A 52,034-nucleotide genomic window follows, 5' to 3' on the forward strand; every position below is an offset into this window, starting at 1 on the left:
CCGTAGGCGGCCGCCAGCAGGTCCACCGCGTACTCGGGCATCGCGGCGTTCGCCTCACGGGCGGAGCGCACCACGGTCGCGGCCGGGTCGTTCCACAGGTACATCCGCGGGTAGATCGGGATGCAGTGGCCGCCGACGGCGATGCCCGGCTGGTGGATGTGGCTGTACGGCTGCGAGTTGCAGGCCTCGATGACCTTCTTGACGTCGATGCCGTTGCTGTCGGCGAACCGCGCGAACTGGTTCGCCAGACCGATGTTGACGTCCCGGTAGGTCGTCTCGGCCAGCTTGGCGAGCTCGGAGGCCTCGGCGGTGCCCAGGTCCCAGACGCCGTTCGGCTGCGGCAGGTCGGCGCGCTCGTCGAAGTCGAGGACCTGCTCGTAGAACTCCACGCCGCGGGCCGTCGACGCCTCGTCGATGCCGCCGACCAGCTTGGGGTAGCGGCGCAGGTCGGCGAAGACCCGGCCGGTGAGGACGCGCTCCGGGGAGAACACGAGGTGGAAGTCCTCGCCCGCGGTCAGGCCCGAGCCCTCGGCGAGCATCGGCGCCCAGCGGGTGCGGGTGGTGCCGACCGGGAGGGTCGTCTCGTACGAGACCAGCGTGCCGGGCTTGAGGCCCTGCGCGATCGCCTTGGTCGCCGCGTCCATCCAGCCGAAGTCCGGGACGCCCTCGGCGTCCACGAACAGCGGGACGACCACGACGACGGCCTCGGACTCGGCGACCGCGGACGCGGTGTCCGTGGTCGCGCTCAGCAGACCGGCGTCGACGGCCTGCTTCAGCTTGACGTCCAGGTCGTGCTCACCGGGGAACGGCTCGACACCGGCGTTGACCAGCTCGACGACCTTCTCGTTGACGTCCGCGCCGATGACCCGGTGGCCCTTGGAGGCGAACTGCACCGCCAGCGGGAGCCCGATCTTGCCGAGCGCTACTACACAGATGTTCATGGAGGGTCGCTACTTCTTCCTTTTGGAACGGGACTTCAGTTTCCGGACAAGGCCCCCCAGCGCCCGCCGGACGACAGTCCTCTTCGGGGGGTACATCTGGGCCGTGTCGACCACCACGCGTCCCTTGGGGTTGACCAGGGCCGACGCCCGGTAGGGGTCGTCGTCCCGGCCCCACCTGCGGGCCAGCGGCATGGGCAGCCCCTTGCCGCGCACAGGGATCTCGTACGTCGAACCGGCCACGTCCACGTACACGCGCACGCCCCGCTTGCCGGTGACGAGCTCCAGCGGAACCCGGGCGTGCAGCACGCTGGCGGCGCCGTCCGCGGCCGGCTCCACCCGCATCTCCCCCACCACGGGGGCGAGTTCGTGCCCGGGCTGCAGCCGGCGCGCGCCCGGCTTGTCCGCCGACTTGGGCATCGCGCCCTTGATCAGCCGCAGGGCCGCGCCGGCGCCCTGGACGTCACCGAGGACCGGCACCCGTACGGACGCCGTGTAGGCGAGCGCCTCGCCCTGCTGCTCCCAGGCGGAGGCCAGCAGCTCGGTGCCCTGGGCGAGGCGGCCCGGGACGGCCTCCCCGACCAGCTCGTAGACCCGGTCCGGGACACCGATACGGGGGTCGCGGAAGCCGGGGTAGCGGGCGTAGGCGCGCTCGCCCTCGACGACGAACGGGGGCGCCCCGTGCTCCTTCTCCGAGGAGATCGCCTCGGCCAGCTCGTCGACCGCCCCGGCGTGCGCCAGCGCGATCCGCACCCGGCGCTTGACGTCCATGGCGTCCCGGATGCCGTCGGTGAAGTAGGCGTCGGCGAGCCGGCCGATGCCCGAGCACAGCTGCCGCTGCAACTCCCGGTCCAGCGACGGGAAGTCGTGCTGGACCAGCTTGGCCAGCTCCCAGGTGAAGTGCCGGCGCAGCACGGCGTCGCGCTTTGGGCCCTCCTCGACCAGACCGGCGGTGAAGTCCATGATCTCGGCCGCCGCCCGCAGCCGCGCCAGATGGTCGGCGCGGTAGGTGATGTTGCTGGCGTCGCCGCGCTTGACCGCGTAGTAGCAGGTGTAGTCGGCCAGCACCGAGATCTTCCGGGCGCGCACGCACGCCTCGATGGTGAACGGCTGGTCGCTGCCCACCGGCAGGTGCTCGGGGAAGCGCAGGTGGTACTTCTCCACCATGTCCCGCCGGAACAGCTTGGTGTTGGCGAGGGTGAACGGCAGCGCAGAGTCGTACAGGCTGACGTCCGCGACGTTCTCCTTGTACAGCGCCTGGTGCACATAACGGCCGTTGGTGCCGACCATCTTGCCGACGACGACGTCAGCGTCGTTCTCGTCGGCGCACTTCACCATGCGCTCCAGCGCCTCCTCGCCGAGGTAGTCGTCGGAGCCGATGAAGTAGACGTAACGGCCGGTGGCCACGTCCAGCGCGCGGTTGCTGGGCGCGGCCGGGCCGCCGGAGTTCGGCTGGTGGATCACCTTGACGGTGTCCGGGTACAGCGCCGCGAACCGGTCCAGCTCGCGGCCGCTGTCGTCGGTGGAGCCGTCGTCGACGGCGACGACCTCCAGGCGCTCTCGGCCGATGCTCTGCCCGACCAGGGAGTTCAGACACTCCGTCAGGTAGGGCATCGTGTTGTACACCGCGACGACGACGCTGACGTCCGGTGTGCCGCTCATGCTCCCGCCTCCACCGGTCTGCGCTCGGCCGCCGGGCGGACCGCGCTGCCGGGAACCAGCCGGGTGTAGACCTTGTCGAGCAGTTCGGCCTGGGCCTCCCAGGTCCACTCCTCGAGCAGGCCCGAGGTGTCGTACACGCCCCGGTAGCGGGCCGCGTCGCCGAGCACCGACTTGACGGCGCGCACGTAGTCCTCGACGTCCTCGGCCTTGAAGACCTCGCCCTGGCCGGTGCGCTGGACCATCTCGCCCATCGTCTTCACATCGCTGACGACCAGCGGCAGCCGGGCGTGCGAGTACTCGAAGAACTTGGTGATGAGGGCGATCTCGTGGTTGGGCCAGTGGTGGATCGGGATGACCCCGAGGTCCGCCGCCGCGAGGAAGCGCACCACCTGGTAGTGCGGCACGTACGGCAGGATGTGCAGCCGGTCGGAGACGCCCAGTTCCTCGGCGCGCTCACGCAGGCCGCGCATGTACTCGGACTCGGTGTTGAGCACCACGAAGGCGGTGTGCACCTCCGACAGCTGCGGCAGCGACTCGACCATGATGTCGAGGCCGCGCTGCGGGGCGGCGGCACCGCTGTACACGGTCAGCGGCACGTCGTGGCCGATGCCGCACAGCTCCCGCAGGTCCGGGACCGGCTCGGCGGCCTGCTCCGGCGAGATCTCCGCGTCGGGCGCGTTGAGCACGACGGACGGACGCTCCTTGAGCGAGTGCCGCTCCTGGAGCATCCCGGCGAGCGTGTCGGACACCGTGGTGACGGCGTCGGCGAACCGCGAGTACTCCAGCTCGTGCGCGCACTGCGCCTTGTGCCAGCGCGGGTGCGAGTTCCACGGCTTGATGCCGGGCAGGAACTCGTGCGCGTCCCACACCAGCTTGACGTCGCGGCCGCGGGCCCGGGCGCGCAGGACGGCGCGGGCGCCGACGCCCAGCATGCGGAAGTCGTTGGCGTGGATCAGGTCCGGGTCGAGCTCGTCGATGACCTTGCCGTACGCCAGCTCCAGGTCCCACAGGTGCGGGTCGAGCCTGCGCCAGCTGCGGGTGCCCATCGTCCGGTGCCAGAACGCGGTGGTGAACCGGTCCAGCGGGCCTTCCATCTCCTTGCGGCGCTTCTCCAGCTTGGCGGTCTTGCGCGCCCGCAGGTTCACCCAGTTCTGCACGAACCGGGACGCCAGCCGCGGAAGCACCAGGCGCAGCTTGGTGAGGAACGAGCCCTCCTGCTGGGCGAGGATCAGCCGGATGTTGAGGTCGGCGCGCCAGGCCTTGATCTTCTGCCGGCGGTACGCGGCCAGTGGGCCGGGCTTGTAGGCCAGCGGCGAGCGCAGCACGGCCCGGCGGTACTCGTGACGGCGGCGGTGCATCGGCCCGGGCACCGGCAGCAGACGCACCTGCGCCTTGCCGATCTCCCAGGTCGTCTCCTGCTTCCCCTTGCCCTTGCCGAGCAGGATCACGTCCCACCCGGCCTCGGCGGCCGAGCGTGCTTCCTTCTGCACGCGCGAGTCGCCGTTCACCCCGTTGTCGACGAGCATGACGATGCGGCCACGCACCGACTTCTGCGCCGACGTGTTCTCAGCTGCCATGAGTTGCCAGGTCCTCCGCCTGAAGGGAAACGCTACGGTTCTCCGTCGCCGATTGCAGCACCGCGGCCGCCACCTGAACAGTGCGCATTCCCTGGCGCAGGGTGCAGATGTCGGCTTCCTTGCCGAGCACGGCGTCCCGGAAGAGCTCGTGCTCGACCAGCAGCGGCTCACGCTTGGGGATGGCGTACCGGATCATGTCGCCCTCGGACACCCCGCGGAACGCCTGCAGCGCCTCCCACTCGGTGGTCACGGCGGCGTTGGAGTGGAAGGTCAGGTCGGCGGTGAGCGTGTCGGCGATGAAGCAGCCGCGCTCGCCGGTGACCGAGGTGAAGCGCTCCTTGAGCGGGCTCAGCCAGTTCACCAGGTGGTTGACCATGGTGCCGTCGTCCAGGCGGCCCACCGCGGAGACCATGTCCTCGTGGACCCGGCCGCTCTTGGAGACGGTGTGCGCGGCGATGGACACGTACTCACGTCCGGTCACCCAGCCGGTGAGGTCGATGTCGTGGGTGGCGAGGTCCTTGACCACGCCGACGTCCGCTATGCGGTGCGGGAAGGGACCCTGGCGGCGGGTGACGACCTGGTAGACGTCACCGAGCTCGCCGGCCTCCAGCCGGGCCCGCAGCGAGCGCAGCGCCGGGTTGCACCGCTCGATGTGGCCGACACCGGCCACCAGACCGCGCGACTCGAACGCCTCGACGAGCCGGCGGGCGCCGTCCACGGACTCCGCGACCGGCTTCTCGATGAGCGCGCACACCCCGGCCTCGGCGAGCGCCAGGCCGACCTCCTCGTGGAGGTGGGTGGGGCAGGCCACGACCGCGTAGTCGACGCCGAGGGCGATGAGCTCCTCGACGGTGTTCAGGATCGGCGCGCCCTGGGCCGCGCCGAACTTGTCGCCCATCGGGTCGACGACGCCGACGAGGTCGACGCCGTCCAGACCGGACAGGACCCGGGCGTGGTGACGCCCCATGGAACCGAGACCGACGAGTCCCGCCCGCAGCGGCTTCCCGGTGCTCACAGCTGCTCCCCCAGCGCGTTGACGGCGGCGGCGATGCGCTCGAGATCCCGCGCGGACAGCGCCGGGTGGACCGGCAGCGACACGACCTCGGCGGCGGCGCGCTCCGTCTCGGGCAGGTCCCAGGTGCGGCCGGCCTTCTGGTCCGGCTCCCAGTACGGCTTCAGCCGGTGGATGGGGGTCGGGTAGTACACGGCGTTGCCGACACCGGCCTCGGTGAGCTTCGCCATGGCGGCGTCGCGGTCGCCCAGGATGCGCACGGTGTACTGGTGGTAGATGTGCCGGGCGCCCTCGGCGACCTTCGGCGTGACCACGTTCGGCGCGGTGATGTGCTCGGTGAGGTACGCGGCGTTGGCGATGCGCCGCTCGGTCCAGCCGGCGAGCTTGCCGCGCTGCACGCGCCCGATCGCGGCGGAGACGTCCGTCATGCGCACGTTGGCGCCGACGATCTCGTTGGCGTAGCGCTGCTCCATGCCCTGGTTGCGCAGCAGGCGCAGGGTGCGGGCGACCTCGGCGTCACCGGTGGAGATCATGCCGCCCTCGAGGCTGTGCATGTTCTTCGTCGGGTAGAAGCTGAACGTGCCCGCGGCACCGAAGGCGCCGACCGGGGTCCCGTTCAGGGCGGCCGCGTGCGCCTGGCAGGCGTCCTCGACCACGGCGAGCCCGTGCTGCTCCGCGATCGCCATGATCCTGTCCATGGCGGCGGGGTGGCCGTAGAGGTGGACCGGCATGATCGCCGCGGTGCGCGGCGTGATGGCCGCCTCGACCGCGGCGGGGTCCAGACAGAAGGTGTCGGCGTCGATGTCCGCGAAGACCACGTCGGCACCGACCAGCCGCACCGCGTTGGCGGAGGCGGCGAAGGAGAACGAGGGCACGATGACCTCGTCACCCGGGCCGAGGCCGAGGGCCATCAGCGACAGGTGGAGCGCGGAGGTGCCGGAGTTGACCGCGACACAGTGGCGCCCGTCGACCAGCTCCGAGAACTCCTCCTCGAAGGCGGCCACCTCGGGACCCTGGACGACCCGGCCACTGCGCAGCACGCGTACCGCGGCCTCGATCTCCTCCTCGTCGATCACGGGTCTGGCGGCCGGTATGAACTCATGGGCGTCGGTCATCGACATCCCCTCCTCTACGGCGACCTCGAAGGCGCACCACGTCATGCAAGGTCGGGAAGGGGCCGTGTCGATGCCCAGCACGGCCGCATCCCTGGTTGTCCACCGGCGCCTGTAGGCGAGTGGACGGCTTGTACACAGGAGCCCGCCCCCTGAGGGATCCTTGCGGGAAGTCAGCCGTACCCGGTATGGGACCGGATGTGCTCATCGGCTGTGGTCACGGTGTGCATGTCTTTGGCCACCGGGACCAGACTGCACGTTACCAGTACGCGGACGGCAATTTTCTTCAGCGTTACCACAGAGAAACCACCGCCCTGGGTGCCCTCCATCACAAGCAAGACACAGCGTAACTCTCCGGTAATCACAGTGCGACGCGAGGTGAAGGACGCCACGCCGGGCAGGACGAAGGCGCGGGCGCCCGGATCGCTCCGGACGCCCGCGCCTCGCTCTCCGCCGAAGCGGGGATCAGTCCTCCGCGGAGGCCGAGACGGCGCTCTGCGGCGCGGCCGCCGTCTTCTTCGCCGCGGTCGACTTCGCGGCCTTCTTGGCCGTCGTCTTCTTGGCGGCGGTCTTCTTCGCGGCCGTCTTCTTGGCCGTCGCCGTCTTCTTGGTGGCGGCCTTCTTCGCCGTGGCCTTCTTGGCCGTCTTGCGGGCGGCCGTCTTCTTGGCCGGAGCGGCCTCCGGCTCCTCGGCGGACACCTCGGCGGCAGCCGCCTCCGCGGCCTCCGCCTCCGTGCCCTCCGCCGGTGCCGACGGGACGACCACGACGGCCGTCTCCTCGGGCGCGGTCGGCGCGGTGGCCTTGCGCACGGCACGGCGCCGCGGGCGGGCCGGGGCCGCGGTCTCGGCGGCGGGCTCGACGACCGGCTCGGAGACCGGCTCGGCGGCGGACTCGGTCCCGGCCGGCTCCACCGGAGCGACCGGGGCCTCGGCGGCGGCCGGCTCGACGACCGTCACCGCGGCGGCCTCCGCACCGGCGGGCGAACCGGCCGGGGCGGACACCTTGCGGGTGGCGCGACGACGGGTACGGCCCTTGGGCGCGGTCTCGTCCTCGGCGGGGGCCGGGGCCTCGACGACCGGGTCCTCCACCGCGACCGGCTCGGCGTGCGCGGTGACGGCCTCGGCCGGCTGCACCGGACGCCCGGCCTCCGCCTCGGCGGTCACCTCCTGCGCGGTGGGCACCTCGGCGAACGCCTCGGCGAACGCCTCCGTGGACGCCTCGGCGGGTTCCGCCGCGACGAGCGCCTCGGAACCGCCCGCCCTGCGCGCGGCACCCCTCGGCGCACCGGCCGGAGCGGACGCCCGACGGCTCGCCCGGCGACGACCACGCCCGCGGCCGGCCGCGGCCTCCGCCTCGGCGATGCTGCTGTACAGCTCCTCGTCCGGCGCGAAGTCGGGCGCCGTGAGCGCGACCGGCTCGGCCGCCTCGGCGGCGACCTCGGCCTCGGTCTCGGCCTCCTCCTCGACGCTCACCAGCGGCTCGGCGGCCTCGACGGCCTCGTGCTCATGGGCGTCGCCGCCACGGCCGCGCTTCTTGCGCTTGCCGCCGCCTCCGACGGACGTCGGCTGCTCCATGTGGACGATGACACCGCGCCCGTTGCAGTGCACGCAGGTCTCGGAGAACGACTCCAGCAGGCCCTGCCCGACCCGCTTGCGGGTCATCTGCACCAGGCCCAGCGAGGTCACCTCCGCCACCTGGTGCTTCGTACGGTCGCGGCCCAGGCACTCCAGCAGGCGGCGCAGCACCAGGTCCCGGTTGGACTCCAGCACCATGTCGATGAAGTCGATCACGATGATGCCGCCGAGGTCGCGCAGCCGCAGCTGGCGCACGATCTCCTCGGCCGCCTCCAGGTTGTTCCTGGTGACCGTCTCCTCGAGGTTGCCGCCCTGACCGGTGAACTTGCCGGTGTTGACGTCGACGACGACCATCGCCTCGGTCCGGTCGATCACCAGCGAACCGCCGCTGGGCAGCCAGACCTTGCGGTCCAGCGCCTTGGCGAGCTGCTCGTCGATGCGGTACGTGGCGAAGACGTCGACCTCGGAGGTCCACTTCGACAGCCGCTCGGCCAGGTCGGGCGCGACGTGCGAGACGTACCCGTGGATGGTCGACCAGGCCTCGTCACCGCTGACGACGACCTTGGAGAAGTCCTCGTTGAAGATGTCGCGCACGACCCGGACGGTCATGTCCGGCTCGCCGTACAGCAGCGTCGGCGCGTTGCCGTTCTTGGCCTTCTTCTGGATCTCCTCCCACTGCGCCTGCAGCCGCTCGACGTCACGGCGCAGCTCGTCCTCGCTCGCGCCCTCGGCGGCGGTGCGCACGATGACGCCCGCGTCCTCGGGGACGATCTTCTTGAGGATCGTCTTCAGCCGCGCCCGCTCGGTGTCGGGCAGCTTGCGGCTGATGCCGGTCATCGAGCCCTCGGGCACGTACACGAGGTAGCGGCCCGGGAGGGAGACCTGGCTGGTCAGACGGGCGCCCTTGTGACCGATCGGGTCCTTGGTCACCTGGACGAGGACCGACTGGCCGGACTTCAGGGCGGACTCGATGCGTCGCGGCCCGTTGGCCATGCCGAGCGCCTCGAAGTTGACCTCACCGGCGTACAGGACGGCGTTGCGCCCCTTGCCGATGTCGATGAAGGCGGCCTCCATCGAGGGCAGCACGTTCTGCACCTTGCCCAGGTACACGTTGCCGACGTACGAGGTCGACTGCTCCTTGTTGACGTAGTGCTCGACGAGCACGCCGTCCTCCAGGACGCCGATCTGCGTGCGCTCACCGCTCTGGCGGACGACCATCACCCGCTCGACGGCCTCGCGGCGGGCCAGGAACTCGGCCTCGGTGATGATCGGGACGCGCCGGCGGCCCTGCTCACGGCCTTCGCGGCGGCGCTGCTTCTTGGCCTCCAGACGCGTGGAGCCCTTGATGGACTGCACCTCGTCGGACGGCTCGGCGGGCTTGCGGGGCTCGCGGACCTTGACGACCGTACGCTCCGGGTCGCCCTCGCCCGGCTCGGCCTCGGTGGAGGTGTCCCCGGCGCGGCGGCGACGGCGACGGCGGCGACGGCTGCCGGCGGTGGAACCCCCGGCCTCCTCCTCGGCGTCCTCTTCCTCCTGCTCGGCGGTGTCCTCGGCGTCCTGCGCGGCCTGTTCGGCCTGCTCGGCGGCGAGGTCGTCGGAGTCGGACTCCCCGCCCTCGGCCTCGCCGTCGGCGGAGTCACCGCGGCGGCGACGACGCCCGCCACGGCGACGGCGGCGACGCGACCCGGTGTCCTCGCTCTCCTCGTCGCCGTCGACGGCGTCCTCGTCGGCCTCCTCCGGCTCGGTCTCGTCCTCGGCGACGGGCGCGGCGCTCGGCCGCTCGGGCCGCACGGCGGCCTCGGTCTCCTCGGCGAAGGCGGCGCCCCGGCGGCGACGGCGACGGCGCGGACCGGCCGGCTCCTCCACCGCGAGCTCCTCGGTCTCGTCGGTCTCGTCGGCCTCGACGGGCTCGGCGGGCTCCTCGGCCACGGCGGCGGCGGCCTCGGCGGCGGCGCGCTGCGGCGTCTGGAACTGCGGCTCGGTGAAGACCGGCGCCTGGAACACGGCGACCGCGGGACGCGCGGGCCTGCGCGGCGCCTCCTCCTCGCCGTTCCCCTTCACGGGCTCCGGCTCGGAGAAACCGACGGCGGCACGCCGGACGACACGGCGGCGGGCCCGCCGGGAACCGGTCTCCTCGTCGGAGGGGGCCTGGGCGACGGCGGGCTGGGCAGCGGGGGCCTGAGCGGCGGGCTCGGCGGCCTCGGGGGCCTTCGCCTCGACGGCGGGCTCGGCGGGAACCTGCGGCTCGCCCTCGGCACCGGCCTCGACGGGCGCGGACACCCGGCGGGTGGCACGGCGACGCGTACGCGGCGCGGAAGCGGCCTCGGCGGGCGCCTCGGCGGACTCGGCGACAGCGGCGGCCGGCTCGGCCTCGTCAGCCGTCCCGGCCTCCGCGCTCACCGCGGCCTCGGTGCTCACCGCGGCCTCGGTGCTCACCGCGGTCTCGGTCTGCGCGGCCGGCTCAGCGGCGGGCGCGGACACCCGGCGGGTGGCACGGCGACGCGTACGCGGCGCGGAAGCGGCCTCGGCGGCGGACTCCTCGGCCGGCTGCGTGCCGGACTCCGCGGCGGGCGCCTGCGCGGCGGCCTCGTCGGCCGGGGCCTCGGCGACGACGGTCTCTGCGGCCTCGGCCGGCGCGGACACCCGGCGGGTGGCCCGACGGCGGGTACGGCGCGGCGCGGCGTCCTCGGCGGCGGGCGCGCTCTCCTCGACGGCCGCCTCCGCGACGGCCACGGCCACCACGGCCTCCGCGGTCTCGGCGGGGGCGGTGGCGGGGACGACGGTCTCGGCGGCCTCGGCCGGCGCCGGAGCCCCGGCGGGCGCGGACGCCCGGCGGGTCGCACGGCGACGCGTACGCGGCGCGGGAGCGGCTTCGGCGACGGCGGCCTCCTCGGCCTTCTCCGTCTCCTCGCCCTCCTCCGCGGTCTTCTCGGTCACCCGGGCCTCCTCGGCCTCGGCCAGGGCCGCAGCGGCGGCCTCGTCGGCCTTCACGTCCTCGTCGGTCCGGACGCCCTCGACGGTCTCCTCCGCCAGCTGTTCGGCGGTCTCCACGGCCGGTATGGCCGGCGCGGTGATCTCGGCCGGGGCCTCGGCGGCGCCGGACGGCGGACCGGCCGGGCGGGAAGCGGCACGGCGCCGGCGTCGCGGCGGCAGGGTGTCGCTGGGGGTGTTGTTCTGTTCTTCGGAACCCTGGGTGGGTTCGGTCGGCTCGAGCATGCGGGTGGGTCTCCCGTCAGGCTCCCGGGCGCCGCGCTGGTCCGGCGCCGATCACGGTGGATCGGTCACCGTTGACGTCCGCGGCTCGCGCGCCTGCGCGCTGCCGCCGTCCGGGGCGCGGCCGCCGCACGGGAGCTCTCTGTGTCCTGTCTCGCCGGTTCCGTAGCCCTGTTGCGTACGGCCTGGCGAAAGTCTTCTGTGTCGGTGCGCTGCCCGACCCAGGTGGCTCCCGAGTACGAGGGCGGCGCTACGACGTCCGTCCCTGTGCGGAACCTTCCTTACGCCGGCGCCTTCGCGGCGGCAGTCGCATCGGCCGTTGTGAAGGCCTCGGCTGCCTCGCGGTCGGGCGCGAGCGGGTCGGTCACCGCGCCGGTCTCTTCATCGAGCAGCCCCTGCGCCAGCCTGGTCACCGCTGCGGGGACCGGCGGCGCCAGGTCGGCCACGGCGCGGAGACCGGACAGGACGTCGTCGGGTCGTACGGCAGGCGTCACGTGCCGAACAACCAGCCGCAGTATCGCACAGGGCTGGTCGGTCGGCCTATCAGCCGTTTCACTCAGTGTTTCGAGGTGTACGACCGCCGGGCGGGCGTCGAAGGTGCGCACGCCGTTCTTGGTCATGCGCTGGACCTCGACGGACTCGGCGGCGTCGAAGGCCCGGACGGCGCGTTCGGCGTCGGCCGGGTCGACTCCGTCGAGCCGCAGTTCCCACACGGAGGCCGTGAGCCGGTCGGCGAGACCCGGGGTACGGGCCTCGACCGCGTCGACGATGTCGAGCCCGGTGGGCAGCGACTCGTCGAGCAGGACTCGCAGCGTCTCCGGTTCCCGCGCCGCGGTGAGCGCGATCTCCAGGTACTCCGCCTCACTGCCCGTGCCGGTGGGTGCGGCATTGGCGTACGACACCTTCGGGTGCGGCGTGAACCCGGCCGAGTACGCCATCGGCACCTCGGCACGGCGCAACGCACGCTCGAAGGCGCGCTGGAAGTCACGGTGGCTGGTGAACCGGAGGCGGCCGCGCTTGGTGTAGCGCAGTCGGATGCGCTGCACCGCGGGTGCGGGCGGCGGGCCTTCGGGCTGTCGCTTGCCCAGTGTCGTTCAGTCCTTCGTGAGTCTTGTGACAGGGGTCGTACTGCTATCAAGAGTACGTGTGCCGAGCGGCCCCGGTTCCCCCCGGAGCACCGCTTCCCTCTCCCGGGGCCCCACCCGTGCCGGGTCCCGGGGCTCTCCGAACAGCATCCGCCGCACGTCGGCGCGCGTCTGCCGGACCGTCTCGCGCGCGGAGGCCAGGGCCTGCCGGGTCGCCCGGCCCACGGCGCGCGCGGCCTCGGCGGCGGGCCGCAGGACGACCTCGCGTACGACGTGCCCGACCGGGGTGAGAACGGTCCGGTACACCCAGCGCACCGGCTCCACGAAGACCCACCGGAAGAGGGCGGCGAGGAAGCGGCCGACGGCGAGCGAGAGGTGCCCCGCGATCCGCCAGGCGTGCCCGAGCGCGTCCCCGACCTCCCGCGCGAGGACCCCGAGGAACCGGCCGACAGGGGCGAGCACCCAGCGCCAGAGCGCCAGCGCGGGCAGCACCAGCAGCACGCGGACGGTCCAGTACACGGCCACCCCGAGCCCCGTGACCAGCCACCCGAGCAGCCGCAGCACCCCTCGCACGCCCCAGGCGAACGCCCGTCCGACGGGCGCGAGGATCCACGCGTACACCCAGCGGGCGGGGACGACGGCCAGATACCGCACCAGCCACAGGACCGCGTGCCCGGCGGGCGTCAGCACGCGCGCGTACAGCCAGGCGAGCCCGGCGCCCGCCCCCCGCGCCAGCCACAGGACGGCGTGCCCCACCGGTGTGAGGACGTGCCGGTGGAGGAAGACGGCCGGGACGACCAGCAGCACCCGCCCGAGCCAGACCAGCGCCCCGCCGGCCGGCACCAGCACGTACCGCCACAGCCCCACCAGCGGCAGGACGAACACGACCCGCCCCAGCCACAGCACCGCCCGCCCCACCGGCCGCAGCAGCGTGTCCGTCAGAAACCGCCCGGCGACGACCAGCGCGTCCCAGACCATCCGCACGGGCACGACGACCACCAGCACCACGATCCGCACGGGCAACCGGATCGCGACGACGAGACACCCTTCCGGCTGCGGAGGTCCGGCGGGCGATTTCTGCAGGTCCATACAGCTACAGACGCCGAACCCAGCCCCCTGGATGCACAGAACCGACCACCCGCCGACACCATCCACTCGGGCCGAGCCCGGACAGGCGGCGGATTCAGTAGCTGACCGTGCGGTTGAAGCTGGTGATGTTGAGGTGGATGCCCGTCGCGCTGTTGAGCGTCGTGGGCGACTCACCCCGGGCCGTCTGACCGGCCAGGACGTCCGTCTCCAGTTCCGTCCCGTTCACCAGCCGGGTGCCGTCGGCGTCGACCGCCTCCCAGTCCCACGAGTAGTCGGACTTCTCGCTGCTGCTGTTCTTGATCGTCCAGACGACCCAGATGTCGGTGATACCGGCTGCTGAACGGTCGTCCAGCTGAAAGCTGATCAGGTCCGCTCGCTCGTCCCGGGGTCCCTGCGTCCTTGCCTGCGGCGTCCGCGAGGAGGTGGTCCTGCCGGGTGCCGGGGTGGTGGCCTCGTCGCCGTCCTCCCCGGCGATCACCAGCACGGCCACGACGATGACGAGCACCGCGGCCAGGGCGCCTGCGCACCCCCAGAGACAGCCGCGGCCCCGCCCGGTCCTTCCCGGCGTCCCGGGCGGAGACGTCCACCGGCCAGGAGGAGGGCCGCTGTTCGGGCTTTCCCATCGAGGACCACCTGCGGCCGGTTCGCCCATGGGCGTGCCCACCTCCTCCTTGGCGCGTATCACCACGCTAGGAAGCCGGGACAGGCCTCGCGAACCGGGAGCGGCCACTCGGGCGACATGCGCCTGAGGGGCCGCTCATCTCCGCGTCATGCCCCGGCTCAGCCGGTCGGGGCCGGGTTCTTCACCGTCAGGGGGAGCAGCTTCTTGCCCGTCGGGCCGATCTGGATGGTCGTGTCCATTGCAGGACACACGCCGCAGTCGAAGCACGGGGTCCAGCGGCAGTCCTCGACCTCCGTCTCGTCGAGGGCGTCCTGCCAGTCCTCCCAGAGCCAGTCCTTGTCGAGACCGGAGTCCAGGTGGTCCCAGGGCAGGACCTCCTCGTAGGTGCGCTCACGGGTCGTGTACCAGTCGACGTCGACGCCGAAGGGGGCGAGGGCCTTGTCGGCGGACTGCATCCAGCGGTCGTACGAGAAGTGCTCGCGCCAGCCGTCGAAGCGGCCGCCGTCCTCGTAGACCGCGCGGATCACGGCGCCGATGCGGCGGTCGCCGCGGGAGAGCAGGCCCTCGACGATGCCGGGCTTGCCGTCGTGGTAGCGGAAGCCGATCGAGCGGCCGTACTTCTTGTCGCCGCGGATCTTGTCGCGGAGCTTCTCCAGGCGGGCGTCCGTCTCCTCGGCGGAGAGCTGCGGCGCCCACTGGAAGGGGGTGTGCGGCTTGGGCACGAAGCCGCCGATCGACACCGTGCAGCGGATGTCGTTGGAGCGGGAGACCTCGCGGCCCTTCTGGATGACGTTCATCGCCATATCGGCGATCTGCAGGACGTCCTCGTCGGTCTCCGTCGGCAGGCCGCACATGAAGTACAGCTTCACCTGGCGCCAGCCGTTGCCGTAGGCCGTCGCGACGGTGCGGATCAGGTCCTCTTCCGAGACCATCTTGTTGATGACCTTGCGCATGCGCTCGGAACCGCCCTCGGGGGCGAAGGTGAGGCCGGAGCGACGGCCGTTCCTCGTCAGCTCGTTCGCCAGGTCGACGTTGAACGCGTCCACGCGGGTGGAGGGGAGGGACAGGCCGATCTTGTCCTCCTCGTAGCGGTCCGCGAGTCCCTTGGCGATGTCGCCGATCTCGCTGTGGTCGGCGCTCGACAGCGAGAGCAGGCCCACCTCCTCGAAGCCCGTCGCCTTCAGGCCCTTCTCGACCATGTCGCCGATGCCCGTGATGGAGCGCTCGCGCACCGGGCGGGTGATCATGCCGGCCTGGCAGAAGCGGCAGCCGCGGGTGCAGCCGCGGAAGATCTCCACCGACATGCGCTCGTGGACCGTCTCGGCCAGCGGGACGAGGGGCTGCTTGGGGTAGGGCCACTCGTCGAGGTCCATGACCGTGTGCTTGGACACGCGCCACGGGACGCCCGAGCGGTTCGGGACCACGCGGGAGATACGGCCGTCCGGCAGGTACTCCACGTCGTAGAACGCCGGGATGTACACCCCGCCGGTCTTCGCGAGACGGAGGAGGACCTCCTCGCGGCCGCCGGGCCGGCCCTCCGCCTTCCACTCACGGATGATCTTCGTCATGTCGAGCACGGCCTGCTCGCCGTCACCGATGATCGCCGCGTCGACGAAGTCGGCGATCGGCTCGGGGTTGAAGGCCGCGTGGCCGCCGGCCAGGACGATGGGGTCGTCGGGCGTGCGGTCCTTGGACTCCAGCGGGATGCCGGCCAGGTCCAGCGCCGCGAGCATGTTCGTGTAGCCGAGCTCCGTGGAGAAGGACAGGCCGAACACGTCGAAGGCCTTCACCGGGCGGTGGCTGTCGACCGTGAACTGCGGGACGCCGTGCTCCCGCATCAGCGCCTCCAGGTCCGGCCACACGCTGTACGTGCGCTCGGCGAGGACGCCCTCCTGCTCGTTCAGCACCTCGTACAGGATCATGACGCCCTGGTTGGGCAGGCCGACCTCGTACGCGTCCGGGTACATGAGCGCCCAGCGGACGTCGCAGGACTCCCAGGGCTTGACCGTGGAGTTGAGCTCGCCTCCGACGTACTGGATCGGCTTCTGCACGTGCGGGAGCAAGGCTTCGAGCTGTGGGAAGACCGACTCGACAGACATCGCGGGGTTACCTTCGTGAGCTGAGCTGACAGGACAGGGGTGACCATCAAGCCTAACGCGCCCCGACGGCTCCCCCGCCCCGCACGAACCCGGCCCGGACGTTCATGAGCCCCGGCCTAGACCTTCATCGAGCCGTACGTCTTCCTCCACTCCGCCGGCACCGCCTCCTCGACCCGCTCGGCACGCCGCTCCTCCCGGGCGTAGAGCACGCCGTACGTGAAGGCGCTCTCCCCCGCCGCGTGCGCCACGGCGGACAGCTCGCGCAGGGTCGTACGGGCCATGACGCTGTCCTGGTGGCCGCCGAGCAGGCTCTGGAGCGACTTCATGGACTTGACCAGGTCCTTCGCCGGGCTGCCGAGGGCCGGCCCGGCCGCCTCCGCCGCGTACCGCGTCCGCTTGGCCTTCTTGCGGGCCTCGTGCAGCGCGAGATCGCGGTCGGTGCCGGGCGGCTGCGCCATGGCCTCCTCGACGAGCGCGGCCACCTTCCCGAAGTCCTTGCGTACGGCCTTGGCGAGCACCTTCCGCGGTTTCCTCGCGGCGGCCTTCCGCAGCGGCGGGTCGGCGACCAGCGCGTCCAGGGTGTCGAGGAGCGCCAGGTAGCGCGGGGAGTCCAGGACGCCGAGCAGCCGGCGCCGGGAGCCGCGCTCGCCGGTCTTCGCCCAGGTCCGCAGCCGCTCGTGGACCGGGCCGGAGACCAGTGTGGCGGGCAGGTCGTCGAGGGCCGCGCCGAGCCGTTCGGCCAGCACCTCGTGGTCGCGGCCCACGCCCAGTTCCCCCGCCAGCCACTTCAGCTCGGCGCCGATCGGGTCGGTGACCTCCCGGTCGAGGACCGTGCGGAAGGAGCGGAGCGTGCTGCGCAGCCGGCGGGTGGCGACCCGCATGTCGTGCACCGACTCCTCGGCGTCCTGGCGCACCGCCGGGTCCTGTTCGACGATCGCGTCCCGCTGGGCGCGCAGATACGCCAGGATGTGGTCCCCGGCGGTGACCGGCTCGGCGGGTCCCCCCTCGCCGGGACGCGGCTGCCCGCCCTTCGTCTCGGCGAGTGCGCGCGCCAGCTTCGACGCGGACTTCGACGGTCGTACGCCCGCCTTGCGCAGCCGTTTCTCCACCTTGTCGAGGAGGACCGGGTCACCGCCGTCGGCCAGTTCCACCTCGATCTCGCTCCACTGCGCGCTCCCCTCCCCGCCGAACAGCCGCTCCGCCCGTACGGTGTCGACGCTCGCCTCGGCCAGCAGCCGGCCCCCGGCGTCCATCAGGTCCCGGACGTCCCGGGCGGAACGCAGCCGGACCACGGGCACCAGCTGCCCTTCACGCACCCGGGAGCGGACGAGCCCGGCGAGTTCGTCGGGGACGGTGTCGGAGAGCGGGGCCCGGATCTCGTCGCGGACGCCCGGGCCGACGGGGAGTTTCAGATGCCATCCGGCGTCGGAGCCGCCCGTGCGGCGGCGCAGGGTGATGGAGGCCGAGGCCAGGCGCAGGTCGGACGTGTCCCAGTAGACCGCGTCCAGTTCGGCTGTGCCCTTGTCGAGGACGGCCGCGACCCCGGCGACCCCGGTGAGGTCGGGCAGCCCACTGTCATCGGATTCGTACTTGCGCTCGATCTCGCGTTTCGTCTCCGCCATGAAATGAATCTAGTCGCACTCGGGCCCGGAGGGCAGTGCCCACCGGGCCCGAGAAGGGACCGACCGTACGGAAACCGGAGGAGGTGCGCGCGTCTACGCGGACATCGGCCGCTGCACCCGAATGGACTGCAGCAGCCCCACCGCCACCCACACCGCGAACATCGACGTGCCGCCGTACGACACGAACGGCAGCGGCAGCCCGGTCACCGGCATGATGCCGAGAGTCATCCCGATGTTCTCGAACGACTGGAACGCGAACCACGCCACGATCCCGGCGGCGACGATCGTGCCGTACAGCTCGGTCGTCTCGCGGGCGATGCGGCAGGCGCGCCACAGGACCACGCCCAGCAGCACGATGATCAGGCCCGCGCCGACGAAGCCGAGCTCCTCGCCGGCGACCGTGAAGACGAAGTCCGTCTGCTGCTCGGGGACGAACTGGCCGGTGGTCTGCGAGCCCTGGAACAGGCCGGCGCCCGTCAGCCCGCCCGAACCGATCGCGATGCGGGCCTGGTTGGTGTTGTAGCCGACGCCGGCCGGGTCGAGGCTGGGGTTGGCGAAGGCGGCGAAGCGGGCGATCTGGTAGTCGTCCAGGATGTGCAGCTGCCAGACGGCGAGCGCGCCCGCCGCGCCCGCGCCGAGCAGCCCGAAGACCCAGCGGTTGGAGGCGCCGGAGGCCAGCAGCACGCCCAGCACGATCATGACCATCACCATGACCGACCCGAGGTCGGGCATGAGCATCACGATCAGCATCGGCACGGCGGCGAGGCCGAGGGCCTGCACGACCGTGCGGTGGTCCGGGTACGGCTTGTCGCCCGCGTCGACCCGTGCCGCGAGCAGCATGGCCATGCCCAGGATGATCGTGATCTTCACGAACTCGGAGGGCTGGAGCGAGAAGCCGCCGCCGAGCACGATCCAGGAGTGCGCGCCGTTGACCGTGGAGCCGAGCGGCGTCAGTACCAGCAGGATGCCGAGGAGCGAGAGGCCGTAGAGGACCGGCACCGCGTTGCGCAGGGTGCGGTGGCCGAGCCAGACGGTGCCGATCATCAGGGCGAGCCCGATGCCGGTGTTCATCAGATGCCGGATCAGGAAGTAGTACGGGTCGCCCTGGTTGATCTCGGTGCGGTTGCGGGTCGCGGAGAAGACCAGCACCGAGCCGATCAGGGAGAGGGCGACGGCCGCCAGCAGTATCGGCCAGTCCAGCCGTCGGGCCAGCGAGTCACGGGCGAAGACCCGGGTCCAGCCGGCCCGCTGGGGCCCGTATCCGGAGACGGAGAAGCCGTTGGCGCCGGTCATGTGAGCGACCTCCGGCTGCTCGCCCTGCGGCTGCCGGGCCTGCGGCTGCCGGTCCTCCCGCAGCCCGCCCGCCGTCGTCGTCTGCGGGTGTTCTGGTCGGTGGTGTTCTGCTGCGTGGTACCGGCCGGCTGCGACTCGTCCGGCTCCGGCGTGCCCTGCTGGCTCACGCGCTGGTCGTCGGCCGGGTCCTCGGCGACCTTCGGGGACTTGATCGTGCCGTCCGTCCGGATCGCCGGCAGGCCCTTCTGCGGGGTGGGCAGCAGCGCGTTCTTCTTGTCGATCGAGCCGTCCGCGGCGACGCCGTACAGCGCGTTGTAGATGTGGCGCACGGCCTCACCGGAGGCGCCCGAACCGGTACCGGCCTGAGCGATCGTCATGATGACCGTGTAGTCCTTGCTGTAGGTGGCCAGCCAGGAGGTGGTCTGCTTGCCGTAGACCTCGGCGGTACCGGTCTTGGCGTGCAGTTCGATCTCGTCCTGCGGCCAGCCGCCGAACTTCCACGCGGCCGTACCCCGGGTGACCACGCCCGCGAGGGCGTCGTCCATGCCCGCCAGGGTCGTCTTGCCGATCGGCAGCTTGCCCGCCTTGGTGGGCTTGATCTCCTCGACGCTCTTGCCGTCGGCGCTGACGATCGCCTTGCCGATGGTCGGCTGGTACATGGTGCCGCCGTTGGCGAGGGCGCCGTAGATCACGGCCTCCTGGATCGGTGTGACGAGGGTGTCGCCCTGGCCGATGGAGTAGTTGATCTCGTCACCGGCGCGCATCTTGTTGCCCTCGAGGCAGTTCTCGTACGCGATCTTCTCGACGTAACTGCCGTTCTTCTTGCCGGACTTGCACCAGGCGTCCTTGTTGGCCTTCCAGTAGGACTCCTTCCACTGGCGGTCCGGGACACGGCCGGTGACCTCGTTGGGCAGGTCGACACCGGTCTCCTTGCCGAGGCCGAACTGGTGGGCCGCCTTGAAGAAGTAGTCCTTGGGCTGGCCCTTCTTCGGGTTGATGCCGCCGTCCTTCTTCCACTCGCTGTGCGCGAGGCTGTAGAAGACGGTGTCGCAGGAGACCTCGAGAGCGCGGCCGAGCGGGATGGGGCCGAAGCTCTCCCCCTCGAAGTTGTTGAAGACCTGACCGCCGACCGAGTACGAACTCGTGCACGGGTAGCGGCCGTCGAAGTCGTAGCCGGCCTCGACCGCGGCGGCCGTGGAGACCACCTTGAACGTCGAGCCGGGCGCGGCCTGACCCTGTATGGCCCTGTTCAGCAGCGGGTAGTCGGAGTTCTTCCCGGTGAGCTTCCTGTAGTCCTTGGCGGAGATGCCGCCCACCCAGACGTTCGGGTCGTAGGTCGGGGCGGAGGCCATGGCGACGATCCGGCCGGTCTTGGCCTCCATCACGACGACGGCGCCGGAGTCGGCCTTGTAGTTGGTGCCGGTGATCTTGTCGAACTGCTGGCGGGCGACCTTCATCGCGTTGTTCAGCTCGTACTCCGCGACGCGCTGGACGCGGGAGTCGATGCTGGTGACGAGATGGGAGCCGGGCTCGGCCGCGTCCGCCTCGGCCTGGCCGATGACCCGGCCGAGGTTGTCGACCTCGTAGCGGGTGACGCCGGCCTTGCCGCGCAGCACCTTGTCGTACTGCCGCTCCAGGCCGGAGCGGCCGACCATGTCAGAGCGCAGATAGGGCGAGTCGGTGTCCTGGGCCTTGGTGATCTCCTCGTCGGTGACCGGGGAGAGATAGCCGAGGACCTGGGCGGTGTTGGCCTTGCCGGGGCTCGGGTAGCGGCGCACGGCCTCCGGTTCGGCGGTGATGCCGGGGAAGTCCTCGGCGCGCTCACGAATCTGCAGGGCCTGCTTGGCGGTGGCCTCGTCGGTGATGGGGATCGGCTGGTACGGCGAGCCGTTCCAGCAGGGCTGGGGCGTCTTGGCGTCGCACAGGCGGACCTTCTGCAGGACCTCCGTGGGGTCCATGCCGAGGACGCCCGCGAGCTTGGTCAGGACGGCCTTGCCGTCGTCCTCCTGCTTCAGCAGGTCGGTACGGGAGGCGGAGACCACCAGCCGTGTCTCGTTGTCGGCGAGGGGCACTCCGCGCGCGTCCAGGATGGAGCCGCGCACGGCGGGCTCGACGACCTGCTGGACGTGGTTGCCGGAGGCCTCCTTGGCGTACTCCGCGCCCTCGCGGATCTGGAGGTACCACAGGCGCCCGCCGAGGGTGCCGAGGAGGGAGAGCACCAGGATCTGGATCACGACGAGCCGGATCTGGACCCGTGGCGTCCGGCCGGTCTCGGGAATGTTGGTCACTGTGCTGCCTCCCCCTCTCGGATCTGTGCACGAGTCATATACGAAGGACCTGTGAGGCCCGACGGCGCTGCTCTCACAGCCGCTTGACCCCCTTGATGCGGCCCGCCCGGGTCGCCCGCGACCTGGCCGCCCTCAGCTTCATGCCGCCGCGCCGGCCGCCGATCCGCAGGCCCGTCCCGGAGGACAGCCAGCCGGAGGACAGGTCCGGCGTCGTGGACGCGGAACCGGTCTCGGCGAGCGGGTCGTTCTCGGCGCGCCGGGCCAGGAACATGATCCCGGGGACGACGAAGGGGGCGAGCAGCAGGTCGTACAGCGCGGCCGAGAAGAGCAGCCCGGTCAGGCCCACGTGACGGGCGGCGGTGTCGCCGACGAGGGCGCCCACACCCGCGTACAGCAGGGTGGAGCCGACGGCCGCGGCGACCACCACGACCATCGGGCCGGTGGCCGACTTGACCTGGCCGTTCTCCGGCTTGACGAGCCCGGCGAGGTAGCCGATCACACACAGCACGAGGGCGTAGCGCCCGGCGGCGTGGTCGGCGGGCGGCGCGAGGTCGGCGAGGAGTCCGGCGCCGAAGCCGATGAGGGCGCCGCCGACATGGCCGTAGACCAGGGCGAGGCCGAGGACGGTGAGCAGCAGGAGGTCGGGTACGGCACCCGGGAGGTGGAGGCGGGCGAGGACGCTCACCTGGATCACCAGGGCGACGACGACCAGCGGGACGGAGAGCAGGATCCGGTTGACGCGCATGGGGGTGTCAGCTCCTACTGCTGCTCTTGCTGGCCGTCGGCGTTCGGGGTCACCGTGACGGTGACCGTGGGGGTGGGCACGGGTTTGGGCTTGGCCGGGAGCACGGTGTCGCGGGGGTCCTTCTTCGGGGCCTCGACGACCACTCCGACGATGTCGAGCTTGGTGAAGCCGACGTACGGGGTGACGTAGAGGGTGCGGGTGAGGTCGCCGCCGGAGGGGTCGACGCGGGAGACCACACCGACCGGGACGCCGGGCACGAAGGGCTTGTCGGCCTGTGAGCCGAAGGTGACGAGCCGGTCGCCCTTCTTCACGTCCGCCTTGCCGTTGAGGAGTTCGACGCGCAGCGGGCTGTCGCCCTGTCCGGAGGCGAAGCCCAGCTCGTCGTTGCCCTCCATCCGGGTGCCGACGGTGAAGTCGGGGTCGTTGGCGAGCAGCACGGTCGCGGTGTTCGGGCCGACGGTGGTGACGCGGCCGACGAGCCCGTCGCCGTTCAGGACGGTCATGTCGCGCTTGATGCCGTCGTTCGCGCCCACGTCGATGGTGATCGTCCAGGAGAAGCCCTGGGCCGCTCCGATCGCGATGACCTCCGCGCCCTTGATGCCGTACCGGCCCTCGCCCGCGACCTTCAGCATCTTGTCGAGCTGGTTGAGCCGGCTGCGGTTGCGGTCGTCGCTGCCCAGCTTCGCCTTGAGGGCCGCGTTCTCCTTCTCCAGCTCCGCGAGCCGGTCGTGGCGCTCACCGGAGTCGCGTACCGCCGAGACGGCGTTGCCGACGGGGTTCACCGCCGACGACACTCCGTCCTCGATCGGGCCGAAGACCGCGGCCGCGGCCTGCCGGGCACCGTCGACCGGGGAGTCCTCGCCGCCACGGATGTCCACCGTGATCAGCGCGAACGCGACGGCGATCAGCAGCACCAGGAGCAGCCGGCTCTCTCGTGTGTCCCTCACGTGCGGCGGCCGTGCCCTTCCTCGATAGAGAAATCACTACTCAGGAATTCGGGTAGCCCCGGGCCAGGATGACCAAGGGCGCTTTGTGGGAGCTTATGCCTCAATATCAACGATCCGCCGCACGAGAGGAGATCGTCTCGTACGGCGGAACCGAAGCGTTACGTCATCTGCGGGGCGCGGCGTCCAGGACCTGCTGGAGCGCCTCGAACTCCTCGACGCACTTGCCGGAGCCGAGCGCCACGCTGTCCAGCGGGTCCTCGGCGATGTGGATCGGCATGCCGGTCTCCCGCCGCAGCCGCTCGTCCAGTCCGCGCAGCAGCGCGCCGCCGCCGGTCAGGACGATGCCGCGGTCCATGATGTCGCCGGACAGCTCGGGCGGACATTTGTCGAGGGTGGTCTTCACGGCGTCGACGATCGCGTTGACCGGCTCCTCGATCGCCTTGCGCACCTCGGCGGCCGAGATGACGACGGTCTTGGGCAGACCGGAGACGAGGTCGCGGCCGCGGATTTCGGTGTGCTCGTCGGAGTCGAGGTCGTACGCCGAGCCAATGGTGATCTTGATCTGCTCGGCCGTCCGCTCACCCAGAAGGAGGCTGTACTCCTTCTTGATGTGCTGGATGATCGCGTTGTCCAGCTCGTCGCCCGCGACGCGGATGGACTGGGCGGTGACGATGCCGCCGAGCGAGATGACCGCGACCTCCGTGGTGCCGCCGCCGATGTCCACCACCATGTTGCCCGTGGCCTCGTGGACCGGCAGGCCGGAGCCGATGGCCGCGGCCATGGGCTCCTCGATGATGTGCACCTGCCGGGCGCCGGCCTGGGTCGACGCCTCGATGACGGCACGGCGCTCGACGCCCGTGATGCCCGACGGCACACAGACGACGACCCGCGGACGAGCCAGATACCGCCGCTTGTGGATCTTCAGGATGAAGTAGCGGAGCATCCGCTCGGTGATCTCGAAGTCGGCGATCACACCGTCCTTCAGCGGCCGCACGGCAACGATGTTGCCGGGCGTGCGCCCGATCATCTTCTTCGCTTCGGCGCCGACCGCGAGGATGCCACCGGTGTTGGTGTTGATCGCGACGACGGACGGCTCGTTGAGTACGATCCCGCGACCCCTGACGTACACCAGCGTGTTGGCGGTCCCGAGGTCGACAGCCATGTCACGGCCGATGAACGACATTGAGTTCCCCATCAGGATTCGACTGGCCTTCCCATGAGCTTTTGAGGGCTTTTCAGGTCGGCGAAGTGGGTGCTGTGACGTGAAGGCTTCCATCGTAGACGCGCCTTCACGGACACTGCGGAAGGGTCCTGGCCATTGTCAGCAGATGCTGTGTGGGTTCGCTTCCGGAGACGGGCGTTCGGGGAGTCTCGTTCCCTCGATCGCCCGTCTCAGTCGTCTGTGGGCGTTATGCGCGGCCCGGGAAGAAGATCTTGACCTCGCGCTCCGCGGACTCCTCGGAGTCGGACGCGTGGATCAGGTTCTCGCGGACGATCACGCCGTAGTCACCGCGGATGGAGCCGGGCGCGGCGGCGATCGGGTCGGTCGGGCCGGCCAGGGCGCGCAGGCCCTCGATGACCCGCTCGCCCTCGACGATCAGCGCGACGACCGGGCCGGACGCCATGAACTCCACCAGCGGCTCGTAGAACGGCTTGCCCTTGTGCTCCCCGTAGTGCTGCTCCAGCGTGTCCTGGTCCAGCGTGCGCAGCTCCAGCGCGGTGATCTGCCAGCCGGCCTTGCGCTCGATACGGCTGATGATCTCGCCGGTCAGGCCACGACGGACGGCGTCGGGCTTGAGGAGGACGAGGGTGCGCTGGCTCACGGGGGCTCCTTACGACTGCTGGTGTGCACTACTGCCGGGGTGCGGTGGGACGAGATTACAGGGCGTGTCCGTGAACCTGTCACACAGCGTCAGCAGGATCCGCTCCCGATCCGCTCAGGAGGCGCCGGCCTGCGCGGCGAAGCGTGCCTTCGCCTCGTCGACCTTGCGTCCGTAGTGCACCGACGCCCACCACAGGCCCGCGAAGAGCACCCCGATGATGAACATCATCGGGACGAAGAACCCGGACGCGACCAGCGCGATCTGGAGCGCCCAGCCGAGGGCGACGCCCGCGGGCCGGGTGACCGCACCGCACAGCAGAATGCTGAGGAACATCGCGATCCCGCAGACCGTCCACACCGTGGAGGTGGTCAGATCGGGGTCCTTCATGGCGACCAGACCGGCGAAGCCGATGATGAAGAACTCGCCGATCAGGGTCGAGGAACAGAGCGTACGCATGGCTTGGGTCTCAGCCCTTCCCCAGGAGCAGTCGGGCCTCGCCGACCGTGATGACGGATCCGGTGACCAGCACGCCGCCGCCGGCGAACTCGCCCTCCTCCTCGGCGAGGGTGATCGCCGCCTCCAGGGCGTCGGGCAGCCGCGGCTCGACCTGGACGCGCTCGTCGCCGAACACCTCGACGGCGATCGCGGCCAGTTCGTCGGCGTCCATGGCGCGGTGGCTGGAGTTCTGGGTGACGACGATCTCCGCGAAGATCGGTTCGAAGGCCTCCAGGACACCCCGCACGTTCTTGTCGCCGCTGGCCCCGACCACGCCGATCAGCCGGCTGAAGTCGAAGGCCTCCCCGATCGCCTCGGCGGTCACCCGCGCGCCGGCCGGGTTGTGCGCGGCGTCCAGCACGACGGTCGGTGAGCGCCGCACGACTTCGAGGCGGCCCGGAGAGGACACGGCCGCGAACGCCTTGCGGACCGTGTCGAGGTCGAGCGGCTCGGGACGCTGGGAGCCGACGCCGAAGAACGCCTCGACGGCGGCGAGCGCGACGGCCGCGTTGTGCGCCTGGTGCGCGCCGTGCAGCGGGAGGTACACCTCGGGGTACTCGCCGCCGAGCCCGCGCAGGGTGACGAGTTGTCCGCCGACGGCGACCTGCCGCGCGACGACGCCGAACTCCAGCCCTTCCCGGGCCACCGTCGCGTCGACCTCGACGGCCTTCTTCAGCAGCACCTGGGCCGCGTCGACCGGCTGCTGGGCCAGGATGACCGTCGCGTCCGGCTTGATGATCCCGCCCTTCTCCCCCGCGATCTCGGCCGGCGTCTCGCCCAGCCGGTCGGTGTGGTCGAGGTCGATGGGCGTGACCACGGCGACATCACCGTCGATGACGTTGGTGGCGTCCCAGGAGCCGCCCATGCCGACCTCGACGACGGCGACGTCCACCGGCGCGTCCGCGAAGGCGGCGTACGCCATGCCGGTCAGCACTTCGAAGAAGGACAGCCGGAACTCCTGCTGCGCGTCGACCATCTCGATGTACGGCTTGATGTCCTGGTACGTCTCGATGAACCGCTCGGCCGGGACCGGCGCCCCGTCGAGGCTGATCCGCTCGGTGACGGACTGCACGTGGGGGGAGGTGTAGCGGCCGGTGCGCAGTTCGAAGGCGCCGAGCAGGGACTCGATCATGCGGGCGGTGGAGGTCTTGCCGTTCGTCCCCGTGATGTGGATGGAGGGGTACGAGCGCTGGGGCTCGCCCAGGACGTCCATCAGGGCGGCGATCCGGCTGACGGACGGCTCCAGCTTGGTCTCGCCCCAGCGGGTGGCCAGCTCCGCCTCGACCTCGCGCAGGGCCTTGTCGACCTCGGGGTCCTCGGGGCGCGTCGGTACGTCGGAGCTCGGCGGGCCGCCCTGGGTGCGCAGGGTGCGGCTGCCGGCCTCGATCACCGCGAGATCGGGGTCGCGGTCGGTCTCGGCCTCGATGATCTCGTCGAAGGGGTCGTGGTCGCCGTTGGGGGGGAGCTCGGTCACGGGGCCAGTCTACGGAGGCGCACGGACAGACGTGGGCGAAGGCCCCCGTGACCGTGCTCGCGGTCCCGGGGGCCTTCACTCTCGCGTACGAACCCTCACGCCTGGGGCAGGCGCTCCAGCTGGGACTGGATGCGGGCGATGTCCTCGTCCGCCTTGGCGAGACGGGTGCGGATCTTGTCCACGACGTTGTCCGGGGCCTTGGCGAGGAAGGCCTCGTTGCCGAGCTTGGCGCTCGCCTGGGCCTTCTCCTTCTCGGCCGCCGCGAGGTCCTTGGCGAGGCGCTTGCGCTCCGCCGCCACGTCGATCGTGCCGGACAGGTCCAGCGCGACCGTGGCACCGGCGACCGGCAGGGTGGCCGTCGCCGAGAAGGCCTCGCCCTCCGGCTGCAGGCGCAGCAGCTGGCGGATGGCCGCCTCGTGCGCGGCGAACGGCGTGCCGTCCAGCTCCAGCCGGGCCGGGACGCGCTGGCCGGGCTGCAGACCCTGGTCGGCGCGGAAGCGGCGGACCTCGGTGACGACCGACTGGAGGTTCTCGATCTCCCGCTCGGCGGCCGCGTCCCGGAAGCCCGAGTCGACCGGCCACTCGGCGACGACGATCGACTCGCCGCCGGTCAGCGTGGTCCACAGGGTCTCGGTGACGAACGGGACCACCGGGTGCAGCAGCTTGAGGGTGACGTCGAGGACCTCGCCGAGGACCCGCTTGCTGACCTCGGCCGCCTCGCCGCCGGCCTGGAACGTCGTCTTGGACAGCTCGACGTACCAGTCGAAGACCTCGTCCCAGGCGAAGTGGAACAGCGCGTCGGAGAGCTTCGCGAACTGGAAGTCCTCGTAGAACGCGTCGACTTCGGCGACGACGGAGTTCAGGCGGGAGAGGATCCAGCGGTCGGTCGCCGACATCGCCGACGGGTCCGGCAGCGGGCCCTCGACCGTCGCGCCGTTCATCAGCGCGAAGCGGGTCGCGTTCCAGATCTTGTTGGCGAAGTTGCGGGAGCCCTGGACCCAGTCCTCGCCGATCGGGACGTCGACGCCCGGGTTGGCGCCGCGCGCGAGGGTGAAGCGGAGCGCGTCGGAGCCGTACTTGTCCATCCAGTCCAGCGGGTTGACCGCGTTGCCGAAGGACTTCGACATCTTCTTGCCGAACTGGTCGCGGACCATGCCGTGCAGGGCGATGGTGTGGAACGGCGGGGTGCCGTCCATCGCGTACAGGCCGAACATCATCATCCGGGCGACCCAGAAGAAGAGGATGTCGTAGCCGGTGACCAGGACGGAGTTCGGGTAGAACTTCGCGAGCGACTCGGTCTGTTCGGGCCAGCCGAGCGTGGAGAACGGCCACAGGCCGGAGGAGAACCAGGTGTCGAGGACGTCGGTGTCCTGGTGCCAGCCCTCGCCGGCCGGTGCCTCCTCGTCGGGTCCGACGCAGACGACCTCGCCGTTCGGGCCGTACCAGACCGGGATGCGGTGGCCCCACCACAACTGCCGCGAGATGCACCAGTCGTGGAGGTTGTCGACCCAGTCGAAGTACCGCTTCTCCATCTCCTGCGGGTGGATCTTGACGCGGCCGTCGCGGACGGCGTCGCCGGCGGCCTTCGCCAGCGGGCCGACCTTGACCCACCACTGCATGGACAGGCGCGGCTCGATGGTGGTCTTGCAGCGCGAGCAGTGGCCGACGGAGTGGACGTACGGCCGCTTCTCGGCGACGATCCGGCCGTCGGCGCGCAGCGCGGCGACGATGGCGGAGCGGGCCTCCAGCCGGTCCAGGCCCTGGAAGGGGCCGTGGGCGGTGATGACGGCGTGCTCGTCCATGACGGTGAGCGACGGCAGGTTGTGGCGCTGGCCGATCTCGAAGTCGTTCGGGTCGTGCGCCGGGGTCACCTTGACGGCGCCGGTGCCGAACTCCGGGTCGACGTGGGTGTCGGCGACGACCGGGATGAAGCGGTCGGTCAGCGGGAGGCGGATCTCCTTGCCGACCAGGTGCTTGTAGCGCTCGTCGTCGGGGTGGACGGCGACGGCCGTGTCGCCGAGCATCGTCTCCGCGCGCGTGGTGGCGACGACGATGGTGTCGTCCCCCTCGCCGTACTTCATGGAGACGAGCTCGCCGTCGTCGTCCTGGTACTCGACCTCGATGTCCGAGATCGCGGTCAGACAGCGCGGGCACCAGTTGATGATGCGCTCGGCGCGGTAGATGAGCTCGTCGTCATAGAGCCGCTTGAAGATGGTCTGGACGGCCTGGGACAGGCCCTCGTCCATGGTGAAGCGCTCACGCGACCACGCGACGCCGTCGCCCAGGCGGCGCATCTGGCCGCTGATCTGGCCGCCGGACTCGCCCTTCCACTGCCAGACGCGCTCGACGAACGCCTCACGGCCGAGGTCGTGACGGGACTTGCCCTCCTTGCCCAGTTCGCGCTCGACGACGTTCTGCGTGGCGATGCCGGCGTGGTCCATGCCGGGCTGCCACAGCGTCTCGAAGCCCTGCATGCGCTTGCGGCGGGTGAGGGCGTCGATGAGCGTGTGCTCGAAGGCGTGCCCGAGGTGCAGGCTGCCCGTGACGTTCGGCGGCGGGATGACGATGGTGTACGGGGGCTTGTCGCTCTTGGCGTCGGCCTCGAAGTAACCCCGCTCCACCCAGCGCTCGTACAGCGGCCCCTCTACGTCGGCCGGCGCGTACTGGGTCGGCAGTTCGGTGTGGGGCGCTGGTGGCTGCTGCTGAGCGTTCTCGGTCACGGGCCCAGTTTAGGGGTGTCACGGCACCGTCCCGAAACGTGTTTGCTGTGTAACGGTCGGGGCCCCGCCGTCCAGCAGGTACTGGGTTTGAGCCAGGATGTGAAAATCACATAAGCATCTGGAGGGGAACCCAGAATGAGTCACCACCAGCCGGGCCCGTACGGCGGGCAGCCCCAGCAGCCCGGACCGTACGGCGGCCAGCCCGGACCGTACGGCCAGCCGCCGCAGGCACCCCAGCCCGGCTACGGCTACCCCCAGCAGCCCCCGGCCCCGCAGCCCGGCTACGGCTACCCGGGGCAGGCACCCCAGGGCGTCCCCCCGCAGGCCGGACCGTACGGCCAGCAGCCGCCGACCGCGCCCTACGGCCAGCAGCCGCCGACCGCGCCCTACGGCCAGCCGCCCTACGGCGTCCCGCAGCCCCCGGTGCCGGGCGGCGGCAAGAAGAAGACCGGCCTGATCATCGGCGCGGTCGCGGTCGCCGCGGCGGTCGTCGTGGGCGCGTTCTTCGCCCTCGGGACCGGGGGCTCGGGAGGTCTCGAGGACGACGGGCCGCACAAGCTGACCACGCCGGCCTCCCTGCTCTCCGCCAAGTACAAGCGGATGGGCGACTCGGGGGAGGAGAAGGCGAGCTCCAGTGACGAGAAGGACCTGGCGAAAGCCGGCGTCACCGACGCCACCTCGGTCGGTGCCCTCTACTCGACGGTGGATCTGACGTCCCTGGACACGAGCGACCCGGACGCGCTGGAGAAGACGCAGACCGCCGAGAACGTCACGTTCTTCGGCATCTACGGCAAGGTGGCGGACCCGCAGAAGGCGCTCGACACCACCTTCGCCCAGATGAAGTCGGAGTCCGACGACGACGTCAAGCTGATCGGCGGCGCGGAGAGCGTCGAGCCCGACGGCCTCGACGGCGCGGTGATGAAGTGCCAGCAGGCGGAGACCGAGGACGCGGTCACCCAGAAGCCGCGGAAGACCTACCTGTGCATCTGGGCGGACTACAGCACCATGGGCGTGGTCGAGCCCACCGCGGGCGCCAAGACCTACACGCTGGACGAGTCGGCGCAGATCGCCGCCAACGTGCGCAAGGAGGCGCGCGTCAAGGCGTAGCCCGCCGCGACACGCCGAAGGGGCCCCGGTCGACCGGGGCCCCTTCGGCGTGTCGCGGGTGGCTACGCCGTCTTCTGCTCGCCCGGGCCGCGGCCGCCGCGGGCCTCGCGGGGGATCAGGGTCGGGTTGACGTTGGAGTGGACGACGTCCGCCGTGATGACGACGCGGGCCACGTCCTTGCGGGACGGGACCTCGTACATCACCGACATCAGGACCTCCTCCATGATGGCGCGCAGGCCGCGGGCGCCGGTCTGGCGGAGGATGGCCTGGTCGGCGATGGCCTCCAGGGCCTCGCGCTCGAAGTCCAGCTCGACGCCGTCGAGTTCGAACAGGCGCTGGTACTGCTTCACCAGGGCGTTGCGCGGCTCGACGAGGATCTGGAGCAGGGCCTCGCGGTCCAGGTTGTGGACCGAGGTGATGACGGGCAGCCGGCCGATGAACTCGGGGATCATGCCGAACTTGACCAGGTCCTCGGGCATGACGTCCTCGAACTGGTCCTTGGCCTCCAGCTCCCGCTTGGAGCGGATCGTCGCGCCGAAGCCGATGCCCTTGGCGCCCGCCCGGGACTCGATGATCTTCTCCAGGCCCGCGAAGGCACCGCCCACGATGAACAGGACGTTCGTCGTGTCGATCTGGATGAACTCCTGGTGCGGGTGCTTGCGGCCGCCCTGCGGCGGGACGGAGGCCGTGGTGCCCTCGAGGATCTTCAGCAGGGCCTGCTGGACACCCTCGCCGCTCACGTCACGCGTGATGGAGGGGTTCTCGCTCTTGCGGGCGACCTTGTCGATCTCGTCGATGTAGATGATCCCGGTCTCGGCCTTCTTGACGTCGTAGTCGGCGGCCTGGATCAGCTTGAGCAGGATGTTCTCCACGTCCTCGCCCACGTACCCCGCCTCGGTGAGGGCCGTGGCGTCGGCGATGGCGAACGGGACGTTCAGCATGCGCGCGAGGGTCTGCGCGAGGAGGGTCTTGCCCGAGCCCGTGGGTCCGAGCAGGAGGATGTTGGACTTCGCCAACTCGATGGCGTCGTCGCGGCCCTGCGCGCCGCCGTTCTCGCCGGCCTGGACCCGCTTGTAGTGGTTGTACACCGCGACGGACAGTGCCTTCTTGGCGGCCTCCTGGCCGACCACGTAGCCCTCGAGGAACTCGTAGATCTCGCGCGGCTTCGGGAGTTCCTCCCAGCGGACCTCGCTCGTCTCGGCGAGTTCTTCCTCGATGATCTCGTTGCAGAGATCGATGCACTCGTCGCAGATGTACACACCGGGCCCTGCGATGAGCTTCTTGACCTGCTTCTGGCTCTTGCCGCAGAACGAGCACTTGAGCAGATCGCCGCCGTCACCGATGCGTGCCACGGTGTGCTTCCCCTTCGCCTGGGAGACGCCTGGACACTTTCGAATCCAGCGGCTCCTGGTGCTGCCTTATTCCGACGGTACCTTGCCGGGACCCCCGTTCGGGCCCCCCTTGGCACGGTTCACTTCCGCGTGGACCGTGTCACACCGTGCCAAGGGGTACGGACGAGAGGGCCCTGTGCGTCAACGCAGAGAGCTGTTGTTCATCTTCCGGGTGGAGATGATCTGGTCGATCAGGCCGTACTCCAGCGCGTCCTCGGCCGTGAGGATCTTGTCGCGCTCGATGTCCTCGCGGATCTTCTCGATCGGCGTGGTCGAGTGCTTGGCCAGCATCTCCTCCAGCTGCGCACGCATCCGGAGGATCTCGTTGGCGGCGATCTCCAGGTCGGAGACCTGACCGCGGCCGGTCTCACTGTACGGCTGGTGGATCAGCACGCGCGCGTTCGGCAGCGCCATGCGCTTGCCCGGCGTGCCGGCCGCCAGCAGGATCGCGGCGGCGGAGGCCGCCTGGCCCATGCAGACCGTCTGGATGTCGGGCTTGACGAACTGCATCGTGTCGTAGATCGCCGTCAGCGCGGTGAAGGAGCCGCCGGGGCTGTTGATGTAGACCGAGATGTCGCGGTCGGGGTCCATCGACTCCAGGCACAGCAGCTGCGCCATGACGTCGTTGGCGGAGGCGTCGTCGATCTGCACGCCGAGGAAGATCACACGCTCCTCGAAGAGCTTCGCGTACGGGTCGTACTCGCGGATGCCCTGGGAGGTGCGCTCGACGAAGCGGGGGATGACGTAGCGGGACTCGGCGCGGGGGCCGGTGTACTCGGCCTCCGTGCGGGCGTAGAGGCCGCTGCCGGGGAAGTCGTTCACGGTGTCTCCTGGAGAGAGGGTGGGGCGGTGGGCTGGGAGGGGCGGGCGGGACTCTGACGGCAGGGTCCCTCTGGGTCTTCGACGGCGGCGTCCTCACGGTCCCGGCGGCGGGGCCCCGGCGGGACCTCACCACCGGTTGCGGCGGGGCTCCGGGCTCCACGAGGGACTCGGGGGCCGTGGGGCTCCGCGCGAGCCTCGGGCGCTCCGTGGGGGCCTGGGGGGCTCCACAGGGCCTCGGGGCTCTGTGGCGACCACCTGACCCCCACCGGGCCTGTGAGGCCCTTGCGGGCCCCGTGACGGCCTTCGCGGGGCCCCTGCCGGGACCGCCACCCGCCGGCGGGACCGCGCGGCGGGGGCTGTCTCAAGTCTCCAGGACCCCGGTGGGATCACGCGAGCCCCGGCGGCCGGAGGACCCTGCGGGGGTCCAGCGGAGGCCGGCGGCCCGGGCGACCGGGTGGCCGCCGGGACCTCGGCCGGCCGTGGACCCGGGTGGGACCGGTGCCGTCGGTCGTGGTCCTACGCCGCCCCGGTCCCGCCGCCGCCCGGCATGCCCGCAGCCGTGGGGATGACGTCGTCGATGAGGCCGTACTCCTTGGCCTCGAAGGCGTCGAACCAGCGGTCGCGGTCCGAGTCGCGGGTGATCTGCTCGACCGACTGGCCGGTGTGCTGCGAGGTGAGCTCGGCCATGCGCTTCTTGGTGTGCAGCAGCCGCTCGGCGTGGATCTTGATGTCCGAGGCCGAGCCGGCCAGGCCGGCGGAGGGCTGGTGGATCAGGATCTCGGCGTTCGGCAGCGCGAAGCGCTTGCCGGGGGTGCCCGCGCTGAGCAGGAACTGGCCCATCGAGGCCGCGAGGCCCATGGCGATGGTCACCACGTCGTTCTTGATGAACTGCATGGTGTCGTAGATCGCCATGCCGGCCGTGATCGAACCGCCGGGGCTGTTGATGTACAGGTAGATGTCCTTGTCCGGGTCGGCGGCAAGGAGCAGCAGCTGTGCGGTGATCTTGTTAGCGATGTCGTCGTCGACCGGCTGGCCGAGGAAGATGATCCGCTCGTTGAGCAGCCGGTTGTAGACCTGGTCGCCGAGGCCACCACCGATGGAAGGCTCGCCGGCGGCGGAGGGCATCAGATTCGTCACGTATCCACCTGCTCGTCTTACGACGGCGTCCGGGCCGTCTCACGTGTACTGCCGGGGGCAACGGGGACTCCCCTGCCCTCGTATTCATGGACCCTAACGCGCGGGTCCCGCCGGGGAATCCCGGAGAGGTGGGTGTTCGCCGGGGGCGTAGCGGCGCGTAGTCGCGCGGACAACGGGACGGGCCCCGGAACACAGGGTTCCGGGGCCCGTCGAACGCTCCGTGCGCAGCGGTACGAGGATCAGGCGTCGGCCTTCTCGTCGCCCTCGCCCTCGGACTCGGCACCCTCGGCGGCGGCCTCGGCGCCCTCCGCGGACTCCTCGTCCTCGTCGTCCAGGTCGATGACCTCGCCGTTGGTGTCCTTGACCGTGGCGGACTCGACGACCGTGGCCAGGGCCTTGCCGCGGGCGACCTCGCCGACGAGCAGCGGAACCTGGCCGCCCTCGACGACGGCCTGGGCGAACTGGTCGGGGGACATGCCGGAGGAGGCGGCGCGGCGCATGAGGTGCTCGGTGAGCTCCTCCTGGTTCACGTTCAGCTTCTCGCGCTTGACGAGCTCGTCCAGGACGAACTGGGTCTTGATGCCCTTGACCGCGGCCTCACGGGTCTCGGTCTCGAACTCCTCGGCGGTCTTGCCCTGGATCTCCAGGTACTTGTCGAGGGTCAGGCCCATCTGGCCGAGCTGGTGGTGCTCGAGGTTGTGCTTGCGGGTGTTGATCTCGTCCTCGAGCAGCTTCTCGGGGACGGGCACCTCGACCAGCTCGAGCAGCTTCTCCAGGACGCGCTCCTGGGCCTGCGTGGCCTGGTCGTACTGCTTCATGTTCTCGAGGCGCTTGCGGCTGTCCGCCTTCAGCTCCTCCAGGGTGTCGAACTCGGAGGCGAGCTGCGCGAACTCGTCGTCCAGCTCGGGCAGTTCGCGGGCGGCGACCTGGGTGACCTTGACGGTGACCTCGGCCTCCTTGCCGGCCGCGGAGCCGCCCTTGAGCTCGGAGGTGAAGGTGGCCTCGCCACCGGCCTCCAGGCCCTTCACGGCGTCGTCGATGCCGTCGAGCAGCTCACCGGAGCCGATCGTGTAGGACACGCCGCTCGCGACGCCGTCCTCCAGGACCTCGCCGTCGACCTTGGCCTCGAGGTCCACGGTCACGACGTCGCCGTCCTCGGCGGCGCGCTCCACCGGGGAGGTGGAGGCGAAGCGCTCACGGAGCTGCTCGACCGACTTCTCGACGTCCTCGTCGGTGACCTCGACGGCGTCGACCTCGACCTCGATGGAGGAGAAGTCCTCCGGGAGCTCCAGGGCGGGGCGCACGTCGACCTCGGCGGTGAAGTTCAGCGTCTCGCCGTCCTTCAGCTCCGTGATGTCGACCTCGGGCTGGCCGAGGACGTCGATCTCGGCCTCGTTGACCGCCTCGGTGTAGAACTTCGGAAGCGCGTCGTTGACCGCCTCCTCCAGGACCGCACCGCGGCCGAACCGCTGGTCGATGACCCGGGCGGGGATCTTGCCCTTGCGGAAGCCCTTCACCGTGACCTGCTGGTTGATCTTCTTGTACGCCGCGTCGAGGCTGTCCTTGAGCTCCTCGAAGGGCACCTCGACAGTGAGCCGAACCCGAGTCGGGTTCAGGGTCTCCACGGCGCTCTTCACGGTTCGGTCTCCTTGTGGCTGACTTCTTGGGGTTCGCCGGAACCTGACAGGTCCGGCGATTCGCCGCCCGGGAGAGTTCGAGGCCGAGTGGGCCGGGACACACGGGCGCGCAGCTTGCATAGTAACCGCAGCAGCTGAGCCGCCCAAAAGACGATCACCGGCCAGGTGCCCGGCAAGATCGCGCAGGTGGTCGGGGTGGCGGGATTTGAACCCACGGCCTTCCGCTCCCAAAGCGGACGCGCTACCAAGCTGCGCCACACCCCGTCTGGTGCGACACGTAGGGTACATGCCCGCAGGCCGCCTGACCGCCGCTTTTGTGGAGCCGGAGGAGTGGACGGGGGCGCGCGCGCCGGGAAGGGGTGTGCGGGCGGGGGCGCCGACCCGCTACGATGCGTGCAGTGCCGCGGTCGACTGACCTGCGGCGCGTCCTGTGCGGGCGTAGCTCAATGGTAGAGCCCCAGTCTTCCAAACTGGCTACGCGGGTTCGATTCCCGTCGCCCGCTCTGTACGGCGAAGGCCCGGGTGAGAGGTGAGATCCCCTCCCCGGGCCTTCCGCGTTCCCGGACGCCGTCGACCGCGCCCCGATCATGCCGGTCGCACATTTGTTCTGGTAGTAGCACTGTTCCGGCCGTACGACACCCGGCGCACCCGTCGCCGCCGCGCCGGTCCCCGGCCGGCCTCCGGACGCTCCCGGCCCAGCGGCCCATCGGCCCACCGCGCCCGCGCGCGGGCAGTCGCCTCAGAAACTGATCGAATTGATCGTGTCCGCAAGGGAGTTGAGGAAACGATTGATCGACGGCGCCATACCGGTGGAAGCGAGGAAGAAGCCGAAGAGGATGGCGACTATGGCGGGCCCCGCCTTGATGCTCCCTCCCCGGATGAGCACCACCAGGATGATCGCCAACAGCAGCACCACTGACAGTGAAATCGCCACGACTGATCACACACCCTCGGTTAGGTCCGCTCTCCCGAGACCATCGTGCCACCAACAAGCCCTCGTCATGCGACCGGTGACGCATCATCGCGGCCCGCGACCGGGGAGGGGTGCGCCGCACAACAATTCGAGGCCGTACCCGCACCGGGAATTGAGGAGGTTCGTTTCCCTCTCCACACAACGCCTGCGCAGGTAATTCGAATTGCGGACACAGCCGGGCAACGAGACACCCACAACCGGCGTTATGTACCTTTTAGTCGGAATGAATCATGACATCCGGGGCACCGTGTGAGACACAAGACACCGCCGAGGACGTCAAGTTCGCCGAATCTCGGGGTAGCCGCGAGCAATAAAGCAGGAATGACCTCGCCTGTTTTACGCATGCGCACACGCGACGCTAAGGTGCCTCAAATGTTCCACGCCGCCTCGTCCCTCGTTCCGAGCCCCCGCTCACCCCAGAACCAGAACGATCCGCACGACCAGTCCCGGGACAGATCCGCCGGCCGTCCGTCCGCACGGCCGGCCGCACGGCGTGACGCGTTCTTCGACAACGCCAAATACCTGGCGATCGTGCTGGTGGCCGTGGCCCATTCCTGGGAGCCGCTCAAGGGTGACAGCCGCGTGCTGCAGGCGGCGTACATGATCGTGTACGCGTTCCACATGCCGGCGTTCATCATCATCTCCGGGTTCTTCTCCCGCAGTTTCGACGGCAGCCCCAGCCGGATGAAGAGGCTGGTCACCGGGATCGTCGTCCCGTATGTCGTCTTCGAGACCGCCTACTCGCTCTTCAAGCGCTACGCCGACCACAGCCCCGCCCAGGAGATCAGTCTCCTCGACCCCTACTACCTGACGTGGTTCCTGATCGCGCTGTGCGTCTGGCGGCTCACCACCCCGCTCTGGACGTCCCTGAGGCACCCGCTGCCTGTCGCGCTCGGCATCGCCATGCTGGCCTCCGTCAGCCCCGAGATCGGTGACGACCTGGACCTCCAGCGCGTCCTGCAGTTCCTGCCGTTCTTCGTCCTGGGCCTGTGCCTGAAGCCGGAGCACTTCCGGCTGGTGCGCCGGCGCTCGGTGCGGATCGCGGCCGTGCCGGTGTTCGCCTTCGCCCTGGCCTTCGCCTGGTGGGCGGTGCCCCGGATGAACGGCGCGTGGTTCTACCACCGTGACTCCGCGCAGGAGCTGGTCTCACCCTGGTGGGTGGGACCCGTCATGCAGCTCGCCCTGTTCGGCTGCTCGCTGCTGCTGACCGCCTGCTTCTTCTCCTGGGTGCCGGGCCGCACGATGTGGTTCACCACGCTCGGCGCGGGCACCCTGTACGGCTATCTGCTGCACGGCTTCCTCATCAAGGGCGCGGACTATCGCGGTCTGTTCGACCACGCTCCGCTGCACGGCCCGGCCGGAGAGATCGCCGTGAGTGTCGCGGTCGCGGTGGCGGTCACGCTGCTGTGCACCGCGCCGGTGCGGCGGGTGTTCCGGGGTGTGATGGAGCCGAGGATGGACTGGGCGTTCCGGAAGGACCCCGTGCGGGTGGCGCAGGCGCGCGAGCGGGTGTCCGCATAGTCGGGCGGGTGTCCGCCCTCGGTCGGGGGTGGGACTGCGCGTCGGCGGGTGCGGGTCGTTCGTGGCCGGTCGCGCCCGCGCGGCGGAGCCGCCCGGCACGGCCCCGCGCCCCTGAGTCGTTCCCCGCGCCCCTGAGCCGGGTGCCCTCCCGGTGTCGACAACAGGGCGCTGCTCCGGAAGGCGGCGGGTGTCGGTCGGGTCAGTCGCCCTTCAGGTGGGTCATCAGTTCCTCGAAGTCCTTCCAGGCCGACAGGTCGGACGGGTTGCCCGGGAGCGGGTAGTAGAGGGCCGGGCGGGTTTTCGGGCCCAGTTCGCGGGGCTTCTCGCGCAGGGGGGTCCGCCTCGCCCGGTCGCCCGGCATGGTGCGGACCTCCTCGGCGCCCAGGACGAAGGCGTACGGCACCCCCGGGCCCTCGAAGCGCGGCGGGACCGAGAGGTCGCGGCGGGCCCTGCGGACCTGGATGAGCATCGACTGCAGGTCGTGGCGGGTGGCCAGGGCCTCCGCCGCCGCCATGACGGCCGCGTCCGAGGGGACCTCCTCCCCCGGCCCGTAGCCGAAGGCCAGCGTGACGTCCTCCTCCACGCCCCCCTTCGTCCGGGAGATCCGCACCGTCGCCAGGCCCGGCCGCTCCGGCGCGCCGACGACGACCAGCCACGTCGGCTCCGGGGACCGCTCGTACGCCACGTCCGTGACCTGCCGCAGAGACCAGGGCAGGTTGGCGGGTTCCTCGGTGCCCCAGCCGGCCGGCGGCTCGCCGGTGAGCTCCCGCCAGACCGTTTCCAGGGCGCCGCCGAGGACCAGCCGCTCGTCGGCCGGGTGGACGCAGCGGAAGGAGACGGCCAGCTGGCGCTCGCCGGAGTCGGCGATCTGCCGGGTGAAGGTCTCGGCGACGGGAGTGCGCGGGTCCTCGGGGGTCGCCTCCGGTGACTCGACCGTCACGAACAGCCCGTTCGCCCAGTGCAGGACGGCGCCGGACAGACCGTCGTAGTACCCGCACTTCTCGTCCTGGACCACCCAGCGCGAGGGCCAGCCCGGCAGCGCGCCGCGGACCGCGGGCGAGAGCCGGGTGCCGGCCGGGGTGACGATCTGCAGGCCCAGCCGGGCGTTCGCGGCCGCCCGGAAGGTGTCCGCGAGCCAGGCGGTCATCGCGACCACCGGACGGTCCTGGATCACCACGGCGACCTTGTCGGTGAGCACGTCGACGGCGGGCTGCGCGGCGGCCGGCACCGGAACGGCGGTCATCCCCTCGGTGTCGACCACGGCGAGCGAGTCGGCGGCCGCGCGCGGCCAGGCCGTGCCGCCGACCAGCGTGGCGATCCGGGCCGCGAAGGTCCCGGCGAGCGCCTCGGCCTCCTTCACCCCGGTGGTGGCGCGGGCCTCGGTCCACCAGTACGGGACCTCCGGCTCGTCGGCGCCGAGCAGCCGCTGCGCCTCTCCCCTGACCTGCACCAGCAGGGGGGCCTCGACGGAGAGCAGGGGGCGGCCCTGCTCGTCGTGCAGCCGGACCAGCGCGCCGTCCGCCTCCGCGCCGACCAGTTTGTCCGGGCCGCCGGAGAGCAGGCCCGCGATCACGCTCAGCGGGTCGGGCATCTTCTTCGTGAGCGCGACGACGTCCTTCGTCATGTTCTACCTCGTCCCCGCGTAGACGGTCTGGATGAGCCGGCTGGGCTCGCCCCTGCGGACGAGCACGCCCCGGCCGGGCGGCTGCTGGGAGGCGTACACCCCGGTGAAGAGCTGGCCCTCGCTGCGGTCGCCGGACATCACCAGCGCCGCGGCGCCCGACTCGCGCAGGCCCATCATCAGCGGCTCGTACAGACCGCGGGAGGCGCCCGCGACGCGCCGGGTGAGGACGAAGTGCAGGCCGATGTCCTGGGCCGAGGGGATGTACGGCACGAAGGGCGCGAGCGGCTGCTGGCCGGCCGTGGTGAGGACGTCGTAGTCGTCGACCAGGATCACGATCCGCGGCCCGGAGAAGCTGCCCGGCTCCAGGTCGGAGCCGTCCGTGCTCTCGTCGGGCAGCCGCTTGTCCAGCTCCGTGGCGATGCCCGCCGCGAGGCCGCCGGCCAGCTTGGCGTTGTAGGCGTAGCCGCCCCGGTACTCCTCCGGGATGGCGCCGCGCAGACCGCGCCGGGGGTCCATGACGCCGAAGACCAGCTCGTCGTCGCCGTAGCGCTCCATGAGGCCCTGGGCGATCACCTTCAGCAGGTTGGTCTTGCCGCACTCGCTGTCGCCCATGATCAGCAGGTGCTGGTCGTGGTGGAACAGGTCGAGCATGACCGGCGCCAGCCGCGTCTGGTCCAGGGCGATCGCGACGCGGCGCGGCTCGGCGGCCGGGCCGGGCAGCATGTGCGGCTCCAGGACGTGCGGGAGCACCCGGACGGGCTGGGCGACCTCGCCGGTCCAGGTGGCGCGGACGGTCCTGGCGGTGCGCTCCAGGACCGCGCCGAGGTCGGCGGTGTCGGCCAGGCCGTCCGTGCGGGGCAGGGCGACCTGGGCGAAGAGCTTGCCGTCGGTGAGGACGCGGCCCTTCTCCTCGGGCGCGAGGGTCTGGGCGAGCTTGCGCTCGATGCTGGACTCGCTCGGGTCGTTCAGGCGCAGCTCGACCCGGGTGCCGAACTGGGACTGGGTGGCGATGCGCACGTCGTTCCAGCGCAGCATGCCCGCGACGACGTGGATGCCGTAGCCGCCGCCGCGCTTGAGGATGTCGACGACCGCGTCGTCCAGTTCCTCGAAGTCGTCGCGCAGGGCGCCGAAGCCGTCGATGAGCAGCACGATCTCGGTGGAGGCCAGCTCGGGCAGCCGGCCCGCGGCGCGCAGCGTGCGCAACTGCTCCAGCGAGTCGATGTTGTGGACGCGGAAGAGTTCCTCGCGCTGGTCGAGCATGCCGCGCACGGAGTCGATGGTGCGGGCGGCGCGCTCGCGGTCGGCCCGGCCGGCGACCCCGCCGACGTGCGGCAGGCCGGACAGCGCCTGGAGGCCGCCGCCGACCAGGTCGAGGCCGTAGACGCCGACCTCCTGCGGGGTGTGCGTCAGCGCCAGGGACAGGGCGAGGGTGCGCAGCAGCGTGGTCTTGCCGGACTGCGGTCCGCCGATGACCGCCGCGTGGCCGCCCGCCATCGTCAGGTCCAGGTACCACTGGCCCTGCCACTGCTTGGTGGGGTCGTCGAGGATGCCCAGCGGCACCTGGAGCGGCCCGCGCCGCTTGGCGAGCTGCGTGCCGCGGGCACCGACCTCCAGGGGGCCGGCCACCTTGTCGAGGGAGACGGCCTCGGGCAGCGGGGGCAGCCAGATCTGGCGTACCGGGCGGGCGCCTGCGTTCTCGATCTGCTCGACCATGACGCCCATCTCGGTCGGCCCGGTCTCCCGGCGCCGCATCTGCGGCTCCTGCGGCGCGGCGCCCTCCTCCTGGCCGAGGGTGTTGTAGGCGTCGTACTCCAGGGCGAGCGGTCCGGTGTCCTCCTCCTCGCGGCGCACCGGGCCGCTGTAGGCGCCGGAGACGTAGCCGGCCTTGAACCGCTCGTAGTGGCTGGTGTCGACCTTGAGGTAGCCGAAGCCGGGCAGCGGCGGCAGGTGGAAGGCGTCGGTGGTGTCGAGGACCGTACGGGACTCGTCGGGGGAGAAGGTGCGCAGGCCGAGCCGGTACGACAGATAGGTGTCCAGGCCCTTCAGCTTGCCGCCCTCGATGCGCTGGCTGGACAGCAGCAGGTGCACGCCGATGGAGCGGCCGATCCGGCCGATGGACAGGAACAGGTCGATGAAGTCCGGCTTGGCGGTGAGGAGTTCACCGAACTCGTCGATCACCACGAAGAGGTGCGGGAGGGGATCGAGGTCGGGGCGCTTCTCGGCGCGCAGGGCGGCGTAGTGGCCGATGTCGGCGACGTTCCCGGCGTCCTTGAGGACCTGCTGGCGGCGCTTGACCTCGCCGGCCAGCGAGGCGTGCACCCGCTCGACCAGGCCGGCCTGGTTCTCCAGGTTGGTGATCACGCCGGCCACGTGCGGGAGGTCCGCGAAGGGGGCGAAGGTGGCGCCGCCCTTGTAGTCGACGAGGACCATGGCGAGGTCCTCCGGCGGGTGGGTGGCGACCAGGGCGAGGACCAGGGTGCGCAGCAGTTCGGACTTGCCGGAACCGGTGGCGCCGACGCACAGGCCGTGCGGGCCCATGCCCAGTTCGGAGGACTCCTTGAGGTCGAGGAGCACGGGGTCGTGGGAGTCGCTGACACCGATGGGCACGCGCAGGAACGCCCGCTCGCCGCGCGGCGCCCACAGCCGGGACAGGTCGAGGTCGGCGACGTCGTCGATGCCGAGCAGTTCGGCGAAGTCGACGGGGCCGCTGAGCGGGGCGTCGGCGGCCATCGAGTCGGCGGACAGCCTGAGCGGCGCCAGCATCCTGGCGAAGCCCTCGGCGAAGGGGACGCCGATCTCGTCGACGGTTCCGTGCGCGCCGATGGGCTCGGTCTCGCGCAGGTCCTCGATGGCGATCCGCTCGCCGTCGACGGTGATGCGCACCCCCACGCTGCCGGGCTCCTGCACCCGTTCGTCGAGCAGGTGCAGGATGGTGACGCCCATCTCCCGCAGCCCCACGGCGTCGTCGGGGCGGGGCAGGTCGACGGCGTCGTCGCCGTGCGCGTCGGCGACGACCAGCAGCCGGGAGGTCATGGCGAGGGCGTCCTTGCCGGACAGACCGCGGCGCACCTCGGCCGCGTAGGAGGCGCGGCGGCGCAGCTCGGGGCCGATCTGCCGGGCCAGCTGGGGCACGGAGGGCGCGATGCGGCGGGCGGCCACGGGACCGTCGAACTGCTCGGGGTCGAGCAGGTGGGGCAGCCACTTGGCCCACTCCCAGTCGGCGATCCGGTCGCCGGGCGCGGCGAGCGCGAACGCCACGTCGTCCGGGGCGTGCGTCGCGGCGGCCTGGACGAGCAGCGCGCGGGCGACCCGGAGGGTGTCCTCGCGGTCTCCGATGACGCTGATGTTGCCGACGCGGTCCAGCGGCACGGTGAGCGGGAGGTCGGTGCCCGTGCGGAAGCGGACCATCAGCGCGGACGCCTCGTTCAGCATGAACTGGTCCGGCGGGGTGAGCACGGACGAGCCCTGCTGGCCGACCTTCAGGTCCCGTACGGGCATCTCACCGGTGCCGACGCGCACCCGCAGGAAGTCGCCGTCGAGGCGCCTGCGTTCCCACAGCCGGGCGGGGTCGCGGACGATGTCGTACAGCGCGTCCGGCGCCGGGTTGAGCACCTGGGCGGTCTCCGCGCGCTCGCGCTCCTCCTTGGACAGTTCCTCGCGCAGGTCCTCCAGGTAGGCCAGATAGGCCTCGCGCTGGGTGCGGCGGGTGCGCTGGGCCTTGCCGCGCTGGGAGAAGACCAGGGCGAGGGAGCCGACGAGGGTGACGACGAGGATGATCGCGCCGAGCCCGGCGAACTGGCTGTTGCGCACGACCGTCATCATCACGACGGAGGACATCACGCCGGCCACGGGCAGCAGCGAGGTGGCGATGGAACCCGCCTTGCCCTCGGGCAGGTTGGGCGGGGCCTCTATGGTGCGCGGCTCGGGGGCGGCCGGCGGACGGGTGGTGCGCGCCGGGCGGTGGATCAGTCGGGTACTCATCGTCCTGTCCTTCGTGGGGTCCCTTCGAGGTGGTTCAACGGCGCTTCTGGGACAGTTCGAAGACCTCGGCGGCCAGCCGGGTGGCGGCCAGCCGGGTCGGGCGGGCGAGCAGATCGGTGCGGATGGCGCCGCCCGCGGCGAGATGACGGTCGTACGGCAGGACGCGGACGCTCACGCCGGTCGACTTCAGCTGCTCGGCGGCCTTGTCCAGGTCGATACCGGAGTGCGGGGCGGTCTCGGTGAGCACGACGACGGTCGTGGTGGTGATGTCCCGGGGCAGGCCGCGCATCCACTCCAGCACCGAGCGGGTGCTGGCGATGCCCTCCAGGGTCGCGGGCGCGCTGAGCACGCGGGCCTGCGCCGCGGACAGCGCGGTGCGGGCCACCTCGGCGGGCAGGGTCTCGCAGTCGACGACGGTCACCCCGAAGTAGCGGCGCAGCGAGACCATGACCCGCTCGTAGCCCTTGGTGTCGAGCATCGCGCCGACCTGTCCCTGGCTGCCGGGCAGCAGCCAGGCGTTCTCCGGGAGCTGGACCAGGTATCCGGTGATGTCCAGCAGTGACATCTGCGGTTCGACGAGGGCGGCGAGGTCGCCGGTGGTCCAGCGCAGGCTCTCCGCGCCGAGCCGGAGCGGCAGCGAGCCGAGCGCCGGGTCGGCCTCGACGAGCAGGACCGGGTCCTGGCGGTAGTGGGCGTAGGTGGCGCCGAGCAGGGCGGCGATCGTGGTCTTGCCGGAGCCGCCGCGGATGGAGGTCACGGCGATCTGCCGGCCGGTGGTCACCGTCCGCTGCAGCACCTCGGCGGTCGCGGTGGTCTCGGCGACCTCGCGCGCGGCGGAGGAGGAGACGGTACGGCGTACGGCGCGCAGGGCGCGGGCGGCGAACGGTTCGCCGCGGCGGGGCTTGAGACCGGCGGCGGCGAGCCGTTTGTCCAGGACGGGACGGGTGTCGGGGGCGGCGCGCCGCGCCGCGGCGCCCTGGGGGGCCGGCTGCGCGGTTGCCTGCGCGGCCGCCGGCGCGTGCTGCTCGGCGTACGGCTGCTGGGCGTACGGGGCGGCCTGGGCGGGGTAGGGCTGCTGGGCCGAGGGGTCCTGGTACGGCTGCTGCGGTTGCCGGACCGCGGGGTCGGCGTACGGCTGCCGGGCCTGCTGCGCCGCGGGGTCGGCGTACGGCTGCTGGGGGTAGCCGTATCCCGGTGTTCCCGGCTGCGCGGGCTGCTGCTGGGGGTACCCGTACGCGGGTGCCGGCTGCTGGTGCGGGTAGCCGTATCCCGGCGTCTCCGCCTGGGCGTTCTGCGCGGGTACGCCCGGCTGCGGTGCCTGCCCCGGTGCGGGGTCGTCGCCCTGTCCCGTCGCGGGCGCGGGCCGCTGAGGTGCCGCGCCGCCCCTCAGGTCGCGCAGCACGTCGTTCTGCCAGTTCTCACCGCTCGGCATGTCGCCCTTCTCCCTTGCGTCGGACTCCCGCCCGGAGTACCGACGCGTAGTCCCTCAGACCTCAGAACTTGTCGAGCAGTTGCCCGTAGATGCCGAACACGCCGACGGCCAGCGGGAACAGCCCGATCACGCCGAAGGACTCGATGAGATCGGCCAGCCGGCGCAGCCGGATCCGCACGTGCTCGGGCGGTTCGATCGCGAGGACCAGCAGCGGCAGCACCGCGGCGGCCCCCAGCAGGGCCAGCGCACCGGCGCCCCCCGCGTGGTCCAGCCACAGCACCGCGAGGCGTACGACGAGCACGGCCGCCGCTGCGAACAGCGCCACGACCTCCGCGACCAGCGGGAAGGCCCGGGCCCGGGACAGCAGCACCACGGCGGTGAGCGAGGCCAGGGTCACCGTCCACGCGGTCGGCGTGTCGGCGGTGGTCAGCAGCCAGCCGCCGGCGGCCGCCGAGGCGGCGGTGACCACGGTGGCCAGGGCGAGCCCGCGGTGCGTGGCGGCGAGCGCGTTGGAGACCTGGTGCCGGCTCACCGACACGCCCGAGGACCGGCGGTCGTCCAGGCCGGTGAGCCCGGAGGCCATCAGCGCGAGCCGCGGCAGCAGGCCGAGCAGCACCACGGAGAACACGGTCATCACGGCGCCGAGCCGGTCCGGCCGGTCCTGCACGGCGGCGACGGCCTCCCAGACGGCGGCCATGGCGACGGCCGCCCCGGCGCCGATGAGTCCGCCCCGGCCGAGGGGCGAGAAGTAGGCGAGCAGCACCAGGGTGAGCACCGACGCGGCGACCACTCCGGCCAGCCGTGCCTCGCCCGACCAGTCGTAGGCGTCCGCCGCGGTCCACGCGGTGAGCAGACCGAGGCCGCCGGAGGCGAACAGCAGCGCGGTGGCGAGCCCGAGGTTGCCCTCGCCGATCTTCGCGACGACCGCACCGGCCAGCAGGAACACCACGGTGGCGACCGCGAGCGCGGTGGTGACGGACTCCAGCGCGAACTCGCGCCGGGCCAGTACGGCGGCGGCCACGGCGAAGACGACGGTGGCGACCCCGGCGCTGACCCGGCGCGCGGCCGGGCGCCAGCGCCAGGAGCGCAGGTCGAGGTCGTCGGCGACCTGGTCGGTCACATCGTGCACCACCGGCGCGGGGGGCGCGGCGTGCGCCCGCACCAGCTGCAGCACGGCGCCGTCGGCGACCTCCGCCGAGGACAGCGTGGCGTCGTTCGGCAGCACCGAGCCGTCGGAGGTGACCAGTTGCCGCGTGGTCGGCCGGGTGGCGACCCGGTCGTCGAGCAACCGCAGTATGTCGGGGAGCAGTTGGCCGATCGGAGTGTCCGACGGCAGGACGAGGTCGGCGCGTCGCCGCTCACCGATCAGGGTGATACGGCTGAGCTGGGTCCGAGACGTCGTTGCAGTGCTCACCACTCACCGGAACCTATCATCGCGTCATTTCGGCCACAGGCCTGATATGCCATGCACCCGTCACCCTTGCTCGTCCTCTTCACTGCTTCTCCCCCTTGGCGCCGGTGGAGGGGCTGCTGCTGCCCGCGGGGTTGTACAGCTGCTCCTGCTGCTGTTGCTGCTTCTCCTGCTCGGCCTTCTGTTTCGCCAGCGTGGCCTGCAGGAAGGACCAGCCGACGCAGCCGGCGCAGAGCACGGCCGCGATCGCGATGCCCGCGAACACCTTGCCGAGCCGCTCGTCCAGGGTGCGCCGGCCGCGCTGGGTGCCGAACAGCAGCGCGTCGCGCATCCGGCGCCGCCGCACCGCCACCGACTCCAGCAGCTGGCTGTCGTAGTCCCGTGCCATTAGTCGTCGTCCTGTGCGTAGCTTTTGATGGGCCGTCAGTCGTGCGGGGTGAGGCCGAGGTACCGCCTCATGGCGCTGTACTTCCGCTCGAGCCGCCGTGCGGTGACCTCGTCGAGCACGGCGAGCCGGTCCGGGTCGGCGTTGTGCGCGAGGTCGGCCGCCTTGACCAGCCGGGCGCCCGGCGTCCCCAGGATCCTCCCCGCGTACGCCTCGGGCGACTCACCGGACCGCTTGGTCACGGCGCGCACGACGTCCTTGGTCCGCTGGTCGAGGGCGGCCGTCTCCAGCCACTCCTCGCTCAGCACTCCGTCCTCCACGGCGTCGTGCAGCCAGGCCGCGGCGACGAGTTCCTCGCCCCCGCCCCGGGCACGCACGCCCTCGGCGACGGCCCGCAGATGCTCGGTGTACGGCCGTCCGGCCTTGTCCGTCTGCTCCGCGTGCGCGGCACACGCGACGGCCTCGACCTCGGCGAGGCTCATCCTCACGGCGCGCGCCTCCCCCGGTGCCCGTGCTGCGGCATGCAAACTCCCCCTTACTTTGCCCGTGCAACATAAGGCACGGGAGGCGGGGGCGTACACCCGGGGTGCGGGTCGTTCCCCCGGGCCGCCTCCGTCACGAGCCCTGCGTGAGCCCGGTGACGATCATGAACAGGATCCACAGCACCGGAACGAGCGCGACGTACGCGAGCGGCCGCCGGTGCACGGGCACGCCGGGGTCGACCTGCTGCCCGTGCTGGCCCGGCGCCGGCGCCGGCAGCTTCTTCACCTTGCGGGCGACGACCAGGTTGTGGATGGCCGTGAACGGCGTGAACAGGAACAGCGAGAACGGACTCCACCAGCCCTGCCACAGCGTCCGCGTGGTCAGCTCCCGGTACACCCCGAGCCCGCAGGTCGCGCACATCATGCCGCTCTGCTTCCCGAAGGTCATGAGGATCAGGATCCCCCGGTGGGCCCGGAAGGTGACGTGGACGGCGGGAGAACCTCCACAGAACATGCACGCGGGGGCGGGCGGTTGGGGGTGACCCGGGTACGCGCCGTACCCCGGGTGCCCCTGCTGGGCCGGATACCCGTACGGCGTCCCCTGCTGGGGCGGCACGGGCGCCGTCTGCGGGTACCCCTGCTGCGGCACCGGCGCCGTCTGCGGGTAACCACCCTGCTGGGCGTAGGGGTTGGGACCGGCCTGCGGGACGGGGGCGGCGTAGGGGTTGCCCTGGGGCGGGGTGGTCATGGGATGGCTTGCTCTCTGTGGATGAGGTGATCGCGGACGGTCATGCTGCCGCGGTGGCGTGAACCGCGGACTCGATGATCGGAACGGGAGGTCGGCACCGACGGTGCACGGGCGGGGGCCGGCGTCTAGCCACCCTTCGCCAGGAGCTCGACGGCGCCCGCGTTCGGGGCGCTGTCGAGCGAGCCGGGCAGGACCCGACCGCGGTTGCCCTGCGGGCTGGACAGCATCTCCACGAGGGCCTGGGACGGCGGAATCCCGCGCCCTTTGGCCCCCTCCAGCCGGGCGTGCCAGTGACCGCCCTCGGCGAGGGCCCGGTTTCCGGAGGCGGTGCGGGGGATCCACGCGGCAGCGTCGTCCGCGTCGTCGGCCCACACGTAACCGAGAACCGTGCCGTCCTGCTTGGAGACCACCGTGACGTACCGCACGGGGTTGTCGGTGCTGGTCCGGTACCGCGGTGGCCCGGGCGAGACGAGGTCGAGGTGCATGTCCTCGTCGAAGCGCGGGTTGATCCGCAGGGGTTCAGCCACCGGCGACCCGTTCCTTGAGGGCGGCGAGGGAGGGGGCTTCGGTGAGGGAGCCGGGCACGGCGTGACTCAGCTTGTTGTCGTTCGCGCCCTGCGCCAGCTCGGCGAGCAGAGCCGTGGGCGCGAGACCCCGGGCCTTGCCGCCGCGCAGCGCCCGCAGCCAGGACGCTCCGGCGTTCACCGCGCGCGCCGGAAGCCCCGGCGGCACCACCCATCCGGCCGCGTCGTCACCGTCGTTGGCCCAGACGTACCCGATCACGGTGCCCGTCTCGTCGGCGACGCTCAGGTGCGCGACCGGACCACCGGTCTGCCGGCTGTACGTCGGGGGGGCGTCCACCTCCGTGAACGGCAGGTCCTCGGCGAAGCGCGGGTTGATCGGTCGTTCACTGCTCATGACGTCCACATTCCTTTGACTCTCCCTGTTCCGCTACGAGGCTACGACCTCGGCAGAACCTCCCCGTAGACGTGCCACTTCCCGTCCGCCTCGTCCAGGAAGACGCGCGTCACCCGGTACTTGCTGCCGCGGGCGAGGAGCAGTTCCCGTTCGCCGGGGTACTTGGACAGATGGTCCAGCCAGAGCGCGGGCGTGCCCTCCGGCACCCGCAGGTGCATGTAGACGGGCTTCTGGTCGAAGGGGGGCGGCGGCCCCTCGCCCAGTGCCGTGGACGTGTACGCCTTGTCGTCGAAGACCCGGCCTTCCATGTCCAGCGGCGAATCCAGGTTGAGGTGATCGATTCCCGTGCCGCGGACGACCATGATGTTCTCGGGCACGGGACGGGTCCCCATGACCTTGTCCATCTCGTCGATGGTGTGCAGGATCGAGTCGGGCACGTCGTTGCCGAAGCGCAGATGGCCGTTGATGTCGTCGTAGGCATGGCCGGTGTAGGTGACCAGCGAGTCCCTCGACTCGGCGGAGAGGCCGTCCAGGAAGTCGTTCCAGTAGGCGTTGCCGTAGTCCCACCCCGCCTTGTTGCTGACGCTGGGTGTGGGGTTCGTGCCGTGCGCCAGCTCGGCCTGGGCGACGGCGTGCTTCTCGGCATCCGTCAGCCCGTCGAAGTCGTCCCCGGACACGAGCGGCTTGTACTCGAACGGCTCGCCGGCCCCGGGGTGCCCCGGGAGGTCCACGTCCGGGTGGCCCGAGGTGACCGGGACGTCGGTGCCGTGGTGGGCGCCGGTGTCCAGGGCACCGTCGCCGACGTCCACGTGGTCCCACGCGCCCGCGTGGTCCCCCGTGTGCGCCGCGTCGTCGGTGTGCCCGGCGCCGTGCGAGGCGTCGTCGGTGTGACCGGCGCCGTGCGAGCCGCCGTGCGAGCCGTCGTGCGGGTGCCCGGCCGGGGTGTCGTGGCCCGTGCCGTGCGGTACGTCGGTGCCGTGGCCGCCGGTGTGAGGGGTGGCCGCCGGTGCGTCGTGCGGGATCGTGGCCGGGACGTCGTGCGTCGCAGCGGTCGCCGGGGTGTCGTGGTACCAGGCCGACGGGGTCGTACCGGAGTGCGCGCCCGCGGAGACCGCATCGCCGGTGCTGTGCGGGACACCGCCGTAGATGCCGTCCGACGTGGCGTGCGCGCCGCCGGTGTAGGTACCGCCGCCCGTGCCGGTGCCCGTGGAGTGCGGCGTCCCGCCGTAGATCCCGTCGCTCGTCGCGTGCGCCCCGGCGTACGCCCCGGTGTCGGCCGTATGGGCCGCGCCCGCGTACGACGGTGTCCCGTCCGGGGACGGGATCGTCCAGTGGGACGGGAGCCCGGCGGGCGTCTGGTACGAGGCCGGCGCGGTCTCGTGCGGAACCGGCGTGGTGTCGATCGTGCCGTCGGGCGAGACGAGGTTGCCGTTCGGCTCCAGGACGCGGCCGTCGGGAAGGTGGACCGAACCGTCGGGGAGCGTGGGCATCTCGACCTTGCCGAGGCCCTTGAGGCCCTTGGCGATGTCGCCGATCTTCGACAGGCCCGCGCCGGCGCCCTTGGCGATGTACGTCATCGGGTCGATCACACGACCCGCCTTGCCCGCCACCGACAGGACCTTGGCGACCGCGCCCGCCTTGCCCGCACCGGCCGCCGCACCACCCGCACCACCGGTGAAGACCGTCGTCAGGACGTTGAAGGTCACCGCTCCGGCCGCGCGGCCGGGGTTCTTGCCCCACTCGTCCCACGCCACCAGCGCCTTGCCCGTCTCCTTCATCGCCGTGCGCGAATCACGAATCCAGGAAGGGAGCTTGTCGTCGGGCAGCAGCCAGAACGCCGTACCGACGCCGGGAATGGAGGCGAGAGCGAGCCCGGTCGCGAGCTGGGCGAGGCCCTTCCAGGCCTGGCCCATCGCGTCCCAGCCGCCGAAGCCCACCAGCGTGCCCAGACCCTTGATCGTGCCCCAGACCCCGTCCACGATCAGGCCGTCCCACACGAACGACTTCACCCAGTGGCCGACCTCGTACCAGTGGTGCCGCTCCTCCACCGGGTCACCCCAGGGAAGCTTCGCGTTCTTCAGGTCCTCCGCGTTGAAGCCGTACTGGTCCTTGCGCTCGGACCCGTCGCCCGCGACCATCTGGGTCCCGCCCCAGATCGCGGTGATCTTGTTGTGGCAGGTCCGCTCCGCCGCCCAGAACGCGGCGACGGTGGCGGTGATGTCGTCCCGGATCTGGTTGTGCTCGTCGACCTTGTCGCCGTCGTACTCCCACTCGTCGTCGTCCTTGACGGAGTCGACGAAGGTCTGCGCCTTGGTCTTGAGCTCCTTGAGCTTGGAGACCAGGGGCCGGATCTCGGTGGCGTACGAGGAGAGGGCGGACGAGACCGTCTCGAGATCGGTGGCGAAGTCGTCGGCCCGGTCCTGCACCGGCTTGGTGGTGCCGAACAGCTGCTCCGCCTCCGGCGCGTGGTAGAAGGCGGACAGCCCCTGGAACTGGGTATGGACGTCCTTGCCCGTGTCCCGGACGTGCCCGGCGTCCTTCGTCAGGGCCGCGTGATCCAGCTCGAGCTGAGCCAAGTCACCGGTGAACTGGGGTATTTCCTCCGGCTTGATCACGCTTTGCCCGTCCCCGGCATGTCGAGCTTCGGCGCCTTCAGCGTGTTGCGCTGCGCCTCCAACGCCATCTGCTCGTCACCGTTCAAATACGCCGTCGTCGCGTCCACCACACCCTGCAACGACTTCCCGGCACGCGCCGCGACATACGACAGATCCTTCGACGCCCGCTCCGCATACTGCGACAACGCCAACGCCACCAGACCACCCTGCGCCTGCTCACCACCCGCAGCCGGAGCATCCGCCGAAATCGTCCCCGCACTCGACGCAGCCGACGTCAGATGCTCACCGAACGCCGTCGCATGCTTCTGCAAGTCCGACGCCGTCTCCCCCGTCGTCTTCAGCACACCCGAAATACCCTGCGGCTTCAGATCCCAGCCCGGCACCCGTCAACCCCCGTTCCTCGCAGCACGCGCCAAGTCCTCCGTCAGCCGATGTTGTCCACCGCGGCCTTCGCCCGCT

General features: G+C 71.3%; 38 protein-coding genes and 2 tRNA genes (1 of these 40 only partly in view). 3 read left to right on the forward strand and 37 right to left on the reverse strand.

Annotation, left to right across the window (positions count from 1 at the left end; genetic code table 11):
• The 20 genes from ACFY30_RS15550 to ACFY30_RS15645 form a co-directional block, all read right to left on the reverse strand.
• Positions 1–941 carry the 5' portion of a nucleotide sugar dehydrogenase gene (locus tag ACFY30_RS15550; RefSeq protein ID WP_390845703.1) on the reverse strand. The gene continues 343 nt to the left of window position 1, outside the view, so only the first 941 of its 1,284 coding nucleotides appear in the window; the start codon lies at positions 939–941; its stop codon lies off the left edge, out of view.
• Positions 942–950: 9 nt separating this feature from the next.
• Entirely contained in the window at positions 951–2,600 is a 1,650-nt protein-coding gene (locus ACFY30_RS15555; RefSeq protein WP_390845704.1) for a glycosyltransferase family 2 protein, read from the reverse strand.
• Complete coding sequence (locus ACFY30_RS15560; RefSeq protein ID WP_390845705.1) at positions 2,597–4,177, reverse strand: glycosyltransferase family 4 protein; 1,581 nt, start codon at positions 4,175–4,177, stop codon at positions 2,597–2,599. The genes ACFY30_RS15555 and ACFY30_RS15560 overlap by 4 nt, the downstream gene beginning before the upstream one ends.
• Entirely contained in the window at positions 4,167–5,192 is a 1,026-nt protein-coding gene (locus tag ACFY30_RS15565; protein WP_390845706.1) for a Gfo/Idh/MocA family protein, read from the reverse strand. Before ACFY30_RS15565 ends, ACFY30_RS15560 begins: the two co-directional genes overlap by 11 nt.
• The gene (locus tag ACFY30_RS15570; RefSeq protein ID WP_390845707.1) at positions 5,189–6,304 is read right to left on the reverse strand and encodes a DegT/DnrJ/EryC1/StrS family aminotransferase; all 1,116 of its coding nucleotides are present in this window, start codon (positions 6,302–6,304) and stop codon (positions 5,189–5,191) included. The genes ACFY30_RS15565 and ACFY30_RS15570 overlap by 4 nt, the downstream gene beginning before the upstream one ends.
• 462 nt (positions 6,305–6,766) lie before the next feature.
• On the reverse strand, positions 6,767–11,092 hold the full coding sequence (locus ACFY30_RS15575) for an Rne/Rng family ribonuclease (RefSeq protein WP_390845708.1): 4,326 nt from the start codon (positions 11,090–11,092) through the stop codon (positions 6,767–6,769).
• Positions 11,093–11,370: 278 nt separating this feature from the next.
• A complete protein-coding gene (locus tag ACFY30_RS15580; protein WP_390845709.1) occupies positions 11,371–12,135 on the reverse strand; it encodes a TIGR03936 family radical SAM-associated protein in 765 nt (254 codons plus the stop codon).
• Positions 12,136–12,183: 48 nt separating this feature from the next.
• Positions 12,184–13,263 carry a hypothetical protein gene (locus tag ACFY30_RS15585; protein WP_390845710.1) on the reverse strand — a complete coding sequence of 360 codons (1,080 nt, stop codon included), beginning with the start codon at positions 13,261–13,263 and terminating at the stop codon, positions 12,184–12,186.
• 94 nt (positions 13,264–13,357) lie between these two features.
• A complete protein-coding gene (locus ACFY30_RS15590; RefSeq protein ID WP_390845711.1) occupies positions 13,358–13,768 on the reverse strand; it encodes a hypothetical protein in 411 nt (136 codons plus the stop codon).
• A gap of 275 nt (positions 13,769–14,043) precedes the next feature.
• Complete coding sequence (locus ACFY30_RS15595) at positions 14,044–15,984, reverse strand: TIGR03960 family B12-binding radical SAM protein (RefSeq protein ID WP_390845712.1); 1,941 nt, start codon at positions 15,982–15,984, stop codon at positions 14,044–14,046.
• A gap of 116 nt (positions 15,985–16,100) precedes the next feature.
• A complete protein-coding gene (locus ACFY30_RS15600) occupies positions 16,101–17,606 on the reverse strand; it encodes a CHAD domain-containing protein (RefSeq protein ID WP_390845713.1) in 1,506 nt (501 codons plus the stop codon).
• Between the two features lie 93 nt (positions 17,607–17,699).
• Positions 17,700–18,899 carry a rod shape-determining protein RodA gene (rodA, locus tag ACFY30_RS15605; RefSeq protein ID WP_390845714.1) on the reverse strand — a complete coding sequence of 400 codons (1,200 nt, stop codon included), beginning with the start codon at positions 18,897–18,899 and terminating at the stop codon, positions 17,700–17,702.
• Positions 18,896–21,187: a penicillin-binding protein 2 gene (mrdA, locus tag ACFY30_RS15610; RefSeq protein ID WP_390845715.1), complete on the reverse strand. Its 2,292-nt coding sequence runs from the start codon at positions 21,185–21,187 to the stop codon at positions 18,896–18,898. Before mrdA ends, rodA begins: the two co-directional genes overlap by 4 nt.
• Positions 21,188–21,260: 73 nt before the next feature.
• On the reverse strand, positions 21,261–21,932 hold the full coding sequence (mreD, locus tag ACFY30_RS15615) for a rod shape-determining protein MreD (RefSeq protein ID WP_390845716.1): 672 nt from the start codon (positions 21,930–21,932) through the stop codon (positions 21,261–21,263).
• Positions 21,933–21,946: 14 nt separating this feature from the next.
• Positions 21,947–22,879 carry a rod shape-determining protein MreC gene (gene mreC, locus ACFY30_RS15620; protein WP_390845717.1) on the reverse strand — a complete coding sequence of 311 codons (933 nt, stop codon included), beginning with the start codon at positions 22,877–22,879 and terminating at the stop codon, positions 21,947–21,949.
• 163 nt (positions 22,880–23,042) lie between these two features.
• Positions 23,043–24,062 (reverse strand): rod shape-determining protein, encoded by a 1,020-nt coding sequence (locus tag ACFY30_RS15625; RefSeq protein WP_030779466.1) that lies wholly within the window; start codon positions 24,060–24,062, stop codon positions 23,043–23,045.
• A gap of 226 nt (positions 24,063–24,288) precedes the next feature.
• Positions 24,289–24,702 carry a nucleoside-diphosphate kinase gene (gene ndk, locus ACFY30_RS15630; RefSeq protein ID WP_104780585.1) on the reverse strand — a complete coding sequence of 138 codons (414 nt, stop codon included), beginning with the start codon at positions 24,700–24,702 and terminating at the stop codon, positions 24,289–24,291.
• A 114-nt stretch (positions 24,703–24,816) separates the two neighbouring features.
• Positions 24,817–25,158: a DUF4233 domain-containing protein gene (locus ACFY30_RS15635; RefSeq protein WP_390845718.1), complete on the reverse strand. Its 342-nt coding sequence runs from the start codon at positions 25,156–25,158 to the stop codon at positions 24,817–24,819.
• Positions 25,159–25,168: 10 nt separating this feature from the next.
• The gene (locus tag ACFY30_RS15640) at positions 25,169–26,671 is read right to left on the reverse strand and encodes a bifunctional folylpolyglutamate synthase/dihydrofolate synthase (protein WP_390845719.1); all 1,503 of its coding nucleotides are present in this window, start codon (positions 26,669–26,671) and stop codon (positions 25,169–25,171) included.
• Positions 26,672–26,766: 95 nt separating this feature from the next.
• Positions 26,767–29,391 (reverse strand): valine--tRNA ligase, encoded by a 2,625-nt coding sequence (locus ACFY30_RS15645; protein WP_390845720.1) that lies wholly within the window; start codon positions 29,389–29,391, stop codon positions 26,767–26,769.
• 135 nt (positions 29,392–29,526) lie between these two features.
• On the opposite strand from ACFY30_RS15645, the gene ACFY30_RS15650 reads away from it, so the two are divergent.
• Positions 29,527–30,498: a hypothetical protein gene (locus ACFY30_RS15650; RefSeq protein ID WP_390845721.1), complete on the forward strand. Its 972-nt coding sequence runs from the start codon at positions 29,527–29,529 to the stop codon at positions 30,496–30,498.
• A 62-nt stretch (positions 30,499–30,560) separates the two neighbouring features.
• Here the strand turns inward: ACFY30_RS15650 and clpX are convergent, their stop codons facing one another.
• From clpX to ACFY30_RS15675, 5 genes are all read right to left on the reverse strand, one after another.
• Complete coding sequence (gene clpX / locus ACFY30_RS15655) at positions 30,561–31,850, reverse strand: ATP-dependent Clp protease ATP-binding subunit ClpX (RefSeq protein ID WP_390655279.1); 1,290 nt, start codon at positions 31,848–31,850, stop codon at positions 30,561–30,563.
• 180 nt (positions 31,851–32,030) lie between these two features.
• Entirely contained in the window at positions 32,031–32,711 is a 681-nt protein-coding gene (locus tag ACFY30_RS15660) for an ATP-dependent Clp protease proteolytic subunit (RefSeq protein ID WP_390655278.1), read from the reverse strand.
• Between the two features lie 516 nt (positions 32,712–33,227).
• Entirely contained in the window at positions 33,228–33,836 is a 609-nt protein-coding gene (locus ACFY30_RS15665; RefSeq protein WP_055570713.1) for an ATP-dependent Clp protease proteolytic subunit, read from the reverse strand.
• 251 nt (positions 33,837–34,087) lie between these two features.
• Positions 34,088–35,485, reverse strand: a complete 1,398-nt coding sequence (tig, locus tag ACFY30_RS15670) for a trigger factor (protein WP_390655277.1) — start codon at positions 35,483–35,485, stop codon at positions 34,088–34,090.
• Between the two features lie 187 nt (positions 35,486–35,672).
• Positions 35,673–35,749 (reverse strand) — tRNA-Pro (locus ACFY30_RS15675).
• A gap of 168 nt (positions 35,750–35,917) precedes the next feature.
• Here ACFY30_RS15675 and ACFY30_RS15680 point away from each other — a divergent pair.
• Positions 35,918–35,988, forward strand: a tRNA-Gly gene (locus tag ACFY30_RS15680).
• A gap of 236 nt (positions 35,989–36,224) precedes the next feature.
• Here the strand turns inward: ACFY30_RS15680 and ACFY30_RS15685 are convergent.
• Positions 36,225–36,419: a hypothetical protein gene (locus tag ACFY30_RS15685; protein ID WP_108999428.1), complete on the reverse strand. Its 195-nt coding sequence runs from the start codon at positions 36,417–36,419 to the stop codon at positions 36,225–36,227.
• A 411-nt stretch (positions 36,420–36,830) separates the two neighbouring features.
• Here ACFY30_RS15685 and ACFY30_RS15690 point away from each other — a divergent pair, with 411 nt between their 5' ends.
• On the forward strand, positions 36,831–37,979 hold the full coding sequence (locus ACFY30_RS15690; protein ID WP_390845722.1) for an acyltransferase family protein: 1,149 nt from the start codon (positions 36,831–36,833) through the stop codon (positions 37,977–37,979).
• A 199-nt stretch (positions 37,980–38,178) separates the two neighbouring features.
• Here the strand turns inward: ACFY30_RS15690 and ACFY30_RS15695 are convergent, their stop codons facing one another.
• The 11 genes from ACFY30_RS15695 to ACFY30_RS15745 form a co-directional block, all read right to left on the reverse strand.
• Positions 38,179–39,603 (reverse strand): DUF6177 family protein, encoded by a 1,425-nt coding sequence (locus ACFY30_RS15695; protein WP_390845723.1) that lies wholly within the window; start codon positions 39,601–39,603, stop codon positions 38,179–38,181.
• A 3-nt stretch (positions 39,604–39,606) separates the two neighbouring features.
• Complete coding sequence (eccCa, locus tag ACFY30_RS15700) at positions 39,607–43,584, reverse strand: type VII secretion protein EccCa (RefSeq protein ID WP_390845724.1); 3,978 nt, start codon at positions 43,582–43,584, stop codon at positions 39,607–39,609.
• Between the two features lie 34 nt (positions 43,585–43,618).
• Positions 43,619–45,016: a hypothetical protein gene (locus tag ACFY30_RS15705; RefSeq protein ID WP_390845725.1), complete on the reverse strand. Its 1,398-nt coding sequence runs from the start codon at positions 45,014–45,016 to the stop codon at positions 43,619–43,621.
• A 61-nt stretch (positions 45,017–45,077) separates the two neighbouring features.
• The gene (gene eccD, locus ACFY30_RS15710) at positions 45,078–46,433 is read right to left on the reverse strand and encodes a type VII secretion integral membrane protein EccD (RefSeq protein WP_390845726.1); all 1,356 of its coding nucleotides are present in this window, start codon (positions 46,431–46,433) and stop codon (positions 45,078–45,080) included.
• A gap of 76 nt (positions 46,434–46,509) precedes the next feature.
• Positions 46,510–46,815 carry a hypothetical protein gene (locus tag ACFY30_RS15715; protein ID WP_390845727.1) on the reverse strand — a complete coding sequence of 102 codons (306 nt, stop codon included), beginning with the start codon at positions 46,813–46,815 and terminating at the stop codon, positions 46,510–46,512.
• A 35-nt stretch (positions 46,816–46,850) separates the two neighbouring features.
• Positions 46,851–47,294, reverse strand: a complete 444-nt coding sequence (locus tag ACFY30_RS15720) for an HD domain-containing protein (RefSeq protein ID WP_390845752.1) — start codon at positions 47,292–47,294, stop codon at positions 46,851–46,853.
• A 133-nt stretch (positions 47,295–47,427) separates the two neighbouring features.
• Complete coding sequence (locus ACFY30_RS15725; RefSeq protein ID WP_390845728.1) at positions 47,428–48,042, reverse strand: hypothetical protein; 615 nt, start codon at positions 48,040–48,042, stop codon at positions 47,428–47,430.
• A gap of 125 nt (positions 48,043–48,167) precedes the next feature.
• Positions 48,168–48,569, reverse strand: a complete 402-nt coding sequence (locus tag ACFY30_RS15730; protein WP_390845729.1) for a hypothetical protein — start codon at positions 48,567–48,569, stop codon at positions 48,168–48,170.
• Positions 48,562–48,960, reverse strand: coding sequence for a hypothetical protein (locus tag ACFY30_RS15735; protein WP_390845730.1), 399 nt, complete (start codon positions 48,958–48,960; stop codon positions 48,562–48,564). The genes ACFY30_RS15730 and ACFY30_RS15735 overlap by 8 nt, the downstream gene beginning before the upstream one ends.
• Positions 48,961–49,001: 41 nt before the next feature.
• Positions 49,002–51,575 carry an ADP-ribosyltransferase gene (locus ACFY30_RS15740; RefSeq protein ID WP_390845731.1) on the reverse strand — a complete coding sequence of 858 codons (2,574 nt, stop codon included), beginning with the start codon at positions 51,573–51,575 and terminating at the stop codon, positions 49,002–49,004.
• Positions 51,572–51,919 carry a DUF6507 family protein gene (locus tag ACFY30_RS15745; protein WP_390845732.1) on the reverse strand — a complete coding sequence of 116 codons (348 nt, stop codon included), beginning with the start codon at positions 51,917–51,919 and terminating at the stop codon, positions 51,572–51,574. Before ACFY30_RS15745 ends, ACFY30_RS15740 begins: the two co-directional genes overlap by 4 nt.
• Between the last annotated feature and the right edge of the window lie 115 nt (positions 51,920–52,034).

This window comes from Streptomyces sp. NPDC000345, assembly GCF_042898825.1.
Taxonomy (GTDB): domain Bacteria; phylum Actinomycetota; class Actinomycetes; order Streptomycetales; family Streptomycetaceae; genus Streptomyces.

Bases quoted from the DNA above. Each gene is read 5' to 3' on its own strand.
- ACFY30_RS15555 (WP_390845704.1), bottom strand. From the start codon at position 2,600: ATGAGCGGCACACCGGACGTCAGCGTCGTCGTCGCGGTGTACAACACG.
- ACFY30_RS15560 (WP_390845705.1), bottom strand. From the start codon at position 4,177: ATGGCAGCTGAGAACACGTCGGCGCAGAAGTCGGTGCGTGGCCGCATC.
- ACFY30_RS15570 (WP_390845707.1), bottom strand. From the start codon at position 6,304: ATGACCGACGCCCATGAGTTCATACCGGCCGCCAGACCCGTGATCGAC.
- ACFY30_RS15575 (WP_390845708.1), bottom strand. From the start codon at position 11,092: ATGCTCGAGCCGACCGAACCCACCCAGGGTTCCGAAGAACAGAACAAC.
- ACFY30_RS15585 (WP_390845710.1), bottom strand. From the start codon at position 13,263: ATGGACCTGCAGAAATCGCCCGCCGGACCTCCGCAGCCGGAAGGGTGT.
- ACFY30_RS15595 (WP_390845712.1), bottom strand. From the start codon at position 15,984: ATGTCTGTCGAGTCGGTCTTCCCACAGCTCGAAGCCTTGCTCCCGCAC.
- ACFY30_RS15600 (WP_390845713.1), bottom strand. From the start codon at position 17,606: ATGGCGGAGACGAAACGCGAGATCGAGCGCAAGTACGAATCCGATGAC.
- rodA (WP_390845714.1), bottom strand. From the start codon at position 18,899: ATGACCGGCGCCAACGGCTTCTCCGTCTCCGGATACGGGCCCCAGCGG.
- mreD (WP_390845716.1), bottom strand. From the start codon at position 21,932: ATGCGCGTCAACCGGATCCTGCTCTCCGTCCCGCTGGTCGTCGTCGCC.
- ACFY30_RS15625 (WP_030779466.1), bottom strand. From the start codon at position 24,062: ATGTCGTTCATCGGCCGTGACATGGCTGTCGACCTCGGGACCGCCAAC.
- ACFY30_RS15635 (WP_390845718.1), bottom strand. From the start codon at position 25,158: ATGCGTACGCTCTGTTCCTCGACCCTGATCGGCGAGTTCTTCATCATC.
- ACFY30_RS15650 (WP_390845721.1), top strand. From the start codon at position 29,527: ATGAGTCACCACCAGCCGGGCCCGTACGGCGGGCAGCCCCAGCAGCCC.
- ACFY30_RS15665 (WP_055570713.1), bottom strand. From the start codon at position 33,836: ATGCCCTCCGCCGCCGGCGAGCCTTCCATCGGTGGTGGCCTCGGCGAC.
- ACFY30_RS15690 (WP_390845722.1), top strand. From the start codon at position 36,831: ATGTTCCACGCCGCCTCGTCCCTCGTTCCGAGCCCCCGCTCACCCCAG.
- ACFY30_RS15695 (WP_390845723.1), bottom strand. From the start codon at position 39,603: ATGACGAAGGACGTCGTCGCGCTCACGAAGAAGATGCCCGACCCGCTG.
- eccCa (WP_390845724.1), bottom strand. From the start codon at position 43,584: ATGAGTACCCGACTGATCCACCGCCCGGCGCGCACCACCCGTCCGCCG.
- ACFY30_RS15705 (WP_390845725.1), bottom strand. From the start codon at position 45,016: ATGCCGAGCGGTGAGAACTGGCAGAACGACGTGCTGCGCGACCTGAGG.
- ACFY30_RS15715 (WP_390845727.1), bottom strand. From the start codon at position 46,815: ATGGCACGGGACTACGACAGCCAGCTGCTGGAGTCGGTGGCGGTGCGG.
- ACFY30_RS15720 (WP_390845752.1), bottom strand. From the start codon at position 47,294: ATGAGCCTCGCCGAGGTCGAGGCCGTCGCGTGTGCCGCGCACGCGGAG.
- ACFY30_RS15725 (WP_390845728.1), bottom strand. From the start codon at position 48,042: ATGACCACCCCGCCCCAGGGCAACCCCTACGCCGCCCCCGTCCCGCAG.
- ACFY30_RS15735 (WP_390845730.1), bottom strand. From the start codon at position 48,960: ATGAGCAGTGAACGACCGATCAACCCGCGCTTCGCCGAGGACCTGCCG.